The sequence below is a fragment of the Pseudomonas sp. HP_01 genome (genome assembly GCF_055284355.1).
Genome location: NZ_JBTOPV010000002.1, coordinates 55,147 through 111,507, shown reverse-complemented (window position 1 = coordinate 111,507; position 56,361 = coordinate 55,147). Strand labels below are relative to the sequence as shown.

General features: G+C 60.2%; 53 protein-coding genes, 2 pseudogenes and 1 riboswitch (2 of these 56 cut by a window edge). Of the genes and pseudogenes, 27 read left to right on the top strand and 28 right to left on the bottom strand.

Features of this window, described 5'->3' with window-relative positions; genetic code table 11:
- Window positions 1-926: the start of an FUSC family protein gene (locus ACYAR8_RS02960; RefSeq protein ID WP_463579044.1), read on the bottom strand. 1,273 nt of this gene lie to the left of the window's left edge; the window shows 926 of its 2,199 coding nt (coding positions 1-926); the start codon lies at window positions 924-926; its stop codon lies off the left edge, out of view.
- Window positions 927-1,086: 160 nt separating this feature from the next.
- A complete protein-coding gene (locus ACYAR8_RS02955; RefSeq protein ID WP_463579043.1) occupies window positions 1,087-2,595 on the bottom strand; it encodes an efflux transporter outer membrane subunit in 1,509 nt (502 codons plus the stop codon).
- A gap of 181 nt (window positions 2,596-2,776) precedes the next feature.
- Here ACYAR8_RS02955 and ACYAR8_RS02950 point away from each other — a divergent pair, with 181 nt between their 5' ends.
- The gene (locus tag ACYAR8_RS02950) at window positions 2,777-3,724 is read left to right on the top strand and encodes a LysR family transcriptional regulator (protein WP_074884162.1); all 948 of its coding nucleotides are present in this window, start codon (window positions 2,777-2,779) and stop codon (window positions 3,722-3,724) included.
- A gap of 105 nt (window positions 3,725-3,829) precedes the next feature.
- Complete coding sequence (locus ACYAR8_RS02945) at window positions 3,830-4,804, top strand: 2-hydroxyacid dehydrogenase (RefSeq protein WP_463579042.1); 975 nt, start codon at window positions 3,830-3,832, stop codon at window positions 4,802-4,804.
- Window positions 4,805-5,010: 206 nt separating this feature from the next.
- Here ACYAR8_RS02945 and ACYAR8_RS02940 read toward each other — a convergent pair whose 3' ends face one another.
- Entirely contained in the window at window positions 5,011-5,910 is a 900-nt protein-coding gene (locus ACYAR8_RS02940) for a DMT family transporter (protein WP_463579041.1), read from the bottom strand.
- 133 nt (window positions 5,911-6,043) lie between these two features.
- On the opposite strand from ACYAR8_RS02940, the gene ACYAR8_RS02935 reads away from it, so the two are divergent.
- Window positions 6,044-6,916 (top strand): helix-turn-helix domain-containing protein, encoded by an 873-nt coding sequence (locus tag ACYAR8_RS02935; protein WP_463579040.1) that lies wholly within the window; start codon window positions 6,044-6,046, stop codon window positions 6,914-6,916.
- Between the two features lie 184 nt (window positions 6,917-7,100).
- Here ACYAR8_RS02935 and ACYAR8_RS02930 read toward each other — a convergent pair whose 3' ends face one another.
- The 3 genes from ACYAR8_RS02930 to ACYAR8_RS02920 are packed head-to-tail and all read right to left on the bottom strand — an operon-like array spanning window position 7,101 to window position 11,123.
- Complete coding sequence (locus tag ACYAR8_RS02930; RefSeq protein ID WP_463579039.1) at window positions 7,101-9,476, bottom strand: TonB-dependent siderophore receptor; 2,376 nt, start codon at window positions 9,474-9,476, stop codon at window positions 7,101-7,103.
- 49 nt (window positions 9,477-9,525) lie between these two features.
- Entirely contained in the window at window positions 9,526-10,521 is a 996-nt protein-coding gene (locus tag ACYAR8_RS02925; RefSeq protein ID WP_463579038.1) for a FecR family protein, read from the bottom strand.
- A complete protein-coding gene (locus ACYAR8_RS02920) occupies window positions 10,518-11,123 on the bottom strand; it encodes an RNA polymerase sigma factor (protein ID WP_074884147.1) in 606 nt (201 codons plus the stop codon). The genes ACYAR8_RS02925 and ACYAR8_RS02920 overlap by 4 nt, the downstream gene beginning before the upstream one ends.
- 294 nt (window positions 11,124-11,417) lie before the next feature.
- Between ACYAR8_RS02920 and ACYAR8_RS02915 the strand changes: the two genes are divergently transcribed.
- The 4 genes from ACYAR8_RS02915 (at window position 11,418) to ACYAR8_RS02900 (ending at window position 13,838) form a co-directional block, all read left to right on the top strand.
- Entirely contained in the window at window positions 11,418-11,840 is a 423-nt protein-coding gene (locus ACYAR8_RS02915) for an HPF/RaiA family ribosome-associated protein (RefSeq protein WP_074884145.1), read from the top strand.
- Between the two features lie 539 nt (window positions 11,841-12,379).
- Entirely contained in the window at window positions 12,380-12,709 is a 330-nt protein-coding gene (locus tag ACYAR8_RS02910) for a DUF3509 domain-containing protein (RefSeq protein WP_074884142.1), read from the top strand.
- Window positions 12,710-12,943: 234 nt separating this feature from the next.
- Complete coding sequence (locus ACYAR8_RS02905; RefSeq protein ID WP_463579037.1) at window positions 12,944-13,288, top strand: YXWGXW repeat-containing protein; 345 nt, start codon at window positions 12,944-12,946, stop codon at window positions 13,286-13,288.
- 241 nt (window positions 13,289-13,529) lie between these two features.
- Window positions 13,530-13,838, top strand: coding sequence for a hypothetical protein (locus ACYAR8_RS02900; protein WP_463579036.1), 309 nt, complete (start codon window positions 13,530-13,532; stop codon window positions 13,836-13,838).
- A 156-nt stretch (window positions 13,839-13,994) separates the two neighbouring features.
- Here ACYAR8_RS02900 and ACYAR8_RS02895 read toward each other — a convergent pair whose 3' ends face one another.
- The gene (locus ACYAR8_RS02895) at window positions 13,995-14,414 is read right to left on the bottom strand and encodes a phosphate-starvation-inducible protein PsiE (protein WP_419789398.1); all 420 of its coding nucleotides are present in this window, start codon (window positions 14,412-14,414) and stop codon (window positions 13,995-13,997) included.
- A gap of 448 nt (window positions 14,415-14,862) precedes the next feature.
- Here ACYAR8_RS02895 and ACYAR8_RS02890 point away from each other — a divergent pair, with 448 nt between their 5' ends.
- Complete coding sequence (locus ACYAR8_RS02890) at window positions 14,863-15,129, top strand: YebG family protein (RefSeq protein WP_346630864.1); 267 nt, start codon at window positions 14,863-14,865, stop codon at window positions 15,127-15,129.
- A gap of 56 nt (window positions 15,130-15,185) precedes the next feature.
- On the opposite strand, the gene ACYAR8_RS02885 is transcribed toward ACYAR8_RS02890, so the two are convergent.
- Window positions 15,186-16,208 carry a Glu/Leu/Phe/Val dehydrogenase family protein gene (locus ACYAR8_RS02885; protein WP_074884125.1) on the bottom strand — a complete coding sequence of 341 codons (1,023 nt, stop codon included), beginning with the start codon at window positions 16,206-16,208 and terminating at the stop codon, window positions 15,186-15,188.
- A 194-nt stretch (window positions 16,209-16,402) separates the two neighbouring features.
- Between ACYAR8_RS02885 and ACYAR8_RS02880 the strand changes: the two genes are divergently transcribed.
- Window positions 16,403-17,206, top strand: coding sequence for a SirB1 family protein (locus ACYAR8_RS02880; RefSeq protein ID WP_463579035.1), 804 nt, complete (start codon window positions 16,403-16,405; stop codon window positions 17,204-17,206).
- Window positions 17,207-17,209: 3 nt separating this feature from the next.
- Here the strand turns inward: ACYAR8_RS02880 and ACYAR8_RS02875 are convergent, their stop codons facing one another.
- The 4 genes from ACYAR8_RS02875 to ACYAR8_RS02860 form a co-directional block, all read right to left on the bottom strand.
- Window positions 17,210-20,650, bottom strand: coding sequence for a dermonecrotic toxin domain-containing protein (locus tag ACYAR8_RS02875; RefSeq protein WP_463579034.1), 3,441 nt, complete (start codon window positions 20,648-20,650; stop codon window positions 17,210-17,212).
- A 448-nt stretch (window positions 20,651-21,098) separates the two neighbouring features.
- Entirely contained in the window at window positions 21,099-21,623 is a 525-nt protein-coding gene (locus ACYAR8_RS02870) for a hypothetical protein (protein ID WP_463579033.1), read from the bottom strand.
- A gap of 185 nt (window positions 21,624-21,808) precedes the next feature.
- Window positions 21,809-22,717, bottom strand: coding sequence for an SDR family oxidoreductase (locus ACYAR8_RS02865; RefSeq protein WP_463579032.1), 909 nt, complete (start codon window positions 22,715-22,717; stop codon window positions 21,809-21,811).
- A 274-nt stretch (window positions 22,718-22,991) separates the two neighbouring features.
- Entirely contained in the window at window positions 22,992-23,447 is a 456-nt protein-coding gene (locus tag ACYAR8_RS02860) for a flavodoxin (protein ID WP_463579031.1), read from the bottom strand.
- Between the two features lie 372 nt (window positions 23,448-23,819).
- On the opposite strand from ACYAR8_RS02860, the gene ACYAR8_RS02855 reads away from it, so the two are divergent.
- The 7 genes from ACYAR8_RS02855 (at window position 23,820) to ACYAR8_RS02825 (ending at window position 27,799) form a co-directional block, all read left to right on the top strand.
- Window positions 23,820-24,425 (top strand): hypothetical protein, encoded by a 606-nt coding sequence (locus ACYAR8_RS02855; protein ID WP_074884109.1) that lies wholly within the window; start codon window positions 23,820-23,822, stop codon window positions 24,423-24,425.
- Between the two features lie 187 nt (window positions 24,426-24,612).
- Window positions 24,613-25,182, top strand: coding sequence for an antibiotic biosynthesis monooxygenase (locus ACYAR8_RS02850; RefSeq protein ID WP_074884107.1), 570 nt, complete (start codon window positions 24,613-24,615; stop codon window positions 25,180-25,182).
- Between the two features lie 229 nt (window positions 25,183-25,411).
- Complete coding sequence (gene folM, locus ACYAR8_RS02845) at window positions 25,412-26,122, top strand: dihydromonapterin reductase (RefSeq protein WP_463579030.1); 711 nt, start codon at window positions 25,412-25,414, stop codon at window positions 26,120-26,122.
- 20 nt (window positions 26,123-26,142) lie between these two features.
- Window positions 26,143-26,703 carry a GTP cyclohydrolase I FolE gene (folE, locus tag ACYAR8_RS02840; RefSeq protein ID WP_108120653.1) on the top strand — a complete coding sequence of 187 codons (561 nt, stop codon included), beginning with the start codon at window positions 26,143-26,145 and terminating at the stop codon, window positions 26,701-26,703.
- A 3-nt stretch (window positions 26,704-26,706) separates the two neighbouring features.
- Window positions 26,707-27,078 (top strand): dihydroneopterin triphosphate 2'-epimerase, encoded by a 372-nt coding sequence (folX, locus tag ACYAR8_RS02835; protein WP_074884098.1) that lies wholly within the window; start codon window positions 26,707-26,709, stop codon window positions 27,076-27,078.
- A 90-nt stretch (window positions 27,079-27,168) separates the two neighbouring features.
- A complete protein-coding gene (locus tag ACYAR8_RS02830; protein WP_074884095.1) occupies window positions 27,169-27,465 on the top strand; it encodes a DUF1244 domain-containing protein in 297 nt (98 codons plus the stop codon).
- On the top strand, window positions 27,458-27,799 hold the full coding sequence (locus ACYAR8_RS02825; RefSeq protein ID WP_463579029.1) for a HopJ type III effector protein: 342 nt from the start codon (window positions 27,458-27,460) through the stop codon (window positions 27,797-27,799). The genes ACYAR8_RS02830 and ACYAR8_RS02825 overlap by 8 nt, the downstream gene beginning before the upstream one ends.
- Before the next feature lie 86 nt (window positions 27,800-27,885).
- On the opposite strand, the gene trxB is transcribed toward ACYAR8_RS02825, so the two are convergent.
- Window positions 27,886-28,848 (bottom strand): thioredoxin-disulfide reductase, encoded by a 963-nt coding sequence (trxB, locus tag ACYAR8_RS02820; RefSeq protein ID WP_074884087.1) that lies wholly within the window; start codon window positions 28,846-28,848, stop codon window positions 27,886-27,888.
- A gap of 386 nt (window positions 28,849-29,234) precedes the next feature.
- On the opposite strand from trxB, the gene cysZ reads away from it, so the two are divergent.
- Window positions 29,235-29,990: a sulfate transporter CysZ gene (gene cysZ, locus ACYAR8_RS02815; RefSeq protein ID WP_463579028.1), complete on the top strand. Its 756-nt coding sequence runs from the start codon at window positions 29,235-29,237 to the stop codon at window positions 29,988-29,990.
- 36 nt (window positions 29,991-30,026) lie between these two features.
- On the opposite strand, the gene ACYAR8_RS02810 is transcribed toward cysZ, so the two are convergent.
- Window positions 30,027-30,632 (bottom strand): hypothetical protein, encoded by a 606-nt coding sequence (locus ACYAR8_RS02810; RefSeq protein ID WP_463579027.1) that lies wholly within the window; start codon window positions 30,630-30,632, stop codon window positions 30,027-30,029.
- A 202-nt stretch (window positions 30,633-30,834) separates the two neighbouring features.
- Between ACYAR8_RS02810 and ACYAR8_RS02805 the strand changes: the two genes are divergently transcribed.
- A complete protein-coding gene (locus tag ACYAR8_RS02805) occupies window positions 30,835-31,329 on the top strand; it encodes a hypothetical protein (protein ID WP_245760007.1) in 495 nt (164 codons plus the stop codon).
- 159 nt (window positions 31,330-31,488) lie between these two features.
- Here ACYAR8_RS02805 and ACYAR8_RS02800 read toward each other — a convergent pair whose 3' ends face one another.
- Window positions 31,489-31,785 (bottom strand): hypothetical protein, encoded by a 297-nt coding sequence (locus tag ACYAR8_RS02800; RefSeq protein ID WP_463579026.1) that lies wholly within the window; start codon window positions 31,783-31,785, stop codon window positions 31,489-31,491.
- Between the two features lie 325 nt (window positions 31,786-32,110).
- On the opposite strand from ACYAR8_RS02800, the gene ACYAR8_RS02795 reads away from it, so the two are divergent.
- On the top strand, window positions 32,111-33,277 hold the full coding sequence (locus ACYAR8_RS02795) for a glycosyltransferase family 4 protein (RefSeq protein ID WP_463579025.1): 1,167 nt from the start codon (window positions 32,111-32,113) through the stop codon (window positions 33,275-33,277).
- Between the two features lie 27 nt (window positions 33,278-33,304).
- Here the strand turns inward: ACYAR8_RS02795 and ACYAR8_RS02790 are convergent, their stop codons facing one another.
- The 3 genes from ACYAR8_RS02790 to ACYAR8_RS02780 form a co-directional block, all read right to left on the bottom strand.
- Window positions 33,305-34,408 (bottom strand): NADH:flavin oxidoreductase, encoded by a 1,104-nt coding sequence (locus ACYAR8_RS02790; RefSeq protein ID WP_463579024.1) that lies wholly within the window; start codon window positions 34,406-34,408, stop codon window positions 33,305-33,307.
- Between the two features lie 124 nt (window positions 34,409-34,532).
- Entirely contained in the window at window positions 34,533-35,015 is a 483-nt protein-coding gene (locus tag ACYAR8_RS02785; protein ID WP_074884069.1) for a glutathione peroxidase, read from the bottom strand.
- 114 nt (window positions 35,016-35,129) lie between these two features.
- On the bottom strand, window positions 35,130-35,615 hold the full coding sequence (locus ACYAR8_RS02780; protein WP_074884740.1) for an FKBP-type peptidyl-prolyl cis-trans isomerase: 486 nt from the start codon (window positions 35,613-35,615) through the stop codon (window positions 35,130-35,132).
- Here ACYAR8_RS02780 and ACYAR8_RS02775 point away from each other — a divergent pair.
- From ACYAR8_RS02775 to ACYAR8_RS02765, 3 genes and pseudogenes are all read left to right on the top strand, one after another.
- A pseudogene (locus ACYAR8_RS02775) lies at window positions 35,584-35,945 on the top strand (DUF3565 domain-containing protein). The gene ACYAR8_RS02780 and the pseudogene ACYAR8_RS02775 sit on opposite strands and share 32 nt — an antisense overlap.
- Before the next feature lie 94 nt (window positions 35,946-36,039).
- Complete coding sequence (pta, locus tag ACYAR8_RS02770; protein WP_074884066.1) at window positions 36,040-38,133, top strand: phosphate acetyltransferase; 2,094 nt, start codon at window positions 36,040-36,042, stop codon at window positions 38,131-38,133.
- A 79-nt stretch (window positions 38,134-38,212) separates the two neighbouring features.
- A complete protein-coding gene (locus tag ACYAR8_RS02765; RefSeq protein ID WP_108120643.1) occupies window positions 38,213-39,118 on the top strand; it encodes an acyltransferase in 906 nt (301 codons plus the stop codon).
- Between the two features lie 184 nt (window positions 39,119-39,302).
- Here ACYAR8_RS02765 and ACYAR8_RS02760 read toward each other — a convergent pair whose 3' ends face one another.
- Window positions 39,303-40,004, bottom strand: coding sequence for a YiaD family glycine zipper/OmpA-like lipoprotein (locus ACYAR8_RS02760; RefSeq protein ID WP_074884061.1), 702 nt, complete (start codon window positions 40,002-40,004; stop codon window positions 39,303-39,305).
- Window positions 40,005-40,272: 268 nt separating this feature from the next.
- Here ACYAR8_RS02760 and ACYAR8_RS02755 point away from each other — a divergent pair.
- Window positions 40,273-40,365, top strand: a pseudogene (locus tag ACYAR8_RS02755) (hypothetical protein); the annotation flags it as partial.
- A gap of 6 nt (window positions 40,366-40,371) precedes the next feature.
- Here the strand turns inward: ACYAR8_RS02755 and ACYAR8_RS02750 are convergent.
- The 5 genes from ACYAR8_RS02750 to ACYAR8_RS02730 all read right to left on the bottom strand — a co-directional run bounded on the left by ACYAR8_RS02750 (window position 40,372) and on the right by ACYAR8_RS02730 (window position 50,196).
- The gene (locus ACYAR8_RS02750; RefSeq protein WP_463579023.1) at window positions 40,372-43,143 is read right to left on the bottom strand and encodes a LuxR C-terminal-related transcriptional regulator; all 2,772 of its coding nucleotides are present in this window, start codon (window positions 43,141-43,143) and stop codon (window positions 40,372-40,374) included.
- Between the two features lie 364 nt (window positions 43,144-43,507).
- Window positions 43,508-44,872 (bottom strand): DUF1329 domain-containing protein, encoded by a 1,365-nt coding sequence (locus ACYAR8_RS02745; protein ID WP_074884738.1) that lies wholly within the window; start codon window positions 44,870-44,872, stop codon window positions 43,508-43,510.
- 14 nt (window positions 44,873-44,886) lie between these two features.
- Complete coding sequence (locus ACYAR8_RS02740; protein ID WP_074884056.1) at window positions 44,887-46,809, bottom strand: DUF1302 domain-containing protein; 1,923 nt, start codon at window positions 46,807-46,809, stop codon at window positions 44,887-44,889.
- A 362-nt stretch (window positions 46,810-47,171) separates the two neighbouring features.
- Complete coding sequence (locus tag ACYAR8_RS02735) at window positions 47,172-48,848, bottom strand: fatty acid--CoA ligase (protein WP_463579022.1); 1,677 nt, start codon at window positions 48,846-48,848, stop codon at window positions 47,172-47,174.
- 718 nt (window positions 48,849-49,566) lie between these two features.
- On the bottom strand, window positions 49,567-50,196 hold the full coding sequence (locus ACYAR8_RS02730) for a LysE family translocator (RefSeq protein ID WP_463579021.1): 630 nt from the start codon (window positions 50,194-50,196) through the stop codon (window positions 49,567-49,569).
- Between the two features lie 88 nt (window positions 50,197-50,284).
- Here ACYAR8_RS02730 and ACYAR8_RS02725 point away from each other — a divergent pair, with 88 nt between their 5' ends.
- The 3 genes from ACYAR8_RS02725 (at window position 50,285) to ACYAR8_RS02715 (ending at window position 53,180) form a co-directional block, all read left to right on the top strand.
- Window positions 50,285-51,250 carry a 2-hydroxyacid dehydrogenase gene (locus ACYAR8_RS02725; protein ID WP_463579020.1) on the top strand — a complete coding sequence of 322 codons (966 nt, stop codon included), beginning with the start codon at window positions 50,285-50,287 and terminating at the stop codon, window positions 51,248-51,250.
- 96 nt (window positions 51,251-51,346) lie between these two features.
- Window positions 51,347-52,345, top strand: a complete 999-nt coding sequence (locus ACYAR8_RS02720; RefSeq protein WP_463579019.1) for a methyltransferase — start codon at window positions 51,347-51,349, stop codon at window positions 52,343-52,345.
- Window positions 52,346-52,385: 40 nt separating this feature from the next.
- Window positions 52,386-52,506: riboswitch (yybP-ykoY riboswitch) on the top strand.
- 89 nt (window positions 52,507-52,595) lie between these two features.
- A complete protein-coding gene (locus ACYAR8_RS02715; RefSeq protein ID WP_074884042.1) occupies window positions 52,596-53,180 on the top strand; it encodes a TMEM165/GDT1 family protein in 585 nt (194 codons plus the stop codon).
- Between the two features lie 173 nt (window positions 53,181-53,353).
- Here the strand turns inward: ACYAR8_RS02715 and ACYAR8_RS02710 are convergent, their stop codons facing one another.
- From ACYAR8_RS02710 to ACYAR8_RS02695, 4 genes are all read right to left on the bottom strand, one after another.
- On the bottom strand, window positions 53,354-54,172 hold the full coding sequence (locus ACYAR8_RS02710; protein WP_074884040.1) for a M48 family metallopeptidase: 819 nt from the start codon (window positions 54,170-54,172) through the stop codon (window positions 53,354-53,356).
- 154 nt (window positions 54,173-54,326) lie between these two features.
- Entirely contained in the window at window positions 54,327-54,971 is a 645-nt protein-coding gene (locus tag ACYAR8_RS02705; protein ID WP_463579018.1) for an SOS response-associated peptidase, read from the bottom strand.
- Between the two features lie 51 nt (window positions 54,972-55,022).
- The gene (locus tag ACYAR8_RS02700) at window positions 55,023-55,283 is read right to left on the bottom strand and encodes a putative signal transducing protein (RefSeq protein WP_108120634.1); all 261 of its coding nucleotides are present in this window, start codon (window positions 55,281-55,283) and stop codon (window positions 55,023-55,025) included.
- Entirely contained in the window at window positions 55,283-55,465 is a 183-nt protein-coding gene (locus ACYAR8_RS02695; RefSeq protein ID WP_108120633.1) for a CPXCG motif-containing cysteine-rich protein, read from the bottom strand. Before ACYAR8_RS02695 ends, ACYAR8_RS02700 begins: the two co-directional genes overlap by 1 nt.
- A 214-nt stretch (window positions 55,466-55,679) precedes the next feature.
- On the opposite strand from ACYAR8_RS02695, the gene ACYAR8_RS02690 reads away from it, so the two are divergent.
- Window positions 55,680-56,361, top strand: the 5' portion of a protein-coding gene (locus ACYAR8_RS02690; RefSeq protein ID WP_108120632.1) for a 1-acyl-sn-glycerol-3-phosphate acyltransferase. 482 nt of this gene lie beyond the right edge of the window; the window shows 682 of its 1,164 coding nt (coding positions 1-682); the start codon lies at window positions 55,680-55,682; the stop codon falls past the right edge of the window.

The window sequence follows — 56,361 nt, the reverse complement described above, 5'->3', positions numbered from 1 at the left end:
AGCGCGGCATCGGCGTTGGTCAGCGCGCGCCCGGCGAAAGGCTCCAGCAATCGAGTCAGCGCATTCAGGCCCGGCTCGATGGCCTGAACCGCCGGGGTCACACCGCGCCGACGCAAGCGTTCGAGCAGTTGATGCAAGGCGTTGAAGCGCGTGGTGATGGTCATGAATTCGCTGTTCAGGCGATTCAGTCGACCGTTGCGACGGCGCATGTGCGGGTCTTCGAACACGGTGACGGCGCGCAGGCCTTCGAGCCCCACGGCGTCGGCGATGAAGCGCACATTGCTGGCTTCGAAGGAGGCCGGATCGCTCTCGCCGCGCAGGCCAGTGATGACGAACTGGGCGAAGGTGCCGAAGCGCTGGTACAAGGTATTACGCATCGCCGCGCCGGCACTTTGCGGCAGGATCGCGGCGCTGACCAGGGTCGAGCAGACGATGCCCAGGGAAATTTCCAGCACCCGCCACATGGCCGCCATGAACGAGGTGTCCGGATGCGCGAGCGCGGGCAGTCCGGTCATCGCGGCGGTGTAGCCGGCCAACACAAAACCGTAGGCGCGGAAGTTGCGATAGCGCGCGGCACCGGCGCAGCAGAAGCCGACCCAGATCGCCAGACTGCCGAGGAACAGCTCGCTGTTTTGCGCGAACAGCGCCATTAGCGTAACCATCACCACGGAGCCGGCGAGCGTGCCCAGCAGCCGGTAGAAACTCTTGGCAAACACCTGCCCGCTCTGGGGCTGCATGACGATGAACACAGTGATCATGGCCGTGCGCGGCTGCGGCAGCTCCAGGCGCATGGCGATCCAGTAGGTCAGGAATGCCGCCATCAGCACCTTGCCGATGTAGATCCACGTCACGCCATCGCTGCGCGCCCAATCGTTGAGGCCGCGGCGCCATTCGAGGGATTTGAGCCAGTTGAAACCCAAGTTCATCGCCAAGTCCTGTAGGAGCGTGGCTTGTCCCGCGAACTGCCGGGAACCGGCAGCAAGATCGGTACATGTGGTGAGTCGGGCCAAATCGAGTGGGCAAATTTGGCGACCGGTTCCCGGTCGATCGCGGGACAAGCCACGCTCCTACAGCCGGAAAGTTTCATTAATCAAACACCGCCAACGACACCGGCGTTTTCGGCGCAGCGGTCCTTTCCGGCGCAGGCGAGTCATGGCCCGCCATCAACCCGCCGCCCAGCGCCACCGCCAGCTCTGCATGCACCGTCAGGCGCTCGGCCTGGACGTGTTGCTGCACCTGCTGCTGATGGAACAACAGCGTCTGCGCGTTGAGCACATTGAGGTAATCGGTCAGGCCGCGTTGATAGGCAACCATCGCGATGTCGTAGGTTTTCTGAGCGGCGGCCACCGATTGATCGGCGAACTGCTGTTGCTTGTTCATCGACTCGCGACGAATCAGCTGATCGGAAATGCTCTTCAGCGCCATCACCAGGGTCTGGTTGTACTGCGCGACGGCTTCGTCATAGCCCGCCGACGCCACGCCCAGCTCCGAACGCAAACGCCCGCCGTCGAAGATCGGCAGGGTGATCGCCGGGCCCACGCTGTAGTTGAATTTCTTGCCGGCGAGGAATTCCAGCATGCCGCCGCCAGTGGCCATGTAACCGAGGCTGCCCATCAGATCGACGTTCGGATAAAACCCGGCATGAGCGACATCAATGCCCCGCGCCTGCGCCGCCACCCGCCAGCGGCTGGCGACCACGTCCGGACGCTGCCCCAACAGTTCGGCTGGCAACGCCGAAGGCAACTTCAACGCGGCGGAAAGCGACAGCGTCGGGCGCTGCAGACTCGCGCCCTCGCCCGGGCCTTTGCCGGCCAGCGCCGCGATCTGATTGCGGCTCAAAGCAATCGCCTCGTCCAGGGCGTCAATCTGACGATGGGTTTCGGGCAGCGGCGTTTCCGCCTGGCTGACTTCAAAATGGGTGCCGATGCCGCCTTTCAGGCGACGCTGGGCCAGATCAACGATCTGCTGCTGTTGCGCGAGGGTCGCTTCGGCAATGTCACGCTGGGCGTAGTTGAGCGACAGCTGGATGTACGCGCGGACGATGTTGTCCTGCAATTCCAGCTGCGCCTGACGCTCCTGGGCCGCACTCATGTGCGCCATGTCCAGCGCCTGTTCGGAGTGATTGCTCTCCTGGCCCCACAGATCAAGGGAATAACTCAGACCCAGCGAAGCGTTGTTGTCCCACGTGCTGGTGTTCGACAGCTCACCCGGGCCGTAGAACTGATCCGTCGGCCAGTTGTGTCGTTTCAGGCTGCTGTCGCCGGAGACGTGCAGGGATTCCGCCGATTCCGCGATGCCCGCCATGGCCTTGGCCTGACGCACCCGCGCGGCCGCGATCGCCAGGCTGGGGCTGCCCAGTGCGGCCAGTTCGATCCAGCGATTGAGTTGCTCGTCGCCATAGGCCCGCCACCACTGACCGGCCGGCCAGCGGGCGTCTGTGTCGGCCGCCTTGATGGCGTCGTCGGTGGCCAGCGCGTCGGGCGACAACGCTGTGCCTTGTGGGGCAATTCCGCCAGTTCCGATGCAGCCGCTAATGAGTAACGTTAAAGCCCACACACTGAGGGGCTTGAGCCCTCTGACGAGACGACGCGGCACTGCTGCAATTACCTGAATGGAGGGGGAATCGATGATGCGGCGATTCTAGGGGGCGTCTAGCCCGGCGATAAGCCGGGACTTCTGCGAATCTTTGTTACGCAACCGGAGATAATCCTTTGGTATGGCTGACATGGATCAGTTACTTCATGTCACAATTTGCTATCTCACCTGAGAACGGCCAATGGACACTCTGCAAAACATGCGCGCCTTCACTTGCGTGGCGCAGGCGGGCAGCTTCACCGCTGCCGCGGCGCAACTGGACACCACCACCGCAAACGTTTCGCGCGCTGTCTCCAACCTTGAAGCCCACCTGCAAACCCGACTCCTGAACCGCACCACGCGACGCATCGCCCTGACTGAAGCGGGCAAGCGTTACCTGCTGCGCTGCGAACAGATTCTCGGCTATGTGGAAGAAGCGGAAGCCGAAGCCAGCGACGCCCATGCGCGCCCGGCCGGGCAACTGAAAGTCCATTCGATGACCGGCGTAGGCCAGCATTACGTCATCGACGCGATTGCCCGCTACCGGCGCAATCACCCGGACGTCTCGTTCGACCTGACCATGACCAACCGCGTCCCGGACCTGCTCGAAGAGGGTTACGACGTGTCCATCGTGCTCGCCAGCGAGCTGCCCGATTCGGGCTTCGTGTCCCAGCGACTGGGCATCACCTACAGCATCGTTTGTGCCTCGCCCGCCTACATCAAGGCGTTCGGCATGGCACACCGGCCGGCTGATTTGCTCAATCATGCTTGCCTGCGCCTGGTCAGCCCGGTATTCCCGCTGGAAAAGTGGGCGTTCGACGGCCCCGAAGGCCAGGAAACCGTGACCATCGGCAACTCACCGTTTCTGGTGAATTCGGCCGACGCCATGCAGGCCGCGATCAGCAGCGGCATGGGCATCGGGATTCTGCCGATCTACTCCGCCATCGAAGGCCTGCGTAATGGCACGCTGGTGCGGGTATTGCCGCAGTACCGTTCCCACGAGCTGAACCTGTACGCGATCTACCCGTCGCGACAGTACCTGGATGCGAAGATCAAAACCTGGGTCGAGTACTTGCGCGGTTCCCTGCCGGAAATCATGGCCGCCCATGAAGCCGACCTGCAGACCCATGTGTTGCCCGCGACGGTTTAACGCTCTGCCGCAACGCGCGACGTATCCCTCTGCCTCGCCAATCCCTCGGCAAGAATGTTAGCGTGCTACGCAATGCCCTTCTGAACTGCCGAGAGAAGCTATCCGATGAAAAAGACCGTCCTTGCCTTCAGCCGCGTGTCCCCGGAAATGGCCGAGCGCCTGCAGCAAGACTTCAACGTGATCATCCCCGACCCGAAAAAGGGTGATCTGAACGCGCAGTTCAACGAAGCCCTGCCCCACAGCCACGGCATGATCGGCGCCGGTCGCAAACTGGGACGCGAGCAACTGGAAAACGCCAAACAGCTGGAAGTGGTGTCGAGCATTTCGGTCGGCTACGACAACTACGACGTGGCCTACCTTACCGAACGCGGCATCATGCTGACCAACACCCCCGACGTGCTGACGGAAAGCACCGCCGACCTGGGCTTCTCGCTGATCATGAGCAGCGCCCGCCGCGTCGCCGAACTGGACGCCTACACCAAGGCCGGTCACTGGAAACGCAGCATCGAGGCGCCGCATTTCGGCACTGATGTCTACGGCAAGACGCTGGGCATAGTGGGCATGGGCAACATAGGCGCAGCGGTCGCGCGACGCGGTCGTCTGGGTTTCAACATGCCGATCCTGTACAGCGGTAACAGCCGCAAGACAGCCGTTGAGCAGGAACTCGGCGCGCAATTCCGTACGCTGGATCAGTTGCTGGCCGAATCGGACTTTGTCTGTCTGGTGGTGCCGCTCAGCGAAAAGACCACGCACCTGATCAGCACCCGTGAGCTGTCGCTGATGAAGAAGAGCGCCATTCTGGTGAACATTGCTCGTGGTCCGATCGTCGACGAACCGGCGCTGATCAAGGCGCTGCAGGACGGCACGATTCGCGGCGCCGGTCTGGATGTCTACGAGAAAGAGCCGCTGTCTGAGTCACCGCTGTTTGCGCTGAGCAACGCGGTGACGCTGCCCCACATCGGTTCGGCGACGGACGAAACCCGCCAGGCCATGGCCGACCGCGCCTACGCAAACCTGCGGGCCGCGCTGCTGGGCGAGAAGCCACAGGACCTGGTGAATGCGCAGGTGTGGAAGGGCTGAACCGCCCGTTTGATGATCGTTCCCACGGTCCCCGTGGGAATGCCGCTCCCGGCGCTCCGCGCCATTTGAGCGGGAATGACGCGGAGCGTCACAGGCTGCATTCCCACGCGGAGCGCGGGAACGATCAGCTCTCTCAATCCAGTCTGTGATCGTTCCCACGGTCCCCGTGGGAATGCCGCTCCAGGCGCTCCGCGCCAGCCAGCCTCTCACGCCAGTTTCGCGCCCACCGGCACAATCACCCTCGGCTTCCTGAATACCAGCACGTTCCCGGCCATCACCAACACCAGCCCCATCAGCGCGGGGGCGGTCCATTGGTAGCCTTCGGCAAATGCCGACACATTCAACGCCACCACCGGAAACAGCACCGTGCAATACGCCGCGCGCTCGGGGCCCATGCGGCCGACCAGGGTGAGATAGGCGGTAAAGCCAATCACCGATCCCGGCACCACCAGATACAACAGCGAGCCGATGTACCGCGCATTCCACTCAAAGGAGAACGGCGTACCGCTCAGCAGGCAATACACGCAGAGCATCGTCGCGCCATACAGCATGCCGTAGGCATTGGTGGTCAGCGGGCGCAGGCCGGCTTTCTGTTGCAGGCTGGACAGCATATTCCCCGCCGAGAAGCACAGCGTGCCGAGCAGGGTCAACGCCAGGCCGATCAAGGTCTCGCGACTGGCGCTGTGCCCCGCCAACTCGGGCCAGAACAGGCACGCCAGACCGATCAGCCCCAAGGTGCCACCCATCACCACGTTGCGCGCGATTTGCTGCTTGAAAAAGATCCGGGCGTTCAGCGCGTTCCATAACGTCGCGGTGGAAAACACCACCGCGACCAGACCGGTGGGGATCCACTGGCTGGCGGTGTAGAAGCACATGAAGTTGACGCAGAACAGGCAAAGCCCCTGCGCGAGGCAGATGAGCTGACCGCGACGATTGACCTTCTGCAATTTCCCGGTCACCAGCAACAGGGCGAAGATGATCAGTGCCGCGAGGCCAAAGCGGTAGACGATCGACACTGGAATGGCGACCTCGCCCAGTTGCAGTTTCAAGGCGATCCAGGTCGTGCCCCAAATCAAAACGGTCAGCAGATACAACGTGATGTTCATGTCGGGCTCCCCAGTGAAGCCTCAGTCTGGCGGCGCGGCTCTGCGCTCACTTGCAGAAACTTGCGCATTTGATCGTTACTCCGCTGGCAGGGGCCAGCGCTCGGAGTAGGATGCGAGGCGCAGAGGAGCTCCCATGTCGTCACTCGAAACCATCCAGGTTTTTCAATCCCTGAACAGCTCGCCCCACGCGCAGCTGGAGAAGTGCGCGCCCCTGGGTGACGGGGTGATGGCGGCGCTGTGGAACAACCGCCACGACGCGCAGAACTACCACGCGCCTACCCACCACACGTTGTCGTGCTACATCGATGGCGGCACCGGGACCTTCCGCCGCGATCAGCCGGACAGGAAAGGCGCCCCGGACAAGATCTGCACGCTGCCCGCCGGCCATCAGTCCTCCTGGGTGGTGAACGGTGAAATCCGTCTGGCGCATTTGTATATCAGCCCCGAACAGTTCGCCCTCAACTGCGTCACGCTGCTAGATCGCGAGCCCCGCCAGCTGGCGTTGCAGGAGCACACGTTTCTGGATGATCCGCTACAGGCCGAGCGCTTTCATCGCCTGATCCGCATGGACTGGAGCGAGCCCGGCGAACGCATGCTCACCAGCAGCCTGGCCCATGAGCTGCTCGATCACATGGTCCTGCGCCAGGTGGGGCTGCGCGAAGGCTTGCGCTTGAAAGGCGGACTGGCGCCGCACTTGCGCCGTCAGTTGGTGGAGTTTATCGAGCAGAATATGGCCGATCCCTTGAGCCTCGGCCAGTTGGCGGGCCTGTGCGCGCTGTCGGAATACCACTTCGCGCGGATGTTCCGCGAAAGCTTCGGCCTGCCGCCCCATCAATACCTGCTCGCTCGACGCCTCAACCGCGCCCGGGAACTGCTGCGCTCGACGCACAAGCCGTTTGGCGAGATCGCCCTGGAATGCGGCTTCGCGAGTGCCAGCCACTTCAGCAACCGGTTCAAACAGTCAGTCGGCGCAACGGCGGGCGAGTACCGGGCTGCGTTTCAGTAAATGCTCTTCGAGTGTCACTCATATTTAACGGGGCAGACCCATATCAAACTGTAGGAGTGAGCTTGCTCGCGAAGACGCCGGCACATCCAGTGATTTTCCGTGGGCTGAAACAAAGCCTTCGCGAGCAAGCTCACTCCTACAGGGTCAAGCGTCTACCGGCATAAACGGGGCAGTCTGTAACGGCTTAAAACTCCAGCGTCGTTGCCATTACCACCTGCCGCGAATCCCCCAGCGACACGAAATAACGGCTCACCGCCGAGCTGTAATAGGTGCGATCGAACAGGTTTTTCACGTTCAACTGAAACTTCACTTTTTGCCCGTCCAGACGGGTTTCGTAGGTCGCGAAGGCATCGGCGACGGTGTAGCCCGGCAGATCAAAATCGTTGTCCGGATTACCCGCGCGTTCGCCGACGTAATGGGCGCCCGCTCCCGCCCGCAGCCGGCTGGCGCCCAACACCGCGCCAAAGTCATATACAGCCGAGACCGAACCGCTATGCCGGGGCACGTTCTGCAAGCGCTTGCCCTTAAGCGTCGGGTCCTCAATCACCCAAGCGTCGGTGAAGGCGTAGCCGCCAATCAGGCTCCAGCGGTCTGACAGCTGCCCGCTCACGTCCAGCTCCACACCCCGCGAGCGCACCTGACCCGCCGTGGTGTACACCGTATTCGCCGTCAGTGAGTCGAAATTCGCCACCAGCACATTGCGTTTTCTGATGTCGAACAGCGCCAGCGTCGCACTGATGCCATCGGAGGAATCCCACTTGGCACCCAGCTCCCACGCTTTCGATTCTTCGGGCAGCGTTGCCGAATCCAGCACGGTGCCGCCCGCCAGCGTGGCGATGCTGGAGTTGGGCTTGAACGCCTCGGTGTAGCTGCCATACAACGACAGCTCGTCGCTGTAGCGGTAAACGAGGCCCGCTCGCGGAATCCACTTTTGCCCGTTCAAATCGGTGTTGCGCGTGAACGGCGAGCCTTTGCCAGCCTGCTGATCGAACACTTGATAACGCGCGCCCGCGACGAAAATCCAGCGATCGGTGAGGTGCACGGAGTCCTGAGCAAACACCGAGTCGCTGCGCAGGATGTCGAGCTGATGGCTGTCCGCCGCACTGACCTGAGTACCCTCCGTTTCCTGGCCATACACCGGATTCACATAGCTGAACGTGCCCTGGCTTTTCTGGCGGATCAGTTCACCCCGCGCGACTTTTCGGTATTCGTCGTCGACGCCGATCAGCACCTCGTGTCGCACGCCGGCCAACGAGGTGTCACCGCTCAACGTTAGCGTGGCGAAGCGGTCGGTGCTCAGGGCGTTGCCGGTGCCGTCGATGGAGCGGGTCATTGTGCCGGCTGCCGGGTCGACGGCGGTCACGCGCACTTGGCTGGCGTCGTAGGTCTCGCGGTTGTAGCTGTAACCAAGGTGGCCTTTCCAGGCGTCGTCGAAGGTGTGGTCGACGTCGAATCGATACAGGTCCGAACGCCCTTCCATGTTGTTGAAGGGCTCGTCCAGGCGCCGGGTCGCGGGGATGTTCAGCGGGTGATTGGTGCGCGGGTCGATTGCCGTACCGCGATCAAACGGCGAGAGAAATTCGCGATGCTCGAAGGACGCCAGCACTTCGGTGTCATCGCCGTACCAGGCAAGAGACGGCGCCACCAGCGACTCGCGGTGCACGCCGTAATTGCGCCAGTACTCTTCGTCTTCGTGGTCGACGATCAAGCGGTACGCCAGACCGGTCGACGCCCCTTCAGCGCCATCAATCGCGCCAGTGCTATCGAACGTGCCGCCGCTGCCGTTCTTGCCTGCGCCGTAGCTTGAACCTCGGGCCGTGAGGGCGTTGGCCGACTGCAACTGCGGGCGCTTGCTGACCACGTTGATCACCCCGCCCGGGTCCTGAATGCCATACAGCAGCGAGGCCGGCCCCTTTAGGACCTCAACGCGCTCGGCCGTCGCATTCAGGTTGCGGCCCTGCACCACCGGCATGCCGTCGCGCATGATCGAACCGTCCCGGTTGTCGCCAAAACCTCGCTTCATCAGCGTGTCTTGTGTGCTGCCGAGGGTATTGCCCTGGGTCACGCCACTCACGTTGGCCAGCGCATCGTCGAGGTTGCGCGGCACCTGATCGCTCAGCGCTTGCGCCGGAACCACGCTCACCGCCTGGGGGTTTTCCAGCGACGGCGTTGCGCTGCGCATCACCGATGTCACAGCAGGCGGCTGATAGTTGTAGGAGCGCGTGGAATCGATCTGCGTCTCGCCAAGGGTGACCGCACCGTCAGCGGGCCGGGCTTGCAGCGTGAAGGTGTCGTCAGTGGCAAGGCGGAACGTTAGGCCGGACGTGCTCAACAGTACGCCCAACGCCTGTTCCGCACTGAACGATCCCATCAACGCCGGGGCATCGACCGCATAGGGCGCATCCTGGGTGTAAATCACGCCCAGCCCCGTCACTCGACTGAAATCCCTCAACGCCTGGGGCAGCGGTTTGGCCGGGATCGAAAAGTCGTAGGCCGGCACGGCTGCCTGGACGCACGCGCTCCAGACCGCCACCACCGAAACGCCACACCACCTTCTCACATCGATTCACCCCGCTTGACTGCGATACATGTCAACAGCTCGCCTGCGATCAACGGATCACAATGACCCGCCCGAGCGCTTCGTACTGCTGGAAACCAACGACGGATTTCAACGCGGCCAGCACGGCCTGTGGATCGCGACAGGGGAAGCTGCCGCTGACGGTCTTCGCGGCCAGTTGATCGTTAAGCAAAATGATCCGGCCCGGGTAATACCGGTTCAGGTCGTTGATCACATCGGCGAGGGGCGTGCGGGCGTAATTGAGCCAGCCCTGACGCCAGGCCAACTGGCTTTCGCTGTCGACAGACTGCGGAGCGCCGGTTCGCTCGCGGTCATAACGGGCCTGCTGACCTGCCGTCAGGATCTGCTGCGGCGCATCGGCGGTGGCCTTCACACCAACCCGCCCGGAAAGCACAGTGACTTGCGCGCCGGCAGGTTGCAGGCGCACCTCGAACTGCGTGCCCAGCACCCGGGTCTCCCCGCGTCCGCCATCGACCACAAACGGCTCGCCAGTGTGGGTAACCTGGAAGAATGCGGCGCCACGGCGCAACTCGACATGCCGTTCTCCGTCGTCAAAATGCACGTCGATCGCGCTGTCGGCGTCCATCGTTACCTGCGACCCGTCTTCCAGGATGAACGTGCGGACCTGCCCCGGTGCCGATACATAATCGGCGCCCAGATCATCTGCCCAGCGCTGCGGATTCAATCCCATCGCGACGCTCACCATCAGCACCAGGCACGCCGCCATCGCCAGCGCCGCTCCCCCGTGCGGCAGCTTTCGCGCGGTAGGCGTGTCCATTTTTCGCAATAAGGCATCGAGCGCGGCGGCGTCCTCGCCGGCCAGTGTGGTGGCAGGCTCTTCACTGAGTTCCCACAGCACTTGTGCCTGAGCGTAGGCCTCGGCATGGGCAGGATCGGCGTGCAGCCAGCGACTGAAACGCGCCTGATCGGCAATCGTGGGTTGGTTGTGCAAGACACTGAGCCAACTCAGGGCCACGGCGTGGTGATCGGCATTCGAATCAGCATTCGGATCAGGAAAGGCCTTCATGGACGACCACCTCCGGATCTCCGGACAAAGGGCACAACCCGAGGGACGTCCTGATTGACACTCGCCTTGCAGGCTTGCAGGGCGCGCATCATGTGTTTCTCCACCGCACTCTGCGAAAGCTCCATGGCCTTGGCGATTTCGGCGTATTTGCGCCCGTGGATACGGTTGAGCAGGAAGATCTGCCGGGTTTTTTCCGGCAATCCGCGCAATGCCGTTTCGATGTGGCGCAGATCATTGCTCGCCTCCAGCGCCGCCTGGGGTTCGTCAGTCTCGGGCCGATGCGCATCAGGCAGCAGATCCTCGCTGAGCCGGGCGCGGGTGCTCTCATTGCGCAGGTGATCAATGGCGATATTGCCGGCGCAGCGCAGCAGGTACGTGTTGAGCTCCTCGACCTGCACCAACGGACGCCGCCAGAACCTGAGAAACAGGTCCTGGACCAGGTCAGCCGCTGTCGCCCGGCAACCCACTCTTCTGCTAACCAGCGCCTCCATTTGAGGACGCTGGGACAGAAACACCTCCAGAAACCGCGCGCGCGCAGCCTTGGGCGCCTCGTGGTCGAGGTCCTGACACGCTGAGTTCGAGGACGGAGGTGGATCGATCATAGTTAAGGCACGAGGTTGAGGGAGGATGCGAGGCGCGATATTAATGATAAATATTCTCATGCGCAAAAGATGTCCGACGAATCTCGCAACAAATCTGCAGCGGCTGAAATCAGGCGGTGAAAAGGCGCAGCCCAGCAAAACTGGACTTGCCGGTCGAGTTCCCGCATCGGCGAAATATATTCTCGGTTCCAAGGGGTTGAATTGTTCGTGGATCGGCGCCAACACTGTGAATGAGGGCAGACGAAAAACACCTCGTCCAGACTCTCCCGAGCAAGCCAAAGTAAGGGAAGAACTATGCAAATCCAGGTCAACAGCGATAACCACATCGAAAACAGCGTCCGTCTGGAGGAGTGGGTACGAACCACGGTTGAAACTACGCTCGAACGATACGAAGAGGATCTCACCCGCGTTGAAGTCCACATCAACGACGAGAATGGCGACAAGCCCGGCCCCCATGACATCCGTTGCCAGATGGAAGCCCGGCCAAAAGGACACCAACCTATTTCCGTGACCCACAAAGCCGATTCGATCGATCAGGCAGTGGATGGCGCAGCGGTCAAACTGGACCACGCCCTGGAACATCTTTTCGGAAAACTGCGCGGCAACAAACGCGGCGCGGCTCCGGTGATTGCTAGCGATCTGGACGACGAGCCCGTCAGCGCCGATGCGTTGCTCGAAGAAGAATTTCTCGAGAAGGATGACGCGTTGCACGGCTGATGCAGCAGCCTTGAGACACTGAACTGCTGAACGAGGGGCGGGCCGGGAAACGGGCCCGCCCCTTTTTTTGCGCGTTCATTAAGTCCCAAGGGCTCGACTGAAGAGCCGCGCCAAACACGCGGCAAGTCCACTCGCCAAACTTACGCACACAAAGAACGCATGGGGCGCGCTAATGGTGCTGGCCGGGAATTGGTCAAGCAGTTGGCCAGTACAATTTGGACATCGGAACCGTGATCTGCTTCTCGATTCAGCGCACCACGGTCCACCTGTTGGGCGCATTTGCACCTTTCGTCCCTTGTGGCCCAAACCCTGCAAGCTTTGTATCGTCGAGCTTACACCTCACCTGTAAGCCGCAAGCCTGATGGCTTCCGGCTGAGTGACTCGCTCAATGAGACGACGTTTCAACGGACCACTCAGGGATACCACCGCGACTTCAGCGAGAGCGGCCAGGGCAGGAATCATTAACCGTTGATCGACTTCGAGAACTAAAGGGATTCCCCCCCAGCCAATTCATGCAGATCGTTAATAGGTAACAGGCCATGGATAACCCTTTTCAACAGATCACCGATGCTTTCCATCCCGACTATCGGGTCAATCTGAGTATTCAGGGCCTCGACGGGACCATCATGCTGACCCTGTCGAATGAGTCAGGCGTCGTCGCCAAACGCTTGCTCAGTGCCGAGCAACGCAACTCGCCCAAGCGGTTACGTCGTTTGATCGAAAGCATCCAGTTCGGCATCGCCATTGAACAGGGCCACAGCGCCATCAAGATCCTCGCGGCCATGACCGACGGCGACCTCAAGCAACTTTCGCCGCCGCCCACCCGAACCAGCTTCCTCAGCCGTCCGCAGCCGACTGCCGGTCTCTGATGACTTGATGCCCATGGTATGAGGCGACACCTATCGCCTCTCCAGCGCAACCTCTTCGGAGCGTCATTCCCGATGCGCTCTGCTCCCCGCCGACGATCGCCAACTTCCTGTAATTCCCGCCGATTCAGCCCCCAGACAGAAAGCACCTGTTACAACAAACCTGTAGCAAGCCGGCTGCCCCGTTACACAACAAGACGGCGAGCAGCAGAGTCTGGACAAGTCTGAGGTGACGATATGTCTCTACGATACATAGCGCTGATTGGCGCGCTGGCGCTCGCGACCGGCTGCGTGGAAGAAAGAGTGGTGCACGAGCGCCGAGTGGTCGACCGACCCGCGCCGCGGGCCGAGTACGTTGAAGTCGTCGCCCCGCAAGCGCCGCCCGTGCGCGTCATCGAAGAAGAACCCGCCCCGCGCCAGGGCTATGTCTGGTCCCGCGGCTACTGGCGCTGGAACGGCAACCGCTACGTCGCCGAGCACGGCCACTGGGAAGCGGTACGGCCGGGCTATCGCTATCAACACCCTTACTGGGAAAGCCGGGGCGATGGCTGGCATTACCATGTGGGCGTCTGGGTAAACTGACGACCTGCCCCACGCAAAAATGCCCCGCTGAGACGGGGCATTTTTTATGGGTTTGCTGGTGGATAGCTCATCGAAAGCAGTTCATTGGTTGCAAGCAATGGTCTCCAGGGCGCGCTGAGGCTTTCCTAAGCAGAGTCGCACCAACCTCAGCATTTGGGCAATATCACGGGAATTGCGACAAGGCAGATGACGGCGGTCAGCTAAAGTCTGCAGCAAAGCGAAATCGGCAATCAGGACTGATATGGATATTCAAGCGTTAAGACAAGCCGCCATAGAACTGCGGAAACAACTGGAACTGTATAAAGAAAAAGAGCCAGCGGCACCGGCCTTGTACGGACAAATGGAGCATTTGATATCCGCCGCCGAACGAGGTGAGATCACTAGCCAAGTCGAAGCACGAGACATACCAGGCCATCGAATTATGGATGAATCAAACCTCCGAAAATATCGTGATCTCTCTGGAGCGTATAGCAATTTTTATATAGAACTTATCGAAGGCCGTGACATGCTCAAAATGGTAGAAGAAATTGCTAAAAAGGCAAGAATGTAAAAGAGCTATATCCGGGCAATCGTGGACCGATATGAACGCTGCGGAAACGTATCGTGACTTCTCGGCGTTGGCTGCTAACCGCATTCATACCAAAAGCCAAAACCTATGCCGGGCAAACGGTAGATGAGTCCTAAACAATAAGGACTCATCCCATCCCTACTCCACTTTCTCCTGCACCGACGGATACCTCGACGAGGAATACCTCACGACCAGAATCGAGAACGCCAGCAACAGCACCCCGCCACAGACATAGATAATTCCCAGATCGGGCGCCTTATGGTGCGACACGTCGCTGATCAGCAAGCGAATCAAAGCGGTCACCCCGATGTAGAGCAAGAAGCGCAGCGGCATGTGGTTGGTCTTGAAATAAATCCCGACCATCGCGCCCAACTCGAGGTAGATGAACAACAGCAAAATATCATCTACGGCGATGTACTCCTGCCCAAGCATGCCGATGAAGGCTTTAATCGCGGCGTATGCAGTGACCGCCCCAATACCGAACAGCGCCAGATAATGAAACGCTTCAACGGCCAGATTGCCCAGGCTGTTGGCGCCGCCATGAAGCTTCGCCCGCATTCGATCTGCCCATCTCACACCCGCCATCCCTCACCTCCCCTGACCAAAACAAAAGTGTTCATAACGAGCGCTGCGATTGATCGCTGCAGTGTATCTGTCGACGCAGGGCTATGACCGCATTGATGTTCACGATGTACTTCCTTGGGTGACCTGGACCGGATAATGCTCTACGCGCATGACGGTTTGCTCGTGCGCAGCCTGGTTGCAGGCAAGCATTAATAGGGCCATCGGCTATGGTTGAGAACGTGACCAGATGTCGCAAGGCCGCGACTGGCAAAAAAAGTGAGCGCACACCCCCTACCCAAGCTGCGGCGATTCACCTATGCTGCGCACTGTATAAATAAACAGTAAAAAGACGGAGTACGCTGTCTTTGCATCATCCGTCGGCCGAAGCGTTGAGCGCCCGGGCTGATCCCTTACAACTCTGGAAATGACGACGAGGCCAACAATGGCTGTTGAAACCCTTTACCGCAGTACCCGTGATTTGGAGACTACGTTCGTGGACCGCAAACTCGCCGATGCCCATGATCAGATGCTGGAACTGGCCGAACTGCTCACCGATGTGCTGATGAAGAACGTCGCCGGCCTCTCAGAAAAACACGCAGAAGATGCCAGCATTTTCATGGCGAAAAACCGCGCCGTTTTCGCTGCCGCGTTCAAGAGCAATGCGCTGGCCCTCAACGAGCTCGCACCCGCGGCCGAGCCGGCAGAGTAATCAGGCCCGCGACTTCGGCTTCAGCCAGCTGAAGGCAGGCTTGCCACCATAGCGATTCAGTCCATGTCCAGCAGCCGCTCTGCCAGCTCATCTGCAACCCGCGCGGGTGAGCGCTTTTCAGCTTGCGCATGGGCGAACACCTCGGTCAGCCGAGTGCCGATCTGAGACAGATGCGCGGTGATGTTGCCCGGGCTTTGCCCCTGATGATGCAGCGCGACATAAATCAGGCCGCCGGAATTGATCACGTAATCCGGCGCATACAGAATGCCGCGTGCTTCCAGTTGGTCGGCGATCGCAGCGCAGCTCAGTTGGTTGTTGGCGCCGCCCGCGACGGCGGCGCAACGCAACTTGGTCACGCTGTGGCTGTTGAGCACGCCTCCCAGCCCGCACGGCGCAAGGATGTCGCAAGGCGTGCTGAGGAGCGCTTCGCTGGCAATCGGTTTGGCGCCCAATTGCTCCATGGCGAGCTGCACCTTGCCGCTGTCCAGGTCTGCAACCAACAACTCGGCGCCCGCTGCATGCAGCTGTTCCGCAAGCGCATAACCCACATGCCCCAGTCCCTGAATGGCCACGCGCAAACCTTCGAGGTTGTCGCTGCCCAGTCTTGCCATGGCCGTGGTGCGAATCCCGGCGTACAAACCCAGCGCGGTGTGCGCTGACGGATCGCCGACCGCCGTGGTGCTGGTGACATGCTGGGTGGATTGGGCAATGCAGTCCATGTCTTCCCTTGAAGTGCCGCTGTCCATGGCCGTGACATAACGTCCGTCGAGGGTCTGCACGAACCGCCCGAAGGCCTCGAACAAGGCAGCCCGATCAGGCACGTGGGCCGGACGCATGATCACGGCCGTTCCACCGCCCAGTGACAACCCTGCAAGCACGGCTTTGTAGCTCATGTTCCGTGCCAGCTGAATGGCGTCCTCGATGGCGCTCTCTTCATTTGGATAGGAGAGGTAGCGACAGCCTCCCATCGCCGGACCTTTCTGGCTGCTGTGGATCGCGATCACGGCCTTCAGGCCGGTGCGCGGCTCAACCATCATGTGCAGTGATTGCACGCGAGAGCTTTGCATGAGTGCGAACATGGGCACTGCTCCGCTTTTTCGTACTGGCGAGTATAGGCGCTGAATGAAAAAAAGAAGGCCGGCCGAGCGGATCCGGACGAAGGACTGCCGTTGGCCACGCGGGATGAATCATCGCTGGACGAAGGCCGCGGCCGAGGCTAAAACAGAGTCATCCTGTAGTTCTTCTCAGCCGTCTTATCCTGCCGGAGAAGTCGATGAATCCGCGCCAGCAATGCATTGCCTGTCTAGAACGGAACCCGCCGTCTACCTTCGAAGCCGCTTCGTGGATCGCCACAGAGCACGACGGGCAAGTTGATTTTCAGGTTATCCGCGACCAGCTCACCGCTCTGGAACGCATCGTCAGCACCTCGCTTCCTTTGTTGCCGGCCGCAGAGCTTGCCCAGCCGTTGCTGCGGCAACTGGCGGCGCTGGGGTTCCAGCAGGACGATGCCGCTCAGCCCAAACCCCAGGCTGCCTTGATTCACAAAGTGCTTGAACGTCGTCGCGGCCAGCCGCTGGGCCTGGCACTCATTGCGCTGGAGATCGCACGGCGTCTGGAAATCCCCCTCGAGGGCGTTAACTTTCCCGGACACTTTTTGCTGCGCGTGCCCGGCGCCGACCATACGCTTGACCCTTGCGGCGGGCGCAGGCTCTATCCGAAAGACTGCCGGGAATTGTTGCTGCGCCAGTTCGGCGCGGACATGCCGCTCAAGGCCGAGCACATGAAAACGGCGACGCCAGCGGCGATGCTGCAGCGCCTGTCGCGAAACCTGCGGTACCTGCATCAGCTAAACGACGACTTGATCGCCTCACTCAAAGACGCGACCCGCGTGATGGAACTGGGCCAGGCCAACACCAGCGATTACCTCGCTCGTGCCAGCCTGTATCAGCATCTGGAATGCCCGCAGGCCGAACGGTTCGACCTGGAGCATGCATTGATGTTGAGTGATGACCCGGTTCAACGGATGCGGCTCACTCAGCGACTGGTTCAACTGCCCGGCATGGGCGCGCTGCACTGAAAATCAGGAACGCGCCAGCGAGCCGGTGGTGTTTTTCGCCTTTTCCAGCTGCTTCAACTTCTCGGCCTTGCGGATCGATCGTATCTGCCGGCCCGCCTTGAATGCACCGAAAGCCGCTTTGGCGAAATAGCCCCGCGCCCGCGCTCGGTCGCCATCCTGGTAAGCCTGAACGCCGCGATACAGATCCACCGAAGCGTGAAGGGCCGTCCACACCAGTTTAGTCATCGGGTTAAGGTCAGCCAGATAGCCGCCGTATTTACGTATGAAGGTATACGTGTTGAGCAAGCGCCGTTCGGCAACGCTTTCGGTTTGCGCATCGATATCAACGATCAAGTGCTGCACGGCGATACCGTGCAGCCCTTCCAGGCTTCTGATCGAAGTTGAATAGCCGACCGTATACCGCTTGCCATCTACCTCCGGTGACATCTCAAGCTTTTGCATGAGCGTGCCAATGATGCGCTGGGCTCTGTAAGGGACCCGGTCGTAGTAATAACGACTCATACCTGGCCGGGCGACGGATCGCACGACGTCCTCTTCCTGACGGAACAGGTGGCCGTCCGGCGCCCCGGGGGTGTAAACCCATGCTCCCAGACGAGCATTGTCCTTGTCCGGTCTGAAGACGTAGATACCGGCAAAGGTTTTCTGCTCCATCATCAGGATATGGAGGGTCCCGGGCGTTTGAGCAGTATTTCCGACAATGCTGGTGTCCAGGCTTGCGGCCATTCTGACCAGCCACATGTACTGATCGGGCGTCAGCCGGCCTGCGATGTACTCGTTCAGCGCATCACGGCGCAGCTCATAATGTGTCTTGCGCGCGAACAGGGCGCGAACCCTGGGTGGCGGGGAGTTGGTCAGCCCTTGGGTATGCCGGCGCAACGCGGTGATGTATTTGTCGGCGTAATTGGACCCACGGATCATCTCATCCACGAACGCACCCGAAAGCGCGGACACATCCTGACCAATGGAGGAATACACCGGCGCATCGGGGGCGAACGCGTAGTCTTCTTCCGAGTAACCCACCATGAACAGGTCGGTCAGGCACCGGAGCGTTGTGTACCGCCCAAAATCCGGTTCCCCATTTCCCGTGCTGCCTTCCAGATCAAAAAACACCGTGTCCGGGTCTATGCGTCCTGGCACCCCCGAGGCTTTCAGATGCTTGTCGATCAAGCGCTCGCACTCCTGACGAGCAGCGGCGCGCCATGGCATGACGCCGAAACTGTCATAGGCTTTCTGCAGTGCCGAGATCCGCTGCTCCAACACCACGGCCGCCATCCGATCCTTCCGGGTGATGTGGGGCGCACGCGTGCTGGAGACGAATCGATTACGGCTCAACATCTGCTCGATCTTGTAGTGACTCAAGCTCGACAACGCCCCGTTGAACGAGGAAGCGTCGACGGTGACGAACAGCACACTGTCAACATTCCAGGCTGAAGGCTTCAACCGAAGGCTTTCAATGTAGGGCACCACGTGCTGATCGGCGTTGACCACGGTCTGATCCAGCAAATACTGGGCCCCGCGAGCAGTGGCCGTCCAGCCGCCGACTTCAAACGACAACTTGCGCCAGCTGTCGAAATCGAACATGTCGCGCCCACTCGGATGCCCCGGGGCGTAGAGCACATAAAACGCGTCATCACCGTCGCCTTCCCTGATGACCACAGCATCTTCCAGTCTGCGGTCACCACCCTTGAGGTACAGGCCACCGACACTTAATGCGTGGGTATTTCCAAGGCTCGACTGCGCTCGCTCGATCAACGCCAGGCCACGATCGGAAAGATGACCCTGGAGTTTCGCCGCCCACGCACTCAATGCGATGGTGCTGGCACGTAGTGCTGCCATGGCGTCCAGGGTGGCCTGCTCGCGATAACGGTGCTCCAGCTCGCTTTCGAAACGTTGTTTCAGATCAAGGTCTTTCAGCAAACGACAGATGAAGTCGAAGTCCAGTCGCGGGTGTGAATACGCGGGATCAACCTCGACACCGGGGCTAAGTTGCTGATCGAGCTCCGGCAAGCCATCAAGGGCAAACCCTAACAATGTATGGGTGTACACAGCGTTGAGCGGCCCGCTGGCGAACGCCATTTCGTCCGGCAGATTAATCGTCACTTTCGCCGGATCGAGGGTAAAGCCCAGATGCTTCATCAGATAAGCAGCGATTTCGCTGCGAGCGTAGATTTCGGGCGACTCGGTGCCGGCCATCTGCGCCTGCATGAGCACCTCACATCGTGACTGCTCGGCGGCGAGTGTGTCGTAACGATGACGATCTTCAGGGGCCGCGAACCGGATTCCATCGGGCAGACGTCGCTCCTGGATGAACGCCAGCAGCTCAAGGTAGCGGACGTTAAGGGCCTCATCCAGGTCATCAAGGCGGCCGGCATCATCGAACATTTGCAGCCGTGCCTGGGGCTCGGCATCTATTGATGGCGCGTAAGCGAGCAGGTGGTTGAGATCGCCCAGCTGTTTTTCACGCAAGCGAGTTATCCAGTGGCTCCCGGGCTTTTCTTTGAGCAGCGAGTACTCCACCTGCAACGCGCCCGCCGGCGTGCTTTCCAGCGACGCCTGATCCTCAAGGGACAGGCACCCTGCCAGCATATACCGAGTGGAATCCTGCTCAAGACGGTGCGTCAGCGCCGCGCTCATTGCACTGACTGTGGTGAACTTCTCCACCCCGGCCGCCGGGCTGAACAGGTAGACGCCCGCATGGCTGCCATCGTCAGTCAGCGGCATGGCATCGATATCGTCCGCAGTCGCTGCATAGACCCCTGCAAGGGGCAGCAGTGTGCCTTGTGAGGTGCGCAACGACAGGGCATAGCGACCCTTGGCCTCGGTGTCCCCGACAACGCGCGATAGACGTGTTTCGTCTTGAGCAACCAGCTCGCCGCGGCCCACGGCCAATCGTATGGCGTGCCCGTAAACCCAGGACTGCAGCGTCGCGAAGACCTCCTTGCGTGTACCGCTAACGGCACTCTCGCCGGGTATGGATTTGAACGTCGGCTCATCCACTTCCCAATACGCATTGAGGTTGAACTTCAAAATACCAGGCAGTTGAGTGATCAGGTCCTCGCACATTGCTCTGAACGCGCCAATGCCAAACCCCGGCAACGTATAGGCGACATGGGAGGAGTCTTTACGCGTAGAGAGAACGGCCTTTGGGTCATCCAGGTAAACCCTGTCTCCGATGAGGGCGTGCAGCAGGGCATCGGTCAGACACCGCGGGGCGGGATCTGCCTCTCCGGCATGCTCCCTGTGAATGAAGAGCGCGTCAGGGTTAGGGAATGGCCTGAGTTGGCGAAGTTGCTCGACCAGCAACTGCCTGGCAGCCTCGCGCAGTGTGGGGGCGTGACGCAGATGCGAAACGATCAACGCTGACAGCTCCGCCTCGTTATTGGCGTGATCGAGCAACGAGCCCGGGTTTGGGCGGGGATGATTGTTGAAAATATGATCAGTCATCTTTACAGCTCCATGATGACCGCCCGCGCCACCCAGGCATCCAGCCAAAGTGTGAAATACGTGAGCAGTCCAAAAGAGCTGTTATTAAAAGTGCTGCATCGCTCACCGATGGAATAACTATTGATGCCATGAGGCACCCTGCGCCGACGAGCTATGCAGGAAAAAGCGTCATCCGCTGATAATCCGCCGCGCACTCCTACTGTTGCTGTGGCTGTAACACTGCTTGTCAAAAAGCCAACTGTTTCAGTAACAGTAAACCCCTTAACCTTCGCGCCATCTGAGCACAGCCCCCAAGGCCTTCGCAGGAACGCTGTTTTTGCACGGACTGGATGTGCTCGCCCCTCGTCCCCGACGTTGTGTTTTGAAGCTCCTGGATTCAACGTCTTATTTGGCCGCTGCGATTGCAGCGGCTTTTTTTTTGTTGACGGGTCGGGCCACAAAGGAAGGCTTAGGCGCGGATGTTCACCAGCGATCGTTCGCGTGGCGTGTTTGCATACTCGGCAAGCGCCATCACCACAGCAATGACTGTCTTCAGTTCGACCAGCCCACCCTTGGCCACATCATTTTCCTGGGTCATCAGGTCATGAAGCGCGCCCAACTCCTTCTCGAAAAAGGCATAAGCATTCACTTCGCGCTCCATGTTGATTTCTTTTCCATCGGCGTCGAATTCGATATTGATGCTGGACATCGCATCAACAAGTCCTTCATCGATGAGTCCGCGCTCCGCCAAGACCGCACCGATCTCCCTCAACTGCTTGTTGTTGGTCCGGGTAGGGTCGAACCCGGCGATATCAAGATTAAACCCTTGTAATTTCTTGATGTTGGAAAGACTTTCATCTGCCCAGTACTGTCGGACTTTTTGTTTGACTGCCTGCTCTTCGGAACTTAGCCCGGAGCTGGCCTCGAAGCGTTTGTAGGGCGCGGCCATATACACACTCAGCTGCTCTTGCACCTTACTCAAATTGCCAATCATAGAACCTCCTGAAAATCGGTTGATCCTCAGGAGTGTCGGGCGACCTCTGGTGGGGTTGAGGCTGAAAAAGTGAAGACGGAATCATTGCCTGATTCAGAGACCATTCCTACATCGCCGCAAGTAAGCCTCCTACAAAAACGGCCCGTCCGATCACCCGAACTGGCCGCTGATTGATCGAACACGGATCAGCCAAATGTCTGCAAGTTCGCCATCATTTCCTTGAGCGCTTCGACGTTGTCAGCCGGGTGTACCGCATCGCTGAAGTCACTGATCGTTTGCCACTGCGCCGCGACGTCCTCCGGTGAAAAGCCTGCGTGTGGGTCGAAGCCGGCGCCCAGACTGCGTTCCCAGCGGACTTTGCCGATCCAGCCGCCACCCACTTCATACAGGCCGGCGCTGTCCTGGCACTGCTCGCTGCCCAGATACACCACAAGCGGGCTGACCAACTCGGGCTTGAGCAGCTCGAACACGCTGGCCGGGATCAGGCCTTCGGTCATGCGGGTGCCGCCGGTCGGGGCGATGGCGTTGACGAGGATGTTGTTTTTGCGCCCTTCAACCGCGAGCGTGCGCGTTAGACCGTAAAGGCCGAGCTTGGCCATGCCGTAGTTGGCCTGACCGAAGTTGCCGTAGATGCCGGAAGTGGACGAGGTGAAGATGATGCGGCCGTAGTTCTGGTCCCGTAAATGGGGCCAGGCGGCGTGGGTGACTTTGTAGGCGCCTTCGACATGGACGCGGTAAACCAGATCCCAGTCGGCGTCTTCCATTTTGGCAAAGCTTTTGTCGCGCAGGATGCCGGCGTTGTTGACCACGACGTCGACGCGGCCGAAGGCATCGAGAGCGTTCTGGACGATCTTGTCGCCGTCGGTGACCGAATCATGATTGGCAACCGCCTCGCCGCCTGCTTCACGAATTTCCGCAACCACCCGATCCGCCGCCGAGGCATTGGCGCCTTCGCCATGGGCGGAGCCGCCGAGGTCGTTGACGATTACCCGCGCGCCGTGTTGCGCGAATAACAATGCGTGGGCTCGCCCCAGTCCGCCGCCCGCTCCGGTGACGATCACCACTTTGTCTTCGAAACGCACGGACTCGCTCATGTTGCTCTCCTCAATGATGAAGCCGGCTCTGCACTCGCTGCCCTTGACTCATCAGGAGCCACCAGGTGTCAGCGAAAGCAGGAGCGGGCGTGATGTCATTGAGTGTCAACGACTCGGAGCAGGCTCACAATCAACACGGGACACGCTGAATAGTGGTCGATAACGTCAAGGGATGGCCTGGTCGTTTCCCGGTGCCATAACCGAGCCGTTAACGGGAGGTCGCGGCGACGGTGTCGTCAAACGCTTGGTCAGCTCCGAGCACGGGGCTCGCCGTTCAACCGTTCAGATGCCCGATAAACTCTGCCAGCCACGGCTCGGCATCACTTTCCGGGGTCACGGTTTCGCTGGCGTCCAGACGCAACATCGCCTGCACCTCACGGATCCCCAACTCGCCGAACAGCTCTCGCATCAACTCGCCTCCCGCGCAAAACGTATCGCCGTAACTCGCGTCGCCCAACGCAATCACACCGCCAGGCAGCCCCCGCCATGCCGCAGGCAATACATCACGGATCTGGTGATAGAGCGGCTGAATGTTGTCCGGCAGCTCGCCCATCCCGGTGGTCGAGCTCACTGCCAGCAGTGCCTGGGGTGCAAAGGCTTGCAGATCGGCAAGGGTGGCGCGTGGATTGAACAGCACCTCGTGCCCTGCATCCTTGATGATCTGCTGGGCGTGGCGGGCGACCTCTTCAGCCGAGCCATACACCGAGCCCGCAATAATCGCGACTTTCATGGGTTAATCCTGTGACGGGTAAAATCGTGCGGCATTATGCCTCAGCTCGACGCGATGTCTTGGACTCCCGACCTTGAGCTGCCAAACGACATCTCAGGTGATGAGGGCGGCGTTGATGAAGATGAGTTTCAACGATGCTGCAAATCTCCTGTCCGATCTCTATTCGCTGGACTACCGTCAGATCAGCACTCCATGCCGTCAGCGATCAGCCATACGCCCGGCGGAAAGAGGTCGAGTTAAATGCCCAACGGGCGCAAGCTCGGCTGGAGAATGAAATCCTGAAGGGGTAACATCCTGCAACTGACGAACGGTCGCAACCTAAAAGCGAACCATCTGTCTGCTCTTTCAATAACCGGTTAATCGAGCCTGGCCATGCAGCGCGACAATATCCTCACGCCGGATGAACTGGAGTTCATCCAGAACATGCAGCACAACCCCACGCTGAATCTGGGCGACAAATCCAGCAGTCTGGTGGTGAACGGCGGCGTGCAGATTCAGGATCTGCTCACTCGTCTGGCGGCCCATGAGCAAGTCACGATCCAGGCCCAGTTCGATAATCAGCAAATGACCTTCCCGCTGCACCTCGTCGAAGACGAATTCCATGCACTGCATCTGGAGCTGGGCGCGCCGAGCATTTTCGAGGAAGGTCCGCGCATTCGCCCCTGGCGTCTTACGCTGCCTGAGCCGGTGCAGCTGGAGACCGAAAAGGGTTCGCTGACCGCACTCTGGGTTCATGAAATCTCGTTCAAGGGCATCCTGCTGGAGATGCGCAAGCAGACCAAGCCGCCGAAGTCCTTTGCCGCCTGGTTTACCCCCCAGGGCTATGCCCCAATCGCCTTGCGTGGCACCTTCGAACGCTTGAACCATCATGGTCTTGCGGCGTATCGGCTGAGTCAGAACAGCAAGGAAGACACTGAACGCCTGCGTCAGTACATTCTTCAGGAACACCGCAAGATTCACCCCTCGATGCACCTTTAGGATTGTCTGATCAGGCGATCCCCTGCGACACCCTCCCCCATCCGACAAACGCCGCTGGCTTTATCGCAGGTTTCAGGAATAATCCTTGCTTGCTTTTTCCAGTGAAGCTGACGCATCGCCACCACCCCGGCGCCGCGTCATGTGATTTCCCTACCCGGGAAGCTCACGTGTTTATCGGAGATACACAATGTCTACCTCACCCGTCACGCTGATGGTTGCCCGTCGCGTCGCCCATGGCCGCTATCAGGAACTGATGGCCTGGCTGCAAGAAGGCGAACAACTCGCTACAGACTTCCCCGGCTATCTAGGGTCAGGCGTCCTCGCGCCGCCGCCAGGGGATGACGAATTCCAGATTATTTTCCGCTTTGCCGATCAGGCCACCATGCACGCCTGGGAGCATTCTGCCTCCCGACGCTCCTGGCTGGTGCGCGGCAGTGGCCTGTTTGCCAAAAATTCCGTACACCGCGTGAGCGGCATCGACGGCTGGTTTGGCGCAGTCGGTCAGCGCCCGCCGCGCTGGAAGCAAGCCGTTGCCATCTGGCTGGCGTTCTTTCCGGTGTCGCTGATCTTCAACTTCGTGCTGGGGCCGCTGCTCAGTCAGCTGGATCTGTTCCCGCGCATCATGATCAGCACGTTGATCCTCACTCCGCTGATGGTGTTCTGGTTCATTCCGCTGTCGACCCATCTTCTGGCGGGCTGGCTGAACACCAACACGCCTGCGCAGGTCAGCGGCACTGAGCCGGTGTCCAACAGCTAGCGCTCAGCGACAAGCGCTTTCCCGATCCGGGCGCCGCCGACCTGCCTTGCAATGCCCGGTCTTTCGCCGATTCAAAAACATGTACAGCCCTGCGGTGTTGTACAAGAACCGACCGTTGGGGTAACTTTGCCCCACGGTCGTTTTCGATGGTGCACGCGAGCATCCACTGTTCGCCATTCAGCACCGACTCGCCCGACCTCTCTCCCCCGTTGATGAATGCGTGACGACCATGGCCTGCTCCCCTGCCCCTGTCTTGATCACTGGTGCCAGCCAGCGCGTCGGCCTCTATTGCGCCGAGCGTCTGTTGGCGGAAGGCCAGCGGGTGATCATCACCTACCGCAGTGAGCGGCCGGGCGTGCAGCGTTTGAAGACGCTGGGCGCGGTGGTACTTCAGGCCGACTTTTCGTCGGAGACGAGCGTCCTGGACTTCATCGGCCGGCTCAAAGAGCAGACCGACAGCCTGAGGGCCATCGTGCACAACGCATCCGACTGGCTGGCCGAGACGCCTGGGGACGAGGCGGAGGTGTTCATGCAGATGTTCAATGTCCACATGCTGGCGCCCTACCTCATCAATCTGCACTGCGCCGAGCTGTTGCTGCGCTCGGAGACGGCCGACATTATTCACATCAGCGACGATGTCACCCGCAAGGGCAGTAGCAAGCACATCGCTTACAGCGCGAGCAAGGCGGGGCTGGAAAACCTGACCCTGTCCTTCGCAGCCCGGTATGCGCCCCATATCAAGGTCAACGGCATCGCTCCGGCCATGCTGATGTTTCAACCCGACGACGATGCGGCATATCGCGCGCGCACGCTGGAAAAATCGGCACTGGGGATCGAACCCGGCGCCGAGGTGATTTACCAGAGCCTGCGCTATCTGCTCGACAACCCATACGTCACCGGCACCACTCTGACCGTAAACGGCGGACGGCACGTCAAGTAAGCCGCCCCGAGGAACCATTGATGACCCAGTCACTGCCACAGCATTACCGTGAAATCCTCGTCGGCCTGGGTGAAGATCCTGAACGCGAAGGCCTGCTGGATACGCCCAAGCGCGCCGCCAAGGCGATGCAATACCTCTGTCATGGCTACGCGCAGACGCTGGACGAGATCGTCAACGGCGCGCTGTTTGCCTCCGCGAGCGACGAGATGGTGATCGTCAAGGACATCGAGCTGTATTCGCTGTGCGAGCATCACCTGCTGCCCTTCATCGGCAAGGCCCACGTCGCGTATATCCCCACCGGGAAAGTCCTCGGCCTGTCGAAAATCGCGCGCATCGTCGACATGTTTGCGCGGCGCCTGCAGATTCAGGAAAACCTGACGCGGCAGATCGCCGACGCGATTCAGGACGTGACCAAGGCCGCAGGCGTGGCCGTGGTGATCGAGGCTCAGCACATGTGCATGATGATGCGCGGCGTTGAGAAGCAGAACTCGACCATGAACACCTCGGTAATGCTCGGCGCCTTCCGCGAGTCGACGACGACCCGCATGGAATTTCTGCAATTGATCGGACGGAGCAAGTAGTCCATGGCAAGACTCGAACCCGGCACCGCACGCATCAGGGTCAAAGACCTGCGCCTGCGTACCTTTATCGGCATCAACGAAGCGGAAATCCTCAACAAGCAGGATGTGCTGATCAACCTGACGATCCTGTACGCGGCCCAGGAAGCGGTGCGCGACAACGACATTGATCACGCGTTGAACTACCGGACCATCACCAAGGCCATCATCCAGCACGTCGAAAGCAATCGCTTCGCCCTGCTTGAGCGCCTGACCCAGGAAGTGCTTGATCTGGTGATGACTCATGAAGAAGTGCAATACGCCGAAGTCGAAGTGGATAAGCCCCACGCGCTGCGGTTTGCCGAATCGGTGTCGATCACCCTGGCGGCAGCGCGCTGATTCCTGCGCTCGCCTTTGCGGGCGCGCGCTTGCCCGGCCTGACTGCCACTCTTATCATCCCGCCCATCTTTACTTCCGACAGAGCACACCATGACCGAGCAACAACGTCTTGAACTTGAAGCCGCCGCTTTCCGCCGTCTGGTTGCGCACCTGGACAGCCGCAAGGACGTGCAGAACATTGACCTGATGAACCTCGCCGGTTTCTGTCGCAACTGTCTGTCCAAGTGGTACAAGGCCGAGGCCGACGAGAAGCAGATCGACATCACCCTGGATGACGCCCGCGAAGTGGTTTACGGCATGCCGTACAGCGAGTGGAAATCCACGTACCAGAAAGAAGCCAGCGCCGAGCAGCAAGCCGCGTTCGCCAAGGAACCGAAGCATGACTGACCTGAACGCCCTGCGCGCCAGCCTCGCCAGCGGCAATCACTTGTTCGCCGACACGCTGGCCTTCATCGCCGCGCATTACGATTATCAGCCTCAGGCGTTCAGCAACGGCCCGGTGGAAAACGCTGCTGGCCAGAACGAAGGCTCGTGCAAGGCCCTCGGCCTGGCGCTGCTGGAAGGCCTGAGCGATGAAGAAGCGTTGCTGGCTTTCGGCGAACACTACCGTTCTGTGCTCGATACACCGGAAGGCTCCGACCACGGCAACATTCGGGCGCTGATGGCCAACGGACTGGCCGGCGTGAAGTTCTCGGCCGAGCCGCTCAAGCCCAAGGCATGACCGCAGGTTTTTCGGCGATAAGGCGCGTTTGCCAGACATAAAAAAACCGGCTCAATGAGCCGGTTTTTTTGCAGCTGAAGATCAGGTCAGAACGAAACGTTCGCCAGGCCGTCCAGATAGCGCTCGACGTCCAGTGCAGCCATGCAGCCTGCGCCAGCCGACGTGATCGCCTGACGGTAGACGTGATCCGCCACGTCGCCGGCAGCGAAAACGCCGTCAACGCTGGTGGCTGTCGCATTACCTTCGCGACCGCCTTGAACGACCATGTAGCCGTCTTTCAACGCCAACTGACCGTCAAACAGGCTGGTATTCGGCGTGTGGCCAATGGCAATGAACACGCCGTCGACGGTCACTTCAGCATAGCTGCCGTCGTTGTTCTTCAAGCGCGCACCGGTCACGCCCATGTTGTCGCCCAGGACTTCGTCCAGGGTGGCGTTGAGTTTGAGCTCGATCTTGCCCTCGGCAACGCGTGCATGCAGCTTGTCGATGAGGATCTTCTCGGCGCGGAAGGTATCGCGACGGTGAACCAGGGTGACCTTGCTGGCAATGTTGGCCAGATACAGGGCTTCCTCGACGGCCGTGTTGCCGCCGCCGACCACAGCGACCGGCTTGTTGCGATAGAAGAAACCGTCGCAGGTCGCGCAGGCCGAAACACCCTTGCCCATGAACGCTTCTTCGGACGGCAGGCCGAGATAGCGGGCGCTGGCACCGGTGGCGATGATCAGCGCGTCGCAGGTATAAGTGGCATTGTCGCCCTTCAGGCTGAACGGCTTGCCGGCCAGATCCACTGCATTGATGTGATCGAAAACGATCTCGGTCTCGAAACGCTCGGCGTGTTCACGCATACGCTCCATCAATGCCGGGCCGGTCAGGCCATGGGGATCGCCCGGCCAGTTGTCGACTTCGGTGGTGGTGGTCAGTTGACCACCCGCCTGCATCCCGGTGATCAGCAACGGCTTGAGGTTGGCGCGCGCGGCATAGACTGCAGCGCTGTAACCGGCAGGGCCGGAGCCGAGAATAATCACTCGCGAATGACGTACATCAGACATGACACACTCCTATTGACCGGCCATCGTTACGCGTGGTCGGAGTCACTGGATCTGAACCGGCGTACCGGTTGAGAGGATTGGGACTGACGAGGCCTGCGCCGCACGGGAGGCGCCCGCCGATCCTGAGAACATGAAGCTGCCACTCGGGGCACAGCAACGGTGAAAGTTGGCCGCAAGCTTATCGGGGCAGAGAAGATTAAGGAAATATCGTTTCACAATCCAGCTCATAGGCCCGCCCTATGTGCGCCCTGTGCTTTGGACATTGCAGTCCTGCATAGACTTTACCGCTGCACGATTGTTTCAGCGAATGTCGCACCTGCGGCGGCGCTTCCGCCCCCGTCGCAAAGCCGGTAAGGTCGGCGCGATATCACTGCCTGGAGGCACACATGCCTGCACCCGTCCTGTCTGGCCCGCAATACCTGCGCGAAGGCCTGAAACTGGTCCTGAGCCCAGGCCTGCGCCTGTTCGTCCTGCTGCCGCTGGCCATCAATCTGGTGCTGTTCAGCGCCATGATTTATTTCGCCGGCCACGAATTCAGACTCTGGGTCGACTCCTTCATGCCGACCCTCCCCGGCTGGCTCAGCTTTCTCAACTACATCCTGTGGCCGTTGTTCGTGGTGCTTGTTGCGCTGATGGTATTTTTCACCTTCACCATGATCGCCAACATCATTGCAGCGCCGTTCAACGGCTTTCTCGCCGAGAAGGTGGAAGTGGTCCTGCGCGGGGCGGACGATTTTCCTGCCTTCAGCTGGGCCGAGCTGGTCGAAATGGTCCCGCGCACCCTCAGCCGGGAAATGCGCAAACTGGGCTATTTTCTGCCCCGTGCCATCGGCCTGTTCATCCTCTCGTGGATCCCCGTGGTAAACCTCGTCGCGGCGCCACTGTGGCTGATGTTTGGCGTGTGGATGATGGCGATCCAATACATCGACTACCCCGCAGACAACCACAAAATGAGCTGGCAAGACATGCTCGCCTGGCTGCGCGCCAAGCGATGGCAGAGCATGAGTTTCGGCGGGATTGTGTATCTGGTGCTGCTGATTCCAGTGGTCAACATCCTGATGATGCCGGCTGCAGTGGCGGGGGCGACGTTGTTCTGGGTGAGGGAGCGTGGTGCGGAGACGCTGGCAGAACGGATTCGCTGATTTGTAGAAAAGGCCTCGATTGAGGCCTTTTTTGTATTACATGTTTGCTGAGCTCAGCCAGGCATAGATCTGCACTAACAGTGTCCAATAACAGATGCCTGTCACCGCCCAGACCACATCCCAAAACGTGAAGCGGATCCTGCAACTTTCTCCGGACTTGCCGTCCAGCCGATTGATGAACGACTGAACCCTAAGCATGATTAAGAACTGGCCCAGCCCGGTAGTGGCGTAGACCGCCATGGTCGGGATAAGCCCTAGCGCTGTGGACGGACTGCTGCCCATGCCCGATGCGTACCCAGTGACAATCGAAGGGGTAAACGTAAGAAGGTAGATCCCTGCTACGTAGACGCCCCAGTAAGGGATACCGCCTCGACCCGTCTCTTTAAGCGCGGCATCTACCTTGCTGAACAGTGACGGGATGTAAAAAAAACAGAAAAGCGTGCGCACAGCCGGCCAGATCGGCTTCGCCGAATACGCTTTGTATCGCGACCAGTTTTTGTAATACCAGTAGAGCCCGTACAACCCGCAAGTGATAAACATCATCACCGTCAACTTGACCAGCGATACCGTATAAAACGGTGGGCCGCTCGTAGGCAAAGCCGTCAAATCGGCAGCAGGTGGTGTATTGAATTGTTCGGACACAGCGTTTCCTCCAGAAGTTGAGGCGACGCATGCTAAAGGCGGAAACACTGATTTAATCAACCTCGGGAAAATCAGGACCGTTCCTACAACACTATTCATAACGTCCCACAGCCTTCGTGTTTAACCATGGAAATGCCCACTCCGGGCGAGGAACCGAACGCCTACCTACTCTGGTTGGCGCACCACCACTCAAGGAGCATCCATGCGTATAAACCCTGTTTCTGTGTTCGCGCATACCTCAGTCGACACCGGCAATTCAGTTTCGAACAAGCCAAGCAATCCGCCCGCGAGCACGTTCGCGGGGGTCCTGCGAGAGGCAGCACCCAGATCCCCTGCTATTAGCGAGCCAGCTAGACTCGAAGAACGCGCGCAGGGGCGCGAACGATCGTTGGAAGTAGCGAAGGCTAATCCTGAAGAGGGCAAAAAAATAGCCCATGGGTATGCTTTTAACTATTTAGCTCACGCTTTGCTAGACGTATCGGACAGGCCCAATATCCGTTATTCCGGAACCGGAGAACTGGTAACGCCGAAGACAGAAGCTTACTTCGCTAAAATCAGCCAAGAGATGCAACGTCAGTGTGCAAACTTGTACCGACAAGAAATAAAAAAAGGCACATCTGCTGATCAGATTCTGGAAAAAATTTTTGAGTTTCACGACTCAATGCCAAAAGAATTCCAAGACATGCTTGGACTATAAAACGACCCGCGCTCACCTACGGTGAGTGCGGGTATAAGCTGTTACCTTACCAATCTACAGTAAGCTTTCCCAAGAGACCGGCCACTGGTACACGGCCAGGGTCGGACAACATAAACTCGTAGTAGAAAGGCTGGAAATGCTTAAACTTATTTGTTGAGCCTATACGTTGGCGGGAAACGTCAATGCACCTGGTAGGGCCTTGACAAAGCTGAACCTGAAGCCCTCGCGGCCATCCGGCACATTCCAGTTCCAGCTAATACTTTTGATTGACTGCCCAGTGCGCAACCCAGAAGCTGTTGGCAGATGAGCAGTATATACATAATTTTTAGAATGCAGCGTTGGTAGTTTTACTGAAGAGTTGGAGCTTCCAGCCAGAGCCGGAGCTGACAACATAGTTGCCGAAAATGCAAAGCTTGCAGCAACAGCAACACCGTTCAACCGTTTAAAGTTTTTCATATAAATACTTCCTGAAACAAAGGGACGGATATCGAACTTAGCGTCAGTTCCGATAAACGCTTATCGATTAACAACTCATCAATAGATTTGAGGAGCTCGATCCCCTGACGTTATTCAGGACGGAGGCGTAGTCAACAGCAAAACCTGTAATAAAGAGCAACTAGGAAACATCCTACTGCCCTATCAGACCAATAATTCATGCGTACGCATATCGCTTATTATTACTTCCCTAACTTCTACCTAGTCCCTCTCGGCGTTTCTAGCAGTCACAAATCCATCACTCAACCGCCACACAAGCGCAATGAGCCGCTCAGAAACTGATGTCATGAGTAAATCCCTGCGTATTACCCTGATCACCGAAACGTATGCCCCGGAAATCAACGGCGTGGCCAACACGCTCAGCCGTTTGTGCGACGGTCTGCGCCTGCGGGGGCATCGGGTTGAGGTGATTCGGCCGCGGCAGAGCGACGATGAATTGCGCGCGGCCGGAGAGGATTTGATGTTGTGCCGTGGCTGGCCGATTCCGGGGTATCCCGGTTTGCAGTGGGGGCAGTCGTCGATGCACAAGCTATTGCGCCGCTGGCAGCGCAACCGTCCTGACGTGCTGTATATCGCGACGGAAGGCCCGCTCGGTCTCTCGGCATTGCGTGCTGCGAGGCGGCTGGGGATCGCCATCGTCAGCGGGTTTCATACCAACTTTCAGCAATACACCCGGCAGTACGGGCTGAGCTTCATCACTCGCCTGCTGACGACCTACTTGCGCTGGTTTCATAACCGCTCCAACGCCACCCTGGTGCCTAGCTTCACGCAGAAAACCGAGCTCGAACGCCGAGGCTTCGAGCGGTTGGAGTTGCTGTCCAGGGGCGTTGATTGCCAGTTGTTTCACCCGTCGAAACGTTCGAGTGCGCTGCGTGAAAGCTGGGGGCTTGAACCGGGCGATACGGCTATCCTGCATGTCGGACGGCTGGCGGCGGAGAAAAACCTGGGGCTGCTGAAGACCACCTTTGACGGACTGGTCAGCACCTATCCCGAGAAAAACCTGCGGCTGGTGATTGTCGGCGATGGACCGGTCCGGCCCACTCTGCAGCGTCAGCTCCCGGACGCCATCTTCTGCGGCACCCAGCGCGGGGATGCGCTGGCGGCGCACTATGCGTCGAGTGATCTGTTTCTGTTTCCGAGTCTGACTGAAACCTTCGGCAACGTCGTGCTGGAAGCGCTGGCGTCAGGTCTTGGGGTGGTCGCCTATGACGAAGCGGCGGCGGCTCAGCATATTCGCCACGGCCACAATGGGGCGGTGGCGATGCCGGGGGATGCGGAAGGATTCATCGATGCCGCACGCTGGATGCTTGAGGATGAAGAAACGTTGCGCCGGGTCAGGCTGAATGCCCGGCAGCACGCGAGTCGTCAGGGATGGGCCGGAATTATCGACTCATTCGAGACTTACCTGCGCGCTGCGAGCGAGACGCGGGACGGGGTTGTCTTAGGGGTTTAGTCATCCATCAAGACCGGAACCGGACAGTCAATCCAACCGGCCCAGGGCTTCGCGGCTGAACGGCAAAATGTCGTGCTCGCGGCCTTCCTTCACTTTCATCGCCCAGTCCGGGTCGACCAGCAACGCGCGGCCTACCGCGACCAGATCGAACTCCTCGTCACCCAGACGCTTGAGCAAGTTTTCAAGGCTCGCGGGCTGGGCGACTTTGTCGGTGTTGACCATGAACTGCAAAAACTCGCCGTCCAGTCCGACACTGCCCACCGTGATGGTCGGTTTACCGGTGAGCTTGCGCGTCCATCCGGCCAGGTTCAGGTCGGAGCCTTCGAACTCAGGCTCCCAGAAACGCCGCGTCGAGCAGTGGAAAATGTCCACCCCGGCGTCGGACAGCGGCTTGAGGAAGGCGTCGAGTTCTTCCACCGTTTGCACCAGCCGTGCGCTGTAATCCTGCTGCTTCCACTGCGAGTAACGAAAGATAATCGGATAATCCGGGCCCACGGCGGCTCGCACGGCCTGAATCAACTCGATGGCGAAGCGTGAGCGGTGCGCGAGGTCACCGCCGTATTCGTCGGTACGCTGATTGGTGCCTTCCCAGAAGAACTGATCGACCAGATAACCATGGGCGCCATGGATCTCGACGCCGTCCATGCCGATGGCCTTGGCGTCTTTCGCCGCTTGGGCGAACGCCGCGACGACCTCGTCGATGTCTTGCTTGCTCATGCCATGAACGACAACGTTACCGTCCTTGAGCTTCTCGGTCGGGCCATAGGCAGGCACCGTACCGTCGGGCTCCGTGCCCAGCCGCCGCACAGCGCCAACGTGCCAAAGCTGCGGCACGATCTTGCCGCCTTCTTCGTGAACCGCTTCCACCACTTTGCGCCACCCTTGCAGCGCCGCTTCGCCGAAGAACTGCGGCACGTTCGGGTAGCCATTCGAGGCCTTGTGCCCAACCGTGGTGCCTTCGGTAATGATCAAGCCAACGCCCGCAGACGCGCGACGACGGTAATACTCGATCACTTTGGCATTCGGTATGCCTCCGGGTGAAAACGAGCGGGTCATCGGCGCCATGACGATGCGCGTCGGCAACTCGAGGCTGCCCATATGGAAGGGTTTAAACAAGGCTTGAGCAGGCATGCAGGCGTCCTCGGCATTCTGGAAATATGATGAAGGTCATACAGAATGAGCCGAAGCGCGAGGGAGACGAAGCACTATTGACTGGAGTGATTAAGGCTAAGAAGAACCACAGTGAATCGAGGGACTAGGGCAGCGCCTTCTCGATCGCACTGACCACTTTGGCGTCATCCGGGAGCGTGCTTGGGGAGAAGCGTGCGAGAACGCGGCCATCCTTGCCGACGAGAAACTTCTCGAAATTCCAGGTGATGTCACCGGGAAACTCGGCGCCTTCGCCAGCGAGCATCTGATACAGCCGATGCCGGTGCGGTCCGTTGACTTCAAGCTTGTCGCCCAACGGAAAGGTCACGCCGTAGTTCAGTGAGCAAAACGTCTGGATCTCTTCCTGGGTACCAGGTTCCTGACCGGCGAACTGATTGCACGGTAACCCGAGAACGCTGAAGCCTTGATCCTTGTACTTCTGGTACAGGGTTTCGAGCCCGGCATATTGCGGCGTCAGGCCACATTTCGACGCGACATTGACCACCAGAACCACTTTGCCCTTGAGCGGCGCGAGGGGTAGCTCCTGGCCATCCAGAGCCTTCAACTTCAGCTCGTGAAATACACTCATGACAACTCCCCTAAAAACCCTTGGCCGAAAAAGGCGCCCTGTCAGACCGCAAAAACAAACGTTTTCACAAGACCGCGAGGACGCCTGGCCAGCTCACTCAGCTTAGCAGGACAATCAGTGGTGATGACCACCTTCGCCGTGCACGTGACCGTGGGCCATTTCTTCTTCGCTGGCATCACGGATGGCAACGATCTTCACATCGAAGTTCAAGCGTTGACCGGCCAGTGGGTGGTTACCGTCGACAGTAACGTCGTCGCCGTCCAGATCGCGGATGGTCACGATCTGCATCTGGCCGTCCGGCGCAGAAGCGTGGAACTGCATACCGACTTCCAGCTCGTCGACGCCTTCGAACATGCTGCGATTGAGGGTGCTGACCAATTCGGCGGAGTATTCGCCGTACGCATCTTCAGGCTCGATGGCCACTTTCAGTTCGTCGCCGACTTCCTTGCCATCCAGTGCCTTTTCCAGACCCGGGATGATATTACCTGCGCCTTGCAGGTAAACCAGCGGCGCGCCGCCGGCAGAACTGTCGATGACCTCACCAGCGTCATTGGTCAGGGTATAGTCGATGGAGACAGCCTTGTTGGCGGCGATCGGCATGGGGCGAGACCTTTTGCAAATAGATATGAGCGGCCAAGTCTAACCAAGCACTCGCGCGAAAGCGAACGCAACTCAGACGGACGGCCCCGATTGGAATCCCCGAAAGCCCCCTCCCCCCACTCAATCATTACCGGCTTTGTACAGGACCGTGACGGTCATTGGGTGGTTGAGCTGTCCTGCGGCCACACCCAGCATTTGCGCCACGACCCGCCCTGGCAATCCCGGGCCTGGGTGGTTGATCCGGCGCAGCGCCAGGCAACAATCGGCCAGTCCTTTCACTGCGGCTGGTGCGCGTCGGGGTCAGATAACGATAACCTTGGGCCCCGTTGAGACGCTGCGACTGAACAGCGTCCTGGTTTATCCGGTCCGATGGCTGAATTCATAGCGCCATGACCCTTGCACTGCTCATTTTCGAGAAGCCCGCATGCAGACTTTTTTTATCGCGCCCACAGATTTTGGTGTGGGCCTGACGTCCATCAGCCTGGGGCTGGTGCGCACCCTGGAGCGCGCCGGGCTCAAGGTCGGTTTTTTCAAGCCGATCGCTCAGCCCCATCCCGGGGACGTGGGCCCTGAACGCTCGACTGAACTGATCGCGCGCACCCACGGCCTCAAGCCGCCCAAGCCGTTGGGCTTGGCCCACGTCGAACGCATGCTCGGTGAAGGCCAGCTCGACGAGCTGCTGGAAGAAATCATCAAGTTGTACCAAGAGGCCTCGATTGGCCGCGACGTGCTGATCGTGGAAGGCATGGTCCCGACCCGCAGCGCCAGCTACGCCGCGCGGGTCAACCTGCACATGGCCAAAGCGCTGGATGCGGAAGTCATTCTCGTATCGGCCCCGGAAAACGAAGTGCTGACCGAGCTTTCCGGCCGCGTCGAGCTGCAGGCGCAGATGTTCGGCGGCCCGAAAGACCCGAAAGTGCTCGGCGTGATCCTCAACAAAGTCCGCACAGACGAGAGCATGGAAGCCTTTTCGGCGCGGCTCAAGGAACACTCGCCACTCTTGCGCAGCGGTGATTTCCGCCTGCTCGGCTGCATTCCGTTTCAGGCCGACCTGAACGCTCCGCGCACCCGCGACGTCGCCGATCTGCTCGGTGCGCAAGTGATCAACGCTGGCGATTACGAGCAGCGGCGGATGTCGAAGATCATCATTTGCGCCCGCACGGTGCTCAACACGCTGCAACTGCTCAAGCCGGGCGTGCTGGTGGTCACCCCGGGGGATCGTGACGACATCATTCTGGCCGTGAGCCTGGCGACGCTGAACGGCGTGCCGTTGGCCGGCCTGCTGCTGACCAGCGACACCTTGCCCGACCCGCGCATCATGGACCTGTGCCGAGGCGCGCTGCAGGCCGGGTTGCCGGTGCTGTCGGTGAGCACCGGTTCGTACGAGACCGCGACGCAGCTCAATCAGCTGAACAAGGAAATCCCCATTGATGACCGCGAACGCGCGGAGATCATTACTGATTTCGTCGCCAGCCATCTGGACGCCAACTGGCTGCATCAGCGCTGCGGCACGCCTCGCGAGATGCGCCTGTCGCCAGCCGTGTTTCGTTATCAACTGATCCAGCGCGCCCAGGCGGCAAACAAACGCATCGTATTGCCCGAAGGCGCCGAGCCTTTGACCGTGCAAGCGGCCGCCATCTGTCAGGCCCGCGGCATTGCCCGCTGCGTGCTGTTGGCCAAGCCCGAAGAAGTGAATGCCGTGGCGCGAGCCCACGGCATCGAGCTGCCGCCGGGCCTGGAGATTCTCGACCCGGACCAGATCCGCGAGCGCTACGTCGCGCCGATGGTTGATCTGCGCCGCAGCAAAAACCTCAATGCGCCAATGGCCGAGCAGCAACTGGAGGACCCGGTGGTGATCGGCACTATGATGCTGGCCCTCGACGAAGTGGACGGGCTGGTGTCGGGGGTGATCCATTCGACCGCCAACACCATTCGGCCCGCACTGCAGTTGATCAAGACGGCGCCAGGCTGCACCCTCGTTTCATCGGTGTTTTTCATGCTGTTTCCGGAGCAGGTGCTGGTGTACGGCGACTGCATCATGAACCCGCACCCGACCGCCACCGAGCTGGCGGAGATCGCCGTGCAGAGCGCGGATTCGGCCGTGGCGTTTGGCTTGTCACCGCGGGTAGCGATGATCAGCTATTCCAGCGGCAATTCGGCCAGCGGCGAAGAAGTGGAAAAGGTGCGCGAAGCCACGCAACTGGCGCGCGAGACCCAGCGTGGTCTGTTGATCGACGGGCCGTTGCAATATGACGCCGCGGCCAACGAGCACGTCGCCCGGCAACTGGCGCCGGACAGCCCGGTGGCGGGTCGCGCCAATGTGTTCGTGTTTCCGGACTTGAATACCGGCAACACGACCTACAAGGCGGTGCAGCGCAGTGCGGACTGCGTGAGCCTCGGCCCGATGCTGCAAGGCCTGCGCAAGCCGGTCAATGATCTGCCCCGCGGCGCTCAGGTCGACGACATCGTCTATACCATTGCACTGACGGCGATTCAGGCGGCGACGCTGCCGCAATAACATTGCGCTGCAATATCGCTTGCCCACAATAACCCCGCCGGAACCCACCGGCGGCTGACTGACCCGGAGTTCGATTCACATGGATTTCCTGCCCGCCCCTTTGCGCGGCGTCATCGCCTCGTTGCTGTTGGCGCTCAACACGATTCTCTGCTGCACGCCGCTGTTCGTCGTTGCCATCTTCAAGCTGTGCCTGCCTTTCCCGGCCGCGCAAAAGGTGACCGACTGGCTGATGAGCCACATCCACGAGGCGTGGATCAGCAACAACAACGCCTGGATGGACTTGCTCGGTCACACCCGCTGGCACCTGAGCGGGCTGGAAAGACTGGACTATCAGCATTCGTACCTGGTGACGAGCAACCACCAGAGCTGGGTCGACATCATGGTGCTGCAGTACGTGCTGAACCGGCGCATCCGCCCGCTCAAGTTCTTCCTCAAGCAGGAGCTGATCTGGGTGCCGGTGATTGGCCTCGCCTGGTGGGCGCTGGGCTTTCCGTTCATGAAGCGCTACAGCAAGGCTTATCTGGCCAGGCACCCGGAAAAGAAAGGCAAGGACTTGGCCACTACCCGCCGCACCTGTGCGAAGTTTCGTAACAACCCGGTAGGCATTTTCAACTTCGTCGAAGGCACGCGCTTCACCGAAGCCAAGCACGCACAGCAGAACTCGCCGTTCCGCTATCTGTTGAAACCCAAGGCAGGCGGCATCGCCTTCGTGCTGGACGCCATGGGCGAGCAGTTGGAATCCATCGTCAACGTGACCATTCATTACCCGGCCGGTCGGCCAGGGTATTGGGACTTGCTGTGCGGGAACGTTCGCGAAGTGGTCGCGCATTTTGAAGAAGTGCAGATCCCGCCGCAGTTCATTGGCAAAAGCTACGATCAGGACGATGCCTACCGCCTGGAGTTTCAGCAGTGGATCAACCGGCTGTGGGAAGACAAGGACGCGCTGCTTGCGCAGATGCATGAGCGCTACCCCGCCAGATCCTGAAGGCTGCATTGATACGCTGCTGTAGGAGTGAGCTTGCTCGCGATGGCACTCTGTCAGACGCTTATCAGTTGCCAGACACTCCGCTACCGCGAGCAAGCTCACTCCTACAAGGGATGGGAGAAATCTGCTCGGCAAATAAAAACCCCGGCTCACTGGCCGGGGTTTTTGGTTTCACGTCACGGGGTTACTGCTGTTGTTGGTACTGCTGGCCAGGAATCGGCTTGAGGTTGACCTCAACGCGACGGTTCTGGGCGCGGCCGTTGACGTCGGCGTTGCTGGCGATCGGCGAATCAGGACCTGCACCGCGCACCGAGAGGTGAGACGCATCAACGCCCTGGGAGGTCAGGTAGGTCGCAACGCTCTGCGCGCGCTGCTGCGACAGGTCCATGTTGTGCTGACGGCTGCCAGTGCTGTCGGTGTAGCCAACGATTTCAATCATGTTCTGGTTGTACTGCTTCAGCGAACCGGCCAGGTTATTCAATGGCGAGTAGAAGCTGCTGGCGATGGCCGACGAGTCAGTGGCGAACGTGATGTTGCCCGGCATCACCAGTTTGATGTTGTCGCCTTCACGTTGGACCTGTACGCCGGTGTTGGCCATGCTGGCGCGCAGTGCAGCTTCCTGCTTGTCGGCGTAGTAACCGTAACCGGCCGATGCCGCACCTGCCACCGCAGCGCCAATCAGCGCACCTTTGCCACGGTTGTTGTGGTCGATGGCAGCACCGGCAACGGCGCCGGCCAAGGCACCCAGGCCGCCGTACTTGGCGGTCTTGCTCATGCCGCCGGAGTTCTGCGCCTGCCCCTGATTGTCGTATGGATTCTGCGTCGCGCAGCCGGAAAGCACTGTCAGTGCGGTGGCAGCGATGATCAAACGGCGAAAGGTCAACATCAAGGAGAGCTCCTGTTTTGCTTTTCTACGGCCACACATAAAGGCCGACGATTTAGGCGATTAGAGCACGGTCCCCGTCAAAAATTCCTTAACGGGGGCTGAACCGCCTTTGTACGGCCAAAGGCAGGTCTCTTAAATAAAAAAACAAATATTTATGTGTTTTTTGAACATGCTGCTCAGCGTATTTATCCTTCGAGAAATCCGTCAAACAACGCGGTCAACGCATACAACACTATGAATTAAATAGATATTGACTGGATAACCGGGCAGTCTGCTGGCGAAAATGTGCGCTATCTGCGACGTGTATGACGCGGTGACTTTAGACCGGCCCTACAAGAAGGGCTGGGACGCCGCACATGCCGATCAATCAGCCCAGTAATCCCAGCTCTTGAGCCCGAGCAACGGCTTGGGTCCGACGCTCGACGCCGAGTTTGCCGTTGATGTGGCTGGCGTGGGTTTTGACGGTGTGCAGGGAAATGAACAGGCGCTCGCTGATCTCTTGATTGGAGCAACCTTGCGCGATCAGCTGCAGCACGCCGAGTTCGCGGGCGCTGAGGTGGTCGCCGCCGTTGCCGGCGTTGCAGCTGGACGGCTCGCTGGTCATGCGCAGGCAAGGCAGCCCCTGGGCGGGCGCCGCTTCAGGAAGTTGCTGGAGCAGATAATCGACAAGCCGGCATGAGGGGCGTTTGTGCAGTTGCTCGCGCAACCAGTCGGGATGGCCACGGATCAGGCGCTGGAACGGCAGAACCGCACCACCCGCGGCGAGCAGAAGGCTCTGCTGGAACAGCTCATCGGCCTCAGGGCCACGTGATGTGTCGAGCAACAACAGGATGTGCTGACTCGCCGCATTGAGACCGAGCAGCCCTGCACCGATCCGCTGGGCATACTCCAGCAGACCGTGCAGCCGCGCCATTGCCTCTTCGGTGCGACCCTGAATATGGTCAAGAACCGCCCGCAGGGTTTCGATCTGCTGAGGCAGTTGCGGCGAGCATTCGGGGGCGGCAGCGGGTTGCTGGCCGCCATAAGTCTGCCCCAGTCGCAGCAACCAGGCGTCGGCCAGGTCGATACGGCCCTGGGCCAGCCACAGCTCGCATTTGGCGAGGGTGATCATTGCCAGGTAATACACCGGCGGCACGTCCCAGATGTGCATCAGTCGCTCGGCCTCGGCCAGCTCGGCGAAGGCTTCGGCGTAGCGCCCTTCACGCCCCTCCATCCCGGCAATCACGCAGTGGCCGATCAGCACGCTGATGTCACGGCAAGCGCGCGCCTCGGCCAGCCCGGCATTCAAACGCTCGCGCCCTGCCTGCGGTTGAAGGAACTGCACCAGCAAATACCCTTCGTACAACGTCAGCCGCGCGCGCACCGCGTACAGCTTTTGCGAAGACAAGCCATTCAGACGCCGCAAGCCTTGGCGCACTTCCTCCATCGAGCGAAGCGTTTCGCCACGGGCCTGCAACGTGCGCGCGCGGTCGTAGTGCGCCAGCGCCTCAAACAACGGATTGGCCACCCGCTGTGCCAACTCAAGGGCATCACGGTTCAGCGCCCGGGCGCGCCATAAATCGCCATCGGCAATGGCCAGGTTCGCCAGCGTCGAAAGGCACAACAAACGCTGGCCATACCGCTTGGGCGGCAGACTGACCAACGCTTCGCTGCAATAACGCCGGGCGGTTTCACTGTCGCCGCGGCCTCGAGCGATGATCCCGCTGAGCGCAAGCCATTGCGCCAGCATCGAATTTTGCGCGGTCGCGGAAGGGGCTGGCAGAAATCGACTGAGGTGATTGCCCAGCTCCTCGGCTGCGTCCAATTGACACGCCAGGCCCAGGGCCCAGGCGTACAGCACGATCAACCGCGGCGTGCTGACCAGCAGGCTGTCGGGCAAGTCCATTTTCCAGCGCAGCAGCATGCCGACGTTTTGCTCGGCGAGCAGTTGCTCTTCGGACAGGTTCTGCACCAGGTTGGCGGCTACATCAAGATGCCCCGCACGCAACGCCTGTTCAATGGCTTCGTCGAGCATTCCCTGATCGCTGAACCAGCGGCAGGCGTTCAGGTGCACGCGCCTTTGTTCCGGCGTGACACTGGGTCCGGCACGCGCGCGCAGCAGATCCGAGAACAAATGGTGATAGCGGAACCAGCGACCATGCTCGTCCAGGGGGACCAGAAACACCTGATGCGCTTGCAGGTACCCAAGCATTTCGGCGCTGTCATGGCTGTCACGTGCGGCATTGCACAGGGCGCCGCTGAAGCGCTCCAGACAGGCGGTCTCATAGAGAAAGGCCTGAACGTCAGCCGGCAGGCAATCGATGACTTCTTCGAGGAGGTAATCACGGATCAGCCCTTCCCCGCCGTTGAGCCCCTGGGTCAGCGCGTTACTCCCAGCTTCGTTGGCCGCCAGCAGCCAGAATCGCAGCCCGGCCACCCAACCCTCACTGCGTTGCAGCAAGGCGTGCAGTGCTTCATCGCTCAAGCCATTGCGCTGTTGATCCAGCACCGCCAGCGACTCGTCGTCAGTCAGACGCAAATCCTGCTCGGACAATTCCAGCAATTGACGGGACAGCCGCAGCCGCGCGAGGTGCCAGTTCGGTCTCTGCCGACTGGTAACCATGATGTTCATGCCAGCAGGCAGATGATTGAGAAGAAATTGCAGGCAGCGATCCAGTACGGGTCCCTGCACCAGGTGATAGTCGTCGAGCACCAGCAGCAGCGGTTTGCTCAACATCAGGTGCATCGCCAACTCATCCAGCAAGCCGTCCAGCCACTCTTCGAAGGCAAACGGCTGGTGACGCTGACGCATCTTCAGAAGGCCGAGCGCCTGGGTGCCGAGTTGAGGAAAGAATTGCTGGAGACCGCAGAGAAGACGTTCGAGAAACAGGCCCGGGTCGCTGTCCCTGTGGCTGAGACCCAGCCAGAGGTTCTGCCACTGATCGGGCAGGCTCTCGCAGAACTCCACCGCCAGTGAGCTTTTGCCGAAACCGGCCGGCGCGCTGATCAACAAGAGGCGGCCAGACAGACCCGCACTCAGGCGCTCGCACAATCGAGGTCTCGATACATAACCTTCAGGCAGGGGCGGACGGAAGAAACGACCTTCCAACGCAGTGACTGCGTGATTTGCGAATCCTTGCAAACGCGACAGATCAGTCATGGCCGGCTCTTGTTGGAGTGCTTGTTGTTCGGCGTTCAGATGTCGGGAGACTAGCGGCTATGTGGAGCCTTTTGAACATTGTTAGACGAAAGACTGTAAGAAAACGTATCCCATCAACAGGGCGAATGTCGGTTTATATGTCTGGGAAGGTACATGTTTGCTCGTCCGCCGACGTTTAATCGGCGGTGCGGCTGAGCCTGAAGCGCGGCGGCAGCGTTGAATCCAGACGAAAAAAAACACCCCGACCACTCGGGGTGTTTTCTTGCTGCTCTATGGGGTCCAGCCACAGGGTGAAACAGCGGAGGACATCAGTGCGCTGTAGCTGTGATCAACATTGCACGCTCTCCGCTTATCCGGTCAGCCGTTAGCGCACGCCTTCCTGGCGCAGCGCGTTGGGCGAGAAGTCGCTGGCAGTGGCGGTGAAGCCGAAGTCGTAAGCCCTCTTCTCTTCGTTCTTCATGCCCAGCGCCAGGTAGCGGCCTGATTGCAGGTCGTACAAGGCTTCAAGGGCGTACCACGGTACCTGCTTGTCGTAGTAGTTTTCGGCATGGGCTTCCGCCACGCGCCACAGTTGACCACGGCCGTCGTAGTGATCGATGACCGCTGCCTGCCAGGTGTCTTCATCGATGAAGAAATCACGTTTGGCGTAGATGTGGCGCTGGCCTTCTTTCAGCGTAGCGGTCACGTGCCAGACGCGACGCAGCTCATAGCGCGCCAGGTCTTGATTGATGTGGCCGGCCTTGATGATGTCGGCGTATTTCAATTTCGGATCGTCGAGCTTGTAGCTGTCGGACGCGATGTACATCTCTTGTTTGCCGATCAGCTTCCAGTCGTAGCGGTCGGGTGCGCCGTTGAACATGTCAAGGTTGTCGGAGGTGCGCAGCCCGTCGGCGGCGGTGCCCGGCCCGTCATAGGACACTTGCGGCGCGCGGCGGACGCGACGCTGTCCGGCGTTGTAGACCCACGCCGCACGCGGCTCTTTGACCTGATCGAGGGTTTCGTGGACCAGCAGTACCGAACCTGCCAGACGCGCCGGCGCCGTCACTTCCTGCTTGAAGTAGAACAGGATGTTGCCGGGATTCTTCGGATCAAAATCCTTCATCTTGTCGCGGAAGACAAACTCATCGTGGAAGTACACAGGGTTGAACGAGCCGTTGGTCTGCGGCGTGGCCTGGGTGACCAGACGCGAGACGCTGCCGCCACGATAACGGGTGATGTGGTTCCAGATCACCTCCAGGCCGTCTTTCGGAATCGGGAACGGCACCGCGGTCTCGAAATTCTCCAGGCCGTTACCGCCGCCCACCAGCTTGGTCTTGGTGGCGTTGTTCTTGATGGCGGCGAACACGTCAGCGGGCACCGTCGCGCCACGGTGGGACGGGTAGACCGGCATCTTGTAGGTGTCCGGGTAACGCTTGAACATCGCGTACTGGCCCGGGGCAAGCTTGTCCTTGTACTGATCCACGTTCTGCGCAGTGATGGTGAACTGCGCCTTTTCGTTGGCGTACGGGTTGGCCAGGAAACCTTTGTCGTCCACGGCGCCGGCATTGGTCGGCATCGGGCTCCAGGCCGGGATGGTGTTGGCCGCGTTGCCGGCTTTTTCCGCGCCCATCGGCGTCAGCGTAGTGCCCAGCTTGGCGGCTTCGGCATCGGACACCGCCGCCATCACGCTGGTCGCCAATAACGACAGACCTAACACGCCAACCTGCAACAGACCCTTCGTGATTTTCATTTTCATTATTGTCCTTAGAAGTTCATGCCGAAGCTGAGCGCTACGAAGTCGCGGTCGTCCACGGTGGTGTACTTGCCGTCGAAGAAGTTGGTGTAGGAAAGGTTGGCGGTGTAGGTGTTCTGGTACTCGGCGTCGAGCCCCAGACTCACAGCCTTGCGACCTTCCTCGAAGTTGCCGCCAGGGCCCGGCGAGTAGCCGTCAACGTCGTGGGACCAGGCCACGCTCGGGCGCAGGTTCACGCCGGCGAAGACGTTGTTGTAATCCCAGATGGCACGAGCGCGGTAACCCCACGAATCGGTGGTGGTAAAGCCGTCGTTTTCGCAGTAGCGGCTGAGGTTGTTCTGCGCCGCACCGGCCAGGGTGCTGGCGTTGAGGGTCTGGCATTGACCACCCGGCAGCGGGCCGGGGCCATAGCTCGGGTCGCGGCCATAACGCAGTTTCGAGGTGCTTTCCAGACCGCCGACGTGGGTCCAGCCCACCTCACCCACCACGGTCAAACGTTCGGCGCCCATCACCTGATCAAAGAAGTGCGTGAAGGTGGTCTGCGCCTGGCTGATTTCCTTGCGGCGATAACCTTTCTGGTCCTGGCCGGGCGCGCCTTGGAGCAGCGACACGTTCGAGTTCAGCGGCGACAGGCCGGAATACAGAATGTCAGTGGTGTTCAACTGCACGGGTGCGTTCGGGCGATAGCTGAGTTCACCGCTCCACGCCGTGCCGGTGGGCAAGGTGGTGGAGAAGCTCAGGCCGAACAGGTGAATGTCTTCCGGGTATTCCACGTAGTAGCTGGAATTGCCGGCGACCACGACAGGCAACAGGGTTGGCGCAAGGGCCGCCGCAACGCCCCGAGGAACGCCATTGGCCGCCAGACCGCCCACCAGACCCGCTGCGCTGTACGCGCTTGCCGGCCCGCCCTTGCCGCTGAAGATCGGCAGGCGGCTGTGGTAGTTCATGTAATAGGCGCCGAACTCGGTGTCCAGCGGCTCGAAGTTGTAGTGCATGGCCAGGCCATACTGGCCACTGTCCCGTGCATCGCGATCGGGCCCGCGGGCAACCACGGCGCCCTCGTCAGGATTGCCGAAGCTCACGCCACGGGCGGCCAGCGTTCTTTGAACAGGGCCACGCAACGCGGCTGGCAGCGCGCCATTGAGACTGTTGCGGGTGCGCAGCACGGCGAGGTTGCTGTTACAGCCGTCCGCGATGACGTCCGGTTGCGAGAAGAAGGTGCCGCAGTTATCGACGACGGTCTGGTCCCATTCCAGCTGGTAAAAGCCTTCTGCCGACAGGTTTTCGGTCAGGCTTTGCGACAGGTAGAACATGTTGACCGGAATCAGGCCTTCCTTGATTTCCGAGCCAGGGCGACGGAACGCGGACACGTCGACCGGGTTGATGCTGTTGATGCCGCCCTGGATGAAGGTACTTTCACCCCAACTGACGACTTGCTTGCCCAGACGCACCGAACCCGGTTCATCGGCAATGGAATAGTTGTGATAGACGAATGCGTCGAGCAGCTCGAAACCTGAGGATTTGGCGCCTTCCTTGCGACCGGAGTCGCTGATGTCCTTGAAGTCGCGGCCTTCGTCCTTGAGCTCGAAGTCGTACCAGTACTTGCCCCGCAGGAACACACCGGTGTCGCCGTATTTCAGTTCAAGATCGTGGATGCCCTTGAAGATCTTCGAAAACGTTTCGCCGCTTTTGAAGTTCAAGTGACCGTCGTCGGAGGTTTGCGAAAGACCGTGACCGCCGTTGTTGGAGCCGATCAGGTTCTTGTTGGCATTCTGGGTGGACCAGCTTGCCCCCACAGAGAGCGACGAGTCGAAGTTACCTTCGATTTCTCCGATATTGAAACTGACGCCGAATGCAGGGCCGGCGAGCGTGGAAGCGAGGCTGACGGCCAAGGGCAATTTAGCCCGGCGCCAGAACTGGTTAGCTGATGTCATCGACGCTACTCCATGTGCTTTTATTTTTATGGCAGTGGGTGCTTCCGGAAACGACTCAGGCGGACGGGCCGCAGTGCCTGGTGTCAACGCTGATCGGGCAGCCAATCAACTGCGAAACGATCAATGCGCTTTTCTCCGGTATCAACCTACTGCCGACTATAGCCAGCAGGTGCTGCTGCTTGATCCCTCTAAAGTGTGATTTAAAGCGCCGACACCTCTGGCACGCCGACTCCAGAGTGGCAAATCACATCGCAGGGGGAGCATGGCTGAAAAAGAAGAATTGGCAAGGAAGACGCCGGAGTAGAGCCTCCGCGGCACATTTTCAACGTAATGACCGATGAAAATGGCCGCGAAGAAAAGCGTCAGAGGGTGGAGAGGAAAGCGCTGTTGCTGCCCTGCCATTCAAGGATGTTCTGGCGGATCTGCTTCTTGTCGAGCTTGCCGACACTGGTCTTGGGAATTTCGGTAACAAGGGCGATCTGGCTCGGAATCGCCCACTTGTTAATGTGCCCCTGTTCCACAAACGGCTTGAGGTGTTCCTTCAGGATCCTGGCATCCAGGACGTGACCCTCGCGGGCGACCAACAGCGCAAACGGGCGCTCGCCCCACTGCGGGTCAGCGATGCCCACTACGGCGACTTCGCGCACACCGGCATGGCGGCTGCAGAGATCCTCCAGCTGCAGCGAAGACACCCACTCGCCGCCGGTCTTGATGACGTCCTTGATGCGGTCGCGTATGTCGATCCCGCCCATACTGTCCAGCGTCGCCACGTCGCCGGTGTGCAGCCAGCCGCCAGCCCACAGTTCGGCACCCTTCTCCGGTTCGCGGTAATACCCTTCACTCAGCCACGGCGCACGCAGCACCAGTTCGCCCTGGGTCTCGCCGTCGGAAGGCAGGAAATTGCCCTCGCCATCGACAATCGCCGCCTCGACCAGCACACCCGGTGCGCCCGCCTTGATGCGGTACGTGATGCGTTCGTCTTCACTGGCCGCCATCAGGTCGTCGTTCAGGTGCGCAACGGACACCAACGGCCCGGTCTCGGACATGCCGTAGGCCGCAGACAGCTGAATGCCCTTGGCCTTGGCCGCTTCGTACAGCGAACGATTCAGCGAGCTGCCACCGATGATGATGTGCCAGCCGGTGAAATCCATGTTCTGGGCGGCTTTGGCGTTGAGGACCATTTGCATGATGGTGGGGACGCAGTGGGAAAACGTGACCTTCTCTTTTTGCCAGAGCGCCACAAGCAGCTCGGGGTCGTAGCGGCCGGGATACACCTGCTTGGCGCCCAGCATGGTCGCGGCATACGGCACGCCCCACGCATGAACGTGGAACATCGGCGTGATCGGCATGTAAACCTTGTCGCCGCCGAGAATGCCTTCGACGCTGCCCATGATCGTCGCGACGGCCAGGGTGTGCAGGACCAGTTGCCGGTGAGTGAAATACACACCTTTGGGGTTACCCGTGGTGCCGGTGGTGTAGAACGTGGTCGCCACCGAGTTTTCGTCGAAATCCTCGAACTGATAGTGCGGACTTGCGGCGGCCAACAACGTTTCGTACTCACCGACCAGGTTGGGCAGGTCGGCGGTAGCGCCATCGGTGTCGGTGAGTAACAGTGTTTTTTCGACCGTCGTCAGTTGCCCGGCGATGGAGTTGTAGAGGGGCACGAACTCACTGTTGACCAGCACGAGTTTGTCTTCGGCGTGGTTCATGGTGAACAGGATCTGCTCGGGCGAAAGCCGGACGTTTATCGTGTGGATCACCGCGCCAATCATCGGAATGGCGAACATGCATTCCAGATAACGATGGCTGTCCCAGTCCATCACCGCGACGGTGTCACCCGCCTTCACCCCCGCCGCCGTCAGCGCACCGGCCAGCCGGCAGATGCGCTCGTTGAGCATTTGATACGAATAGCGCGAGTGGTCCCGGTAAACGATTTCGCGGGTTTTTTCGTAGCGCACGCCGGACAGCAGCAGTCGCTTGATCAACAGAGGGTACTGGTACGCCCCTTCGGCGGGCGGAATCACGCGGGTGTGCAGCATAGGAATCCCTTTTCACGGTGCAGGTGCGGGCTTGTAAATATGCACTGTAGGGCCTTGGCGCGTCGATCGGATCAGCCGAAGGGATGAATTGTCTGTCGGAAACGGTGCAGCCCGGCGCCGTCTGCCAAGGCGAATATCAGAGGCGCGGGAACGACGCGGATCGAAACTGTAGGAGCGCGCTTGCCCGCGATCTGGCGCGAAGCGGCAGCAAACCAGTGCATGCGGTGGGTCAGACATTACCAAGGCGTCTGGTTTACGACTGCTGCGCAGCCGATCGCGGGCAAGCGCGCTCCTACATTGGGCGTCGTCTGGCGCGGGATCTGCGCACGGCGATACGCGGTTCGTGGTCTGTGGCGAAGTCTTCAGACCCTCCTACATTGATCGTCGTCTGGCGCGGAATCTGCGCACGGCGATACGCGGTTCGTGGTCTGGGGCGAAGTCTTCAGACCCTCCGCAAACTGTAGGAGTGAGCTTGCTCGCGATCTGGCGCGCAGCGGTAGCAAACCGGTGCATGCGGTGGGTCAGACATTACCAAGGCGTCTGGTTTACGACTGCTGCGCAGCCGATCGCGGGCAAGCGCGCTCCTACATTGGGCGTCGTCTGGCGGGAAATGTGTGCACGGCGATACGCGGTTGGTGGGCCGGGGAGAACCCTCGGACGCCCCCAATTCTTCTGATCACGCCGCCGCCCACCTCGATTTGCCTTCTATACCGCGCAATCAATGCATCTCCGTCAACGCCAGCTTCAAACCCAGCGCAACCAATACCCCACCCATCGCCCGATCAAACCAGTGACCCATCCGCGCAAAGCCCGCGCGCACCCGAGGCTGGCTGAACAGGCGTGCCACCAGGCAAAACCATGCGCCGGTCGCGAATGCCAGATAAACCCCATACCCGGCTTGAACCAGCATCGGCGTGTGCGGGTTGATCACGACGGTGAACAGCGACAGGAAAAACAGCGTCGCTTTCGGGTTCAGCCCGTTGGTGACGAACCCCGCAGTGAAGGCGCCGCGCGCGGTGCGCTCGCCTTTGGGGATGTCCACGGGCGCATCCGATGCACTCGCAGGTTTGGCGCGCAGCGCTTTGATGCCGATGTAAATGAGGTAAGCCGCCGCGGCCCATTTCAAGGCATTAAACAGGACGATGGACTGCGAAACGATCAAGCCAATCCCCAGCAGCGAATAGCCAACGTGCAGAAAAATCGCGGTGCCCACGCCCATTGCAGTGTAGGTGCCGGCCTTGCGCCCGTGGGTCACACTTTCGCGCACGACGACGGCGAAATCCGGCCCGGGACTGGCGACGGCCAGCAGGTGAATCAGCGCAACGGTTAAAAATTCCGTCAAGTACATTGAGGTTCTCCAGGCGTTATGGCGAGCGGCAGGCTCTGGTAGGCTCGTCACATTACCCTTCCCACCCACCGAGCAAAAGGTACAGCTGATGCCCAGTCAACGCCGAGCAGTTTTCCTGGATCACACCTCTCTGGATCTGGGGGATCTCGACCTCGCGCCGTGGCGTGAAACCTTCAGCGAACTGGTGCTGCACGCGAGCACCCCGGCCGATCAGGTGGCCGAGCGCCTGAAGGACGCCGACGTGGCCATTTCCAACAAGATCATGATCGATGCCGACACGTTCGCCGCCTGCCCGAATCTGAAACTGGTGCTGGTGACCGCAACCGGCGTCAACAATGTCGACCTCGATGCCGCGCGTAAACACGGTGTGGTGGTGAGCAATTGTCAGGGCTATGGCACGCCCTCCGTGGCCCAGCACGCAATGATGTTGCTGCTGGCGATGGCCACCCGGTTGCCTGACTATCAAAAAGCGATTCAACAGGGCCAGTGGCAAAAATCGAAGCAGTTCTGCTTGCTGGATTTCCCCATCGTCGAGCTGGAAGGCAAGACACTGGGCCTACTGGGCCATGGCGAACTGGGCGGCGCCGTCGCGAAGCTGGCGGAAGCCTTCGGCATGCGCGTGCTGTCGGGTCAGATTCCCGGTCGCCCTGCCCGAGGTGATCGCGTGCCGCTGAATGAGCTGCTGCCACAGGTCGACGCCATCACCCTGCACTGCCCGCTCAACGAGCACACTCGGGACATGATCGGCGCCCATGAGCTGAGCCTGCTGAAACCGAAAGCCTTCATCGTCAACACTGCGCGGGGCGGCTTGATCAACGAGCAGGCACTGGCCGATGCACTGCGCAACGGCCATCTTGGCGGCGCGGCCACCGACGTGCTGACAGTCGAGCCTCCGGTGAATGGCAACCCGCTGCTGTCCGGCGATATTCCACGCTTGATCATCACGCCCCACAGCGCATGGGGTAGCCAGGAAGCGCGGCAGCGCATCGTCGGACAGATCAACGAAAACGCTTTGGCGTTTTATGCAGGCGAACCCGTTCGGGTCGTGAGCTGACACGCAGCGCTTTGCAGCCCCGCCACGCCGTTGCACAGGGCACGTGCGCGGCGTGGCAGGCCTGTTAAACTTCGCCCTTTTTTTGAGGAGCCGATGATGGACCCGCGCAGTGAAGTGTTACTCCGGCAGGCCGACTTGTTTCGGGGCTCCTTGTTGCTGACCGGCCTCCCCGCCGACGATCTGCTGAGCACACTGCCCAATGCACGCGGCTGGAGCTGGCACGCTGGGGATTTCGATACCCTCGGTACCCGATTCCCGGAGCGCGTGCACTTCGGCACCGAAGCCCCGGCCGAACCCTTTGATGCCGCGGTGCTGTTCTTGCCCAAGGCCCGCGACCTCGCCGATTACCTCATCAACGCGCTCGCTTCCCGCCTGGCCGGACGTGAGCTGTTTCTTGTGGGTGAAAAACGCGGCGGCATTGAAGCCGCGGCCCGCCAGCTGAGTCCGTTCGGGCGCACGCGCAAGCTCGACAGCGCCCGTCATTGCCAGCTCTGGCAAGTCACCGTCGAATCGCCTCCGCCAGCCGTTGAACTCGACAGCCTGGCTAAACGCTTCGACATTGAAATCGAAGGCGGCGCGTTGAAGGTGGTGAGTCTGCCAGGCGTGTTCAGCCACGGCCGCCTGGACCGGGGTTCGGCGCTGTTGCTGGAAAACATCGACCGCCTTCCCACCGGCCATCTGCTGGACTTCGGCTGTGGCGCGGGCGTTCTCGGTGCGGCGGTGAAACGCCGTTACCCCGAAACGACAGTGACGATGCTGGATGTCGACGCGTTCGCCACTGCCAGCAGCCGCATGACCCTGGCTGCCAATGGCCTCGAAGCCGACGTGCTGACGGGCAACGGAATCGACGCCGCGCCGAACGACCTGGACGTGATTCTGACCAATCCGCCGTTCCATACTGGCGTGCATACCGACTACGCCGCGACCGAGAACCTGCTGAAAAAAGCACGTGAACATCTGAGAAAAGGCGGCGAATTGCGTCTGGTTGCCAATAGTTTCCTGCGCTATCAGCCGATCATCGAGTCGCATCTCGGGCCGTGCGCGATCATGGCCGAGGGCCAGGGTTTCCGGATTTACCGTGCGAAACGTGCGTGATAATTAGCACTTGCCGAACACGAGACGTGTAGGCAGAATCCGCACCGTCCTAGGGGAGTAGTCTCCCACGAGCGCCATGCTCGTCCGGCACGCATCAACATACTTGGTCCTCAGACCATGGTGCGTGCGACCCCAGATCCGCTCAGACGGATCGGTGGTTTGACAAGACCTATGACACGAACATCCTGACCCGGGGCGGGGAGGTTGTACGTGTCATAGCCGTGTTGACCCGCCCCTTAGGAAAACCCTGATGCTGGAATCCCTGTTGGTCCCCACCGCTGTCGTCGCACTGGCTGAAATCGGTGACAAGACCCAACTCCTCGCGCTCGTTCTCGCCGCTCGCTTCCGCAAGCCGTGGCCCATCATTGCCGGGATTGTCGCCGCCACGCTGGCCAACCACGCCGCAGCCGGCGCCGTTGGCGCATGGTTCAGCAGCTACCTTTCGGACGCCGTCCTGCACTGGATACTGGCCGCCAGCTTTACCGCCACGGCGCTGTGGACGCTGGTTCCGGACAAGCTGGACGATGATGAAGCCAGTACCAGTCGCAAGTTCGGCCCCTTCCTGACCACGCTGATCGCATTTTTCATCGCGGAAATCGGCGACAAGACACAGATCGCGACCGTCATGCTGGCGGCGCAATACCCAAGCTTGTGGCTGGTAATCCTGGGCACGACGCTGGGCATGTTGCTGGCCAATGTGCCGGTGGTGCTGGCGGGGAATTTCGCCGCGGAGAAACTGCCACTGACGTTGATTCGTCGCCTGGCGGCGGGTGCGTTTTTCATTCTGGCGATCGTTGCGGTGTACAAGGCGATGCAGATCAGCGGCTGGGTGTAATCACAGACCCCATGCCTTTGTAGGAGTGAGCTTGCTCGCGAGGCTCGTCAATCGTTCCGCAGATACGCGGCGACTATTCGATGATCGCGAGCAAGCTCACTCCTACAGCGTTTCATGCACCAACCCGCTCCGAAAAACGGCGCGCCAGCTCACCTATCGGGATCAGGCGATGATCAGCCCTTCGGTGCCTGCTGATACAACGGCATCACTTTCGGGATCGCCGCCTGCAACGAGGCGATGCGGTTGGACGAGGCCGGGTGGGTGCTCATGAATTCAGGCTGCGACGCGCCGCCTTGGGCTTCCATCTTCTGCCACAGCGTGATCGCGGCGTTCGGGTTGTAACCGGCGCGCGCCGCGAGTTCGAGGCCCAGCAAGTCCGCTTCGTTTTCATTGGCCCGACTGTTCGGCAGCGTCAGGCTGTAATCGACCACGGTATCGGCCAATGCCAGACTGTCCTGGCCCAAACCCAACAATGCACCGGCGCCCTGCTTCGCCATCTGCACACCATAGGCCTTGGACATGGCTTCACGACCGTGTTCACGCAAAGCGTGGGCGATTTCGTGGCCCATGACCGCTGCCAGTTCATCATCGCTGAGCTTCAGCGTATTGATCAGGCCGCTGTACACAATGATCTTGCCGCCGGGACCGCAGTTGGCATTCAGCTCGTCGCTTTTGATCAGGTTCACGTCCCACTGCCACTGCGCCGCGTCGGGCCGCAATTTCGGCGCCTGGGCAATCAGACGCTTGGCGATGGCCTGAACACGCTTGCCCTCGGCGCTGCTGTTGTCGAGCACGCCTTTGGATGACGCTTCGCTGACCGTCTGCTGATACGACTGGGCGTACATCTTGTTGACTTCGTCAGTCGACAGCATGCTGAACATGTATTGCTTGCGCTCGACACCCACCGAATCGCCGGTGGTGGTATTGACCGCCTGACACCCGGCCATCAACAAAGCTGCCGTCACACCACAAAGAGCAAAAATCCCGCGCATTTCGTATCTCCTTCGAAACAATCGCGCCATCCTAGGCAATACCCGGGCTGAGCACCAGATGCCAGCCGTCTGCCAGGCGAAAAGGCGCAGGAAAACGCGCCTGTGTAACAGGGAAGAAATAACGGGATCGCGGTTTATACCGCAAGAGACAGTGCTACAGCGGCGTCAGGCATTCCGGCGCGTTGAGCTTCGGATCATTCACCAGATTGGCCAGCGGCCGTTCGCGCAGTTGCGTCTGCGGGGCGGCGAGCAATGATTGCAACGTGATCAGCGGGCAGTCCGGATCAAGCCAGGCGCGTTGCCCTTCATCGTCGAGAATCAACGGTCGACGCTGGCTCATGGCCGACTGCGTGACCACGGCAACGCTCAGGTAGGTGTGGCCTTCTACGGGATAGGCTTCCCAGATCGCCGCGAAATAAAGCGTCGATCCTTCGGCCGGCGTCAGCCAGAACGGCCGCTTGCGAACGCTGCCACGCCATTCATAAAAACCGTTGGCCGGCAGCAGACAGCGTCGCTCCCGAAAAGCCTGCTTGAACATCGGCTGCTCGGCCACGGTTTCAGCGCGGGCATGGGCCGGCGTGCGGGACATGTCGGTCAGCCAGGGCGGCGTCAGCCCCCAGCGTGCCCGCGCCACTTCACGTCCGCGCTCGGCGCCCTCCTCGACCTCGCCCGCCGCCGCCCGGACCATCAGGACGGTCGCAGCAGGAGAAATATTCCACTGCGCTTGCTGATCGCTCGGAAATCCGGGCAAGGCCGCAAAGGCAGGCGACCAACGAAACAGCGCATAACGTCCACACATGGGTTCAGCACAACTCTTTTGAAAAGCGAATGAGGCGCGCGCGAACCGGATTCAGCACAGCAACACATCGGGGTAGCTGTCCGGCTCGTCGCCGGGCAGCGGAAAGGCGGCATTGTACTCGGTGATCAACTGACGCGCCCGCTCGGCCTGGTCGTCATCGACCGTCAGGCCCAGCAACCCGAACGCCGGCAGATCCCCAACGGCACCCAGCAGGTGCCGACCGGTGATGTGGGACTCGATGCCTTCACTGGCAAGCATGGCCTGCAACAGCTCGCCTTCCATCAGGTGTTCAGGCTCATAAATCTTGCGCATCACTCGTTCTCGCTGCGGACGTCCAGCGTCCACGTTTCCCCATCGGTCTGCAGACTGAAGTTGATCGGCCGGCAGCAGACGGGGCAATCCTCAATGTAGGTCTGATCGCCGCCGGACAAATCCAGCACCGCCTCCACCGGTTCGCCGCAATAAGGGCAGTCATAATCCTGTATTTCCTGCATACCAGTCTCCGGGCCCAGTTTTGCGTATAATCGCCCACTTGCTTGCGGGTCGAGCTTTATTCCTCAGCATCCGGGCATCAGCCTGAGTCGACACTTTTAGCGAAGCCGCCTTGTTGCGCGGCCGCCGCCCAGGCATCACGCCTGCGGTGTCGTGACTCGCTGCTGCACCGGACTCGACCTTCTTTACCTTAGCCGTTTCCGACAAGAGAGCATGATGGGCGAATTCGATGCCATCCGACCGTACGACGACAGCGAAGTAAAAGCCGTGCTTGATCGGCTGCTGGGCGACAAAGCACTCCTCGCGATCCTCACGCATTTCCGATTTCCGCGCCTGGCCGGCTCCCTCGGCTGGATTCTGCAACCGGCCATCGCGCGCAAGCTGCGTCGCCAGTTCGCCGGCATCGACACCGTCGCGGCCCTGCAGGACAAGGTCGAGCATTACGTCGATCACACCATCGAACGCGCCACTGACGGTGTGACCTACACCGGCGTTGAGCAGTTCAAGTCTGGGGTGGCGTACCTGTTTCTGGCCAACCATCGCGACATCGTGATGGACCCGGCTTTCGTCAACTATGCGGTTTACCACGCGGGCCTGCCAACGCCGCGCATTGCCATTGGCGACAACCTCCTGCAGAAGCCTTTCGTCAGCGACCTGATGCGCCTGAACAAAAGCTTCATCGTGCACCGCTCGATCATAGGGCGTCGCGAGAAGATGGCGGCCTACCAGTTGCTGTCGGCGTACATCAATCACTCCATTCGCAATGACTGCCAGTCGATCTGGATCGCCCAGGCGGAAGGCCGCGCCAAAGACGGCGATGACCGCACCGAATCGGCCATCCTCAAGATGTTCCACATGAGCCGCAAGGACGAGCCGTTTGGCGAGGTCATTCAGTCAT

Coding starts and splice junctions, on each gene's coding strand:
- ACYAR8_RS02805 (WP_245760007.1), top strand. CDS start 30,835: ATGCGTATAAACCCTGTTTCTGTGTTCGCGCATACCTCAGTCGACACC.
- ACYAR8_RS02710 (WP_074884040.1), bottom strand. CDS start 54,172: ATGCGCGGGATTTTTGCTCTTTGTGGTGTGACGGCAGCTTTGTTGATG.
- ACYAR8_RS02720 (WP_463579019.1), top strand. CDS start 51,347: ATGGACCCGCGCAGTGAAGTGTTACTCCGGCAGGCCGACTTGTTTCGG.
- ACYAR8_RS02745 (WP_074884738.1), bottom strand. CDS start 44,872: ATGAAAATCACGAAGGGTCTGTTGCAGGTTGGCGTGTTAGGTCTGTCG.
- ACYAR8_RS02790 (WP_463579024.1), bottom strand. CDS start 34,408: ATGCCTGCTCAAGCCTTGTTTAAACCCTTCCATATGGGCAGCCTCGAG.
- ACYAR8_RS02900 (WP_463579036.1), top strand. CDS start 13,530: ATGGATATTCAAGCGTTAAGACAAGCCGCCATAGAACTGCGGAAACAA.
- ACYAR8_RS02795 (WP_463579025.1), top strand. CDS start 32,111: ATGAGTAAATCCCTGCGTATTACCCTGATCACCGAAACGTATGCCCCG.
- ACYAR8_RS02910 (WP_074884142.1), top strand. CDS start 12,380: ATGGATAACCCTTTTCAACAGATCACCGATGCTTTCCATCCCGACTAT.
- ACYAR8_RS02865 (WP_463579032.1), bottom strand. CDS start 22,717: ATGAGCGAGTCCGTGCGTTTCGAAGACAAAGTGGTGATCGTCACCGGA.
- ACYAR8_RS02895 (WP_419789398.1), bottom strand. CDS start 14,414: ATGCGGGCGAAGCTTCATGGCGGCGCCAACAGCCTGGGCAATCTGGCC.
- ACYAR8_RS02860 (WP_463579031.1), bottom strand. CDS start 23,447: ATGAAAGTCGCGATTATTGCGGGCTCGGTGTATGGCTCGGCTGAAGAG.
- ACYAR8_RS02700 (WP_108120634.1), bottom strand. CDS start 55,283: ATGCGCAAGATTTATGAGCCTGAACACCTGATGGAAGGCGAGCTGTTG.
- ACYAR8_RS02850 (WP_074884107.1), top strand. CDS start 24,613: ATGTCTACCTCACCCGTCACGCTGATGGTTGCCCGTCGCGTCGCCCAT.
- ACYAR8_RS02785 (WP_074884069.1), bottom strand. CDS start 35,015: ATGAGTGTATTTCACGAGCTGAAGTTGAAGGCTCTGGATGGCCAGGAG.
- ACYAR8_RS02740 (WP_074884056.1), bottom strand. CDS start 46,809: ATGACATCAGCTAACCAGTTCTGGCGCCGGGCTAAATTGCCCTTGGCC.
- ACYAR8_RS02890 (WP_346630864.1), top strand. CDS start 14,863: ATGGCTGTTGAAACCCTTTACCGCAGTACCCGTGATTTGGAGACTACG.
- ACYAR8_RS02915 (WP_074884145.1), top strand. CDS start 11,418: ATGCAAATCCAGGTCAACAGCGATAACCACATCGAAAACAGCGTCCGT.
- ACYAR8_RS02950 (WP_074884162.1), top strand. CDS start 2,777: ATGGACACTCTGCAAAACATGCGCGCCTTCACTTGCGTGGCGCAGGCG.
- trxB (WP_074884087.1), bottom strand. CDS start 28,848: ATGTCTGATGTACGTCATTCGCGAGTGATTATTCTCGGCTCCGGCCCT.
- ACYAR8_RS02875 (WP_463579034.1), bottom strand. CDS start 20,650: ATGACTGATCATATTTTCAACAATCATCCCCGCCCAAACCCGGGCTCG.
- ACYAR8_RS02885 (WP_074884125.1), bottom strand. CDS start 16,208: ATGTTCGCACTCATGCAAAGCTCTCGCGTGCAATCACTGCACATGATG.
- folX (WP_074884098.1), top strand. CDS start 26,707: ATGGCAAGACTCGAACCCGGCACCGCACGCATCAGGGTCAAAGACCTG.
- ACYAR8_RS02765 (WP_108120643.1), top strand. CDS start 38,213: ATGGATTTCCTGCCCGCCCCTTTGCGCGGCGTCATCGCCTCGTTGCTG.
- ACYAR8_RS02870 (WP_463579033.1), bottom strand. CDS start 21,623: ATGATTGGCAATTTGAGTAAGGTGCAAGAGCAGCTGAGTGTGTATATG.
- folE (WP_108120653.1), top strand. CDS start 26,143: ATGACCCAGTCACTGCCACAGCATTACCGTGAAATCCTCGTCGGCCTG.
- ACYAR8_RS02855 (WP_074884109.1), top strand. CDS start 23,820: ATGCAGCGCGACAATATCCTCACGCCGGATGAACTGGAGTTCATCCAG.
- ACYAR8_RS02920 (WP_074884147.1), bottom strand. CDS start 11,123: ATGATCGATCCACCTCCGTCCTCGAACTCAGCGTGTCAGGACCTCGAC.
- ACYAR8_RS02760 (WP_074884061.1), bottom strand. CDS start 40,004: ATGTTGACCTTTCGCCGTTTGATCATCGCTGCCACCGCACTGACAGTG.
- ACYAR8_RS02880 (WP_463579035.1), top strand. CDS start 16,403: ATGAATCCGCGCCAGCAATGCATTGCCTGTCTAGAACGGAACCCGCCG.
- ACYAR8_RS02945 (WP_463579042.1), top strand. CDS start 3,830: ATGAAAAAGACCGTCCTTGCCTTCAGCCGCGTGTCCCCGGAAATGGCC.
- ACYAR8_RS02750 (WP_463579023.1), bottom strand. CDS start 43,143: ATGACTGATCTGTCGCGTTTGCAAGGATTCGCAAATCACGCAGTCACT.
- folM (WP_463579030.1), top strand. CDS start 25,412: ATGGCCTGCTCCCCTGCCCCTGTCTTGATCACTGGTGCCAGCCAGCGC.
- ACYAR8_RS02725 (WP_463579020.1), top strand. CDS start 50,285: ATGCCCAGTCAACGCCGAGCAGTTTTCCTGGATCACACCTCTCTGGAT.
- ACYAR8_RS02830 (WP_074884095.1), top strand. CDS start 27,169: ATGACCGAGCAACAACGTCTTGAACTTGAAGCCGCCGCTTTCCGCCGT.
- ACYAR8_RS02705 (WP_463579018.1), bottom strand. CDS start 54,971: ATGTGTGGACGTTATGCGCTGTTTCGTTGGTCGCCTGCCTTTGCGGCC.
- ACYAR8_RS02825 (WP_463579029.1), top strand. CDS start 27,458: ATGACTGACCTGAACGCCCTGCGCGCCAGCCTCGCCAGCGGCAATCAC.
- ACYAR8_RS02940 (WP_463579041.1), bottom strand. CDS start 5,910: ATGAACATCACGTTGTATCTGCTGACCGTTTTGATTTGGGGCACGACC.
- ACYAR8_RS02935 (WP_463579040.1), top strand. CDS start 6,044: ATGTCGTCACTCGAAACCATCCAGGTTTTTCAATCCCTGAACAGCTCG.
- cysZ (WP_463579028.1), top strand. CDS start 29,235: ATGCCTGCACCCGTCCTGTCTGGCCCGCAATACCTGCGCGAAGGCCTG.
- pta (WP_074884066.1), top strand. CDS start 36,040: ATGCAGACTTTTTTTATCGCGCCCACAGATTTTGGTGTGGGCCTGACG.
- ACYAR8_RS02695 (WP_108120633.1), bottom strand. CDS start 55,465: ATGCAGGAAATACAGGATTATGACTGCCCTTATTGCGGCGAACCGGTG.
- ACYAR8_RS02715 (WP_074884042.1), top strand. CDS start 52,596: ATGCTGGAATCCCTGTTGGTCCCCACCGCTGTCGTCGCACTGGCTGAA.
- ACYAR8_RS02925 (WP_463579038.1), bottom strand. CDS start 10,521: ATGAAGGCCTTTCCTGATCCGAATGCTGATTCGAATGCCGATCACCAC.
- ACYAR8_RS02730 (WP_463579021.1), bottom strand. CDS start 50,196: ATGTACTTGACGGAATTTTTAACCGTTGCGCTGATTCACCTGCTGGCC.
- ACYAR8_RS02800 (WP_463579026.1), bottom strand. CDS start 31,785: ATGAAAAACTTTAAACGGTTGAACGGTGTTGCTGTTGCTGCAAGCTTT.
- ACYAR8_RS02735 (WP_463579022.1), bottom strand. CDS start 48,848: ATGCTGCACACCCGCGTGATTCCGCCCGCCGAAGGGGCGTACCAGTAC.
- ACYAR8_RS02780 (WP_074884740.1), bottom strand. CDS start 35,615: ATGCCGATCGCCGCCAACAAGGCTGTCTCCATCGACTATACCCTGACC.
- ACYAR8_RS02905 (WP_463579037.1), top strand. CDS start 12,944: ATGTCTCTACGATACATAGCGCTGATTGGCGCGCTGGCGCTCGCGACC.